Source organism: Bradyrhizobium sp. 187 (assembly GCF_023101005.1).
GTDB classification, from domain to species: domain Bacteria; phylum Pseudomonadota; class Alphaproteobacteria; order Rhizobiales; family Xanthobacteraceae; genus Bradyrhizobium; species Bradyrhizobium canariense_D.
Map to the genome: position 1 here is coordinate 5,442,662 of NZ_CP064693.1, position 55,243 is coordinate 5,497,904.

Sequence of the window (55,243 nt, forward strand, 5' to 3'; positions counted from 1 at the left end):
GACGCCAACCGGCACGCTATCCAGTAAAGACGTCTGGCTTCGTCTGCCCGTCTAGCTATCTCCCACGTCTGCGATGTGGCCGGTCCTGTCGATGACCACCGAGCGCGCGGGACCTTCTTTGACGGCCTTGTAAGTCTTGATCTTTCCGGCCGGCACCTCCTGGATCTGCGAGTAGCCTGCGGCGCGAAGCTTAGCGACAATCTCCTCCGACGGCAGGCACAGCGCAAACGAGCACGGCCAAACCTCAATGAGGGCAGCCATGACGAAAGATCGCAGCACTTGCCTCCTTGCGCGCACGCCGCCGTCGGGCTGGCTCCTTAGCTTAGCCGCCGACCGGTCCCGACAACGTCTCCAGTCCCGCCTCTATTGCCGCGATGTCCTGTTCGATCTGCGCGATCGACAACCTGCAGTCAAAGCCCACCCAGGCTTTCAGGTCTCCGGCAAGGCGCCGGCGGTGCATCTTCAGCTCTTCAAGCGACTGGCGGTCTTTAAGTCTTGCGTAGCCGTCCACAATCAACTCAATCGCACTCGACATGACGCTACTCCACAAAAACAATTCGTACAATCGAATGAGCTTAGTGCAAGCCGCGCGGTCGGCGCAACTTCTATGCTGGCTTCTACACGCTGGCCCCTCCGCCGGCTCGCGCTTCAGCCAATGGCGCGGCTGGGGAGCAACAAGAGCCAGAGGGCGCCTCAAAGGTCCAACCTGGCCTTCGTCAAAATTGGTTACGATCATTGACGGGCTGGCATTCCACTCAGCGTCCAACCGCAAACTCTTCGAAAAACGTGGGCACAGGGTTTTGGTTTTCTAGCTTTTCCCGAACGGAGGCGTCAAACTTGCGTCCATTGAGAACGTGATTTTTTCAGGGATATTGCGATGGGAAAACCTGGCGTTTCCCGTGATGCCTTCCGCGGACTATTCGCTTTCTATGCGGCGAAGACTCATCACGACCACAAGCCCGAAGCCGGACATTCCCTTTTGCGGATGTTTGGATCTGCGGACGATATACCCGATACGTTGCTACGGCAGTGGTCGGACAGAGTTGAGTTGCTCGGCTCCGAAACCGTTGGTCGCTTAATGGATCCACGCGTCCGCCAAATCACGAACGGCAACGCGCAATACGACCATGCCAGCGACTTTCTTCGCACGCGGCTGAGAGACCTCGGGCATAAAATGCAGTGATCAAACCGCCATGCCATTGTCGCCGCAGCCTTCCGACGCATAGACTTGGCAGCTCTTTTCCTGCGCTTTTGATGGACTTGGACTCCATAAGAAACCTTGCGGCCTTCAGCCAAGCTCGATGAGCCGCCCACTGTGCTAGGCATCCATACCGCGGTCATCGGGCTGGATGAAGCCGACCGACGCCCGTTAAACCACTGCACTGTGTCTGCTGCCACCTAGGCGACGATCGCAAGGCCGTGTGAAATAGTTCACAGATTGGGAAAGAAAAGCTTACTACCATGGAGAGAGCGGCGGAGATGCTCCGGCCTGCTCTTGCTCGGTCGCCTGCCCATCCCGCTTGATGATGAATTGTTTTGTCCGTTTCACTCCCGGAAAGCCGACGACGATGATTGACGACGATTTGGTCCGGGCACATCGCAACAATATTCAACGCTACCACCTCTTATTGCAAACCACTCTGACGGAGTTCGAACGGCAGTATGTCGAAAGACGTCTGAGCGAGGAGCACTCGAAGCTGGATAAGCTAACGACTCGTGCTCAAGCAAAGCGAGACGGCTAATCGCCTACAGACCACGCAGGGTAGGACACCCGATGAGGCACACGGGTTTGCTGTTAATGCTGCGGCAGAAAAGTTTGTGCGAGCAGCTGCGCAGCTCAGAATTCCGGGCCGAGACAACTAGCCGAAGCACGGCAGCACCACCTAACCACTTGCGTTCGCCCGTCGGTTGCGGTTGGATCGTCTTTTTAGGATTTAATCCAATGGCAATCCAATTGCTTGTGGCGAAGGTTCTCAGGGACGAGCTATCTCTAACAGGCGTTCGATCAATAAGCGCTGAAGATTCCGAGGCTATTACTGCTCGCATCTTCGAACGGATCACTGAGCTCGAGCTAGAAGTTGCCGCCCGGGGCTTCAACATCCCCGCGAGCGGCGATGACAGACCGACGTGACGAGCCGAGCGTCATGTCCGTTTACGATGCGCTATCGAGGGAGCTGGGTCGCACAAGGACGCACACTATTCGGCTCACGTTCTCGGACATCGAGGAAATTCTCGGGAGGCCGTTACCGCCGTCAGCTTACAAGTTCAGTGCCTGGTGGGAAAATGAGGTTCGCGCAAAGCGGGGCACACGCAGGCCATGGCGTGGCTGCAGGCAGGCTTCGCGGCCAGAGTTTCTCTGAAACAGCGGGCGGTGGAATTCCATCGAGCCTGAAGGCTTTCACGTCGCGCCACCTTTGTGTCGAGCTTTCCCGCGCGTCCGGGCAGCGTCACTCGAGGGAGAATTCAACCCGAAGGCGGCGGACTGTTCTAGCCCTCCCCGCAGCCCTTCGGCTCTTCGGCCCCTTTTCATCCAGGGCTGCGTTCAAGCAAACGAGGTGCAGAACTGCATTCTTTGAGACAAGATAGCTCCCGTTCGAACGCCCCAGTCCTCGGGTTATCGGTCAGGCCTAATAGCGGCATACTCAACACACGACGAAGATCTTTCCCGTATTGCCGATTTGAAGAGCCAATCGGTCAGGGCTACACTCCGAATCAATAAGGCAATGGATGCCAGCGGTGGTACGCGAGATGATCCAACAGTCGTCAACCACCAATGTTGTGGTTGCAATCAGCGAGACCGCTGTGGCGTCGCCGCATGAGAAGCACCGTGGCTCGAATTCTAGCCCGGGGACAGGCGTACCCCCGAGCTCCTAGCCTCTGCGGGGCGACGCCTGGGGAGGCGCCAGCCTAGCGGTCCCGGAAAGCTGTTGGCGATGCTCAACGCGCGGTTCTCGTCGGTTTCAAGAGCTATTTTCTGGGCAAGCATGACGTCGCCCTGAGCCAAGCCACCTAACGGGACGAAGCAGCGCCCCGTTCCGAGCCGCCCGTATTCGTCTATCTCGTTGACGTTGGCGGACGTGCCGCGCCGGATTCGGTACCGCTTCCCAGTGTCGCATCCCACGACGTCGAAATATCCCTTCCTGTCAAAGTCCGCCCTCTGCTGAGGCGAAAGCCAAGAACGAAGGAGGCGTAGCGCACGAGCGTGAATCGTTTTCTCGTCCTTGGATGCTTCATAGAGCTTCCCAATACAGAGGCTACGAAGGGGCCACCGACTGACCCGAGCTAAGTTCCTCTTCACCTGGCCATCACCCACCGACGAGCCGCGGAAAAAACAATGTCTCTTCGGCGGTCGGATCAAACGTGGTGATCCTGGTTACCTCCTCCGGGCTACTCCGCACCGCTGCAGTGTATCCTTTCCCGGTGAATTCCAGAAAACGTCTCTCCGCCTCCGCCAGAGCATCACCGCTGGAGTTGTCGAAGAAGTAGCGGCTGTCGCCGCTGTGATCCATGACGATCTGCGTTGCCATGCTGAGGCTCCCGATTGCACTTCGGAAGGAATGTGAAAGTGCAGACCTCGTTCCTATTTTCGTAAGCGCCGAGATATTTTTAGTTGTGCGCCTCACTAGCCCGACTGTGTATTCCGCCTGGCACGACGGACAAGCGCTCGCTTCGTCAATGTCGCACGCGTGGACTGAGAACGATTGAGGAGCTGACAATGCCCGAGCGTGAGCGGGACGAGATCCACCAGCCCGGCGCGGCCTTTGCGGGCCGGTACGATTTCGGAGAGACGCCGGCGGCAATCAAGACGGCCGAGGGATTGGCCGGATGTGGCCCAGTGCCACGATACTTGCGCAGGGCGCGCCTGCGATGGAGAGATCCATCGCCAGGTCCGGGACGGCTCAACCACAGTCCGGAGGGGCGGGCGCCGTCCGTCGGGCGCAACTTCAAGAGCCGGCGGCGCCTGGGAGGGAGCAGGTCGGAGAAACCTGCCAGCGTCAAGGTCGCGGCACGTGGACGTTGCCGCATTCTGACCCGCATCTGCATTTCACTATGTGAATCAGGGTCGACGGTTGCGGCTCGCAAAAAGCGACCTCAGGCCGAGACCTGCGGCCGAGGTTACCTTCCCTCCACTGTTCCTGCGGTCAGAGGCTGCCTTAGGCAGGGCTGCCCGCGTAAACGGTCTCACCATTGTGAGCAGGACGGAGAACCGGCCTAGCGCATTCTGCTGAATCCGCAACGGCTTGCCGACGACCTAAAGCGGCCACCGCCCTAAACCCAAGCGCCCGACCCGGACCGTCTTTCCACGAATCGTAGTATCGCAGTAAGCGTAATGCATCCCTCGCCGTCTATGTGCCCGCCGATCGCCCATCGCGACGTCTATCTCAGCCGCTCTACGACAGGGCGCCCTTCCAAATAAGCGGGCTTACGCGGGCGGGGTTTTGCTGCTTCCGCGAGCCCGATGACGTGGCGCTATTCGACTTTCGGACTAAAGCCGTTTTGTGCGGGCTTGCTCCAGCCGCCCCGGTGACGCAGGAGGCCGATTTGCCGCCGTCGGATGCCATCTTCAGAGACTATTTATTGGGTCGGTCCAATCGAGCCGAGTGCGCCTCCGGCGTGAATGGCGCTCGTAGGCTCCTATCGTTGGACACCGTCATCAGTTCAGCTTGAAAAACGTCTGCCCTAGCCGCTCCTTGAGTGTTTCCAGTAACGACATTCTCGTATCAGGCGCCGCAGCTTGCGCTCCCGTTGCGGGTGCGGGAATAATATTCAACGGTTTCGCTGCTCGACGGTGAGAGACTTTTTTCGCGGATTCGCCTTTTGCCGTATGCTTCGGCTTCAAGACCTCGCCGCCTTATTTCGGAGTGACCGGCTTCCGGGCGACGTCAAGTTCGGAGAATGCGCTCTGCAGAGGCCGAGCAGATTGCACCGACGTCATTGATGTAGAAGGACTGATGTTCGACGGAGCCACAATGGTCGGCAAGCTGGTATCGATTATGACCCGTTCAGGCGCCCTCTCGGCTGAGCTGATCTTGATGGACGGTCGCTCTACGTCGCTGTTACCGGGGCCCATCGCCTGCTGCGGCAAGCACCAGCCGATAGCGATCAGCAACAGGACGAGAGCGCTGCCGACGAATCCGAAATACTTCATCAAAGGCACAGGCCGCCTCCGTTTGGCGACGACCTTGAGACCTCGATTGTTAGCAAAAAGCTAAAGGTAGATTAAAACAGAAGACATGGTTATCACGCATGCTGCGGCGCAGCGGCTATTTCGCCGGCGTTCGTGACTTCGATGCTGCATCGTAGATCTCGATCTTCAGCTTCGGATACTTGGCCGACAATTCAAGGGCCGCGTTAGTCGCGGCGTCCTGATCAAGAAATTCGGTCTTGAAACGACCATCGACGAGCATCGCATAACCGATAGCCGGCGCGAGGTCAGCACGCCGAACTTGGCTTGGTTGCGGACGTTCCAGGTGAAGGGTTGTTTTGTTCATTCCTTGCTTATCCGGTTGGAGAACGCCCTTGCTGCTGAGGCTCTCGCAAATCGCCGAATTGGATGCTCGCGGTCTCCCAACCGGCGTAAGCACAGAACAGGAGAACAAAAATTCGAAATGCAATCGACATGCCGCCCGCCTTTTCTTGTTGGTGACGACGGTACAAATAACGTCTTACGGGCAGCTTAGGAGAAAGGGTTTGCGCAAGGTATACGCCTGAGCGAGAAGCGAGGCTGGTTTGCCGAAGCCGCAGTCACATTTCTGTCGTTGTCGGTCCTATTCAGCATTCATAAATGAATTCGCTATCGTGACCAGGTGTACTGCGGCGGTGCCCAGCTGCTCCATTTCCTTGTCAGCAGTGTAGGCTGAAGCCGCTCGTCGATAGGCGATTGCAACCGTTGCGTATGCATCCGTGATCAGTACAGCTGAATGATCGTGCGCATCTTTTGCTTTCCGATTACGTACTTGGACGACTTTTGTCGCGGCCTGAGCGGTTAATTCAGCAAGCTTCTCGTTACTTAAGCTCGGATCATCAATACCAGGCTGACATGCAGAAGCCGCGCCGGCGATTGCCTGATAGTATTGGCGCTTTTGCCACTCATTGGCCGTCAGGTAACTCTGCAGCAGGCGGCGAGCCCTGCCTTCAAGCTGCTTTCGATCGCTTTTGATCTTTCGACGATCTGAGCTAAGCCAGCGGAGCATCGTCTGCCTATTCACTTCGGCGCCTAACGCAAAGATCAAGGGGCTATAAAGTTCCACCAGCACACTTGAGCCCGTTCGCCCAGCGCCGCCCGGACATAATCTTACATCCTGCCGGTCTAGCGAACAGGACGAATTCTACGATGGATCAAGAGAGGAAAGAGGTCGAAAGTAATTTGCCTCCATATTGCTTTGTCCGCCCTGCGAAGGGTGCGTGCCGTCAGGGTATAAAGCTCGGTTTGCGGCAGCGGAACAGGGCCCCCGGTTGGATCGGCAGCGTAATCTAGGACGAAGTCGCACCTTCCTTCGCTGGGAAGCGGCGCAGAGCCCGCCGGCGATGGCCCGATTAACATTGAAGATACTTTCGTTAGCAGGATTGTGCGTGCTGATTTTGAGCTGCACGATTTTGCGTGAGGACTTAATTGCATCCTGGAACGTGGCCAAATATCCATCAAGGGCTGCAAGCCACGTTGAAGCGTCAGTCGAACGAAGATCATTTTGCGCCGCCTGAACGAACAGGATAGCGGTCGCGTTTTGACCATACACCTCGGCCCTGGCGCAAGCTGGCGGAGGTGGTTCAGGTGGAGCTTCTGGAGGAGGAACAGGCTCAGGCAGCACGACGGCCGGCTCGATGTCGAGCAGTGGCACCGCGAGCGGTACGGGTGGTTCGCCCGGACCTAACGCGAGCAACGCTCTCAACCATCAAACTACGGGAAATCGGCTGGGCAATCGCGCTAGGAATGAGAACAATGGCTCTTCTATCCCCGCCAGCGGCTACGTCAACGATCCTACGATGAACAAGGCCGTGCAGAATTTGGGGAATACGAATACTGGTATTGTAGCGCTTAGCCGCTAAGCCTCCCCACCGGCGGGCGCCGCACAATGAGCGCCCTAGGTAAAATTAGAACGGCTTCTATTTGTCAAAAGCACCGTACACGATGTTCGTCAGCGCTGTTCTGGTCGACTAATCTGTCCAGTTGCATCATAGACGTCATCGCCCACACACGCCAGGAATAGACACAACAATTGTCGCTGGGCTGCGATCACACTGCCCATGTTGCGGGATCGAACTCCCCGCATCATCCGAAGGGCGTTCACCGCATAGAAATGCAGCAGGCTGCAGATGCAAAACTTTTCGCCAAATGTGCTCCGCTGATTCCCGCTTGGACCGCGTGGCCGAACTATTGGACCCACCGGAAGCTGAGGTTATGGCCCCGGGCTCCTAGACACCCCGGGGCCGCCCTGCTTCAAGGCTGCGCTTGTTGCCGGCCTATCTTTTTCTAGCGCCGATGCAGATCATGGCGCCGAGCTTGCGAAGCGCTGGTGCGCCAGCCGCCATGTCGTGGCGAACGGCCAGATCCAGGCGAGCGCCGGCGTTCCCTCCTTCGCGTCCGTTGCGCGCAGGCCCGACTTCAGTTCAGAAAGACGCGCTTTTTTCCTGCTAGACCCGCACCCGAAGATGCCGAATTTCCCCTTGAGCCGGACTGAAGCCGGCGACATCGCGGCCTACATCGCAGCGCTGCGTTAGCAGAGCGGCCGATCGCTCAAGGTACCTGCGACATATGCAAATCCCTGCCTGAGAACCGACAGGGATCAGCAGAAAGCATGATGGGCGGCGAATGAGGTCCATTCGACGGCCATCATGGACCGGCACCAGTGGCGATATTCACGCCGGACAAGTCCAATCTGTGGACGCGGCGTGAACACACCGAGAATCAGGACTTGTCCTTACTCGGTTGCATGAGACTGCCGGTCATCTGGCGCATGTGGTCTCCGGCACTGGTGAACTGGCTGCGCAGGAAATCCGATTGGATTCGCATCGCCTCCTGAAGGTCGGTCGCATGGACGAGCTTGCGAGCATGCTCGAACGCCGACTTCATGTTCTGCTCGGTGAAAGCGAGCGCCTGCTTCGACACGTCCGCCCCCGCGCCCGGAACGGTGGTCATCGACTTGGTGGCGGCTTCGAAAAACATGCCGAATGCCTTTTCCGCCTGGTCAATCGTCTTCTCGGCCAGGTCGCGCAGTTCGGCCGGAACTTCGAGCTTCGGTTCGATCATGGTCGCACTCCTCCCGTTTTCAGAACTGAATACCACACTTGCCGGATCGCCTGCCAGCGTCCAGCCCCGGGGAAGACGTCGCCCGGCGGCCGGCTGTGACAGGAAAACGAAGGGCAAGGCGTAAAGCCGGCGCGCAGGCCGGCTCAGGACAGGGGGTGTTCGGGGAGGGTTTCTTCGGTGGCGAGGTCCTCGACGAGCTTGATGACCTCGAAACGCTGCCGGGGCGCGAGCTTCAGAAAGGCGCGGAGCAGGCGCAGGCTTTCGACGGTGCCGCTTGCAGGCGCGCCGAGCTTGAGGTGCAGCTCAGCTGCGAAATTGAGGTTCTTCATCTCGCACCTATGACAAGCATCGGACTTCGTGATCCAACATCGAGGTCCCAACTAAGAACCCAACGCCATAACCGGATGCCATAACCGGATGCCATAACCGGATGCTATGGCGACGGCGCGCCTGCGGCCGGGGGGAAGCCCGGTGTGTTCGCACGCCGAGCTACATGTGCAAGCGCGCACCTGAACAGGTTGTAACTATGTCAAGAAACAACCCGTCCGGCAAGCCCAACGGTTGGCGCAGCGATGCTTCGTCTGCATCGCACCACGGCAATTCCGGATAACAGGAATAGGGCCGGCCGTCACCCACCTGCGTCAAGAAGCGGCATCGATCAGGCATACAGGCTCGATTGCCGTCAATCGACGCTGCGTTTCGTGTTGTTTCGGATGTGAATGGACGTTGGTGGACGCGAACCAGTGCTTCTTCAGCGTATACACGTAATTGTTGAATCTGGCGTCGGCGGTTGTATCGTCGACGAAATAGGCGTCGATCTCGCGCTATGGATCGGCAGCCACAGCGCAGCCTTCTGACCAAGAGACAAACTATGATGTTTGGATTTCATCCAAACCCGTCCCCTCGAGCTCTTGGACTTGGACCCGCCTCTTCGCATCAGGATTCATCGGGCCCCATTTGTTTCCGGCCGTGAACTGTTTTCGAGGAGCAAACGACAAAGCGGTGGCGTAACAGTCACGCAGATCACGGGCGCCGTGGCCGATGCATTGATCGATTCGGGCGCCCCAGCACCAAAGGACGACGGCATGCTTTCTCGCTGCGATCTCATCAAGGGCGCCGCAGTCGCGCTTCTCACCTTCTCGACACAAAGCGCGTGGGCGCAGGAGACCAGGATGAACCTGTTCAAGATCGTCACCATCAAGGATGAAATCGTCGTCGGATTGTCGACGGAGGAGCTTCAGGCCCTCGGCGGCAATGATGCGAGCGCCGTTGCACATGCTCTGGCACAGAAGGGCGATCTCACCGTCTGGCAATACAACGTGCATCGCGGTCCGAACGGCGAATTGCAGCAAGCGCCGACCGCCAGAATCGGGCTTTTGGCCAACGCCTCGCTGCGGGTCGAGCCCTATGCCACGACCTACCAGATCCTACCGCATCCCTAAGCAGCGGACCGGCGCGCCCACGACCGTGGTCGCGGGCGCGTTGTCATCTTCGTTGCCCTGCACGCAGTCTCCCCGTTTCCGTCGCAAAGCCATAGATCAGTGCCAGCCGGTCCAGGCATTCACGGAAACGTCGGGCAAAATAGTCGATCCAGCGCTGCGTACGGACGGCGCGACCCTGGCCGATCTCGTCCATGGTCAGGCCCAGCACCAACACGTCGTGCACTAGCGCAGCGCCGTCTGTGCCGAGTTCGCGCTCGATCCGGTTCAGCCGCAGCACCGCCTGGCGTTGGCTCTCGGTGACCGGCTCGCGCGTACGCGCGCCATCGACATATTCGCGAGTCGGGTCCATTGCCTGAGGGCCTCGCTCGGCCCTCTCCCAATCGTCCTGGAAGGCGCGCCCGCCCCGATACTGCGCCTCGTCGATCTGATGGTGCGCATGCAGCCGGCCGAGCGGATCGCTGCGGATCGACCGCACGGCCATGATCTTCTCGCCGGGATCGAGCGCGAGCGGATTGTCCACCTCGACTTCCGCCACCTCCGCATTGAACGGTATCTCACGTGAGCGTCGGTCGTAGACATTCGCCAATTTAAAGGACCTGTTGCGTCGGACACGTGCCACTCGGATACTCCTTGCGAAATTGACGATTGAACGGGCGGTCGTCAGGTCAGGCGGCAGAGACCAGCCTCAGCACGACGGGGCCGGAGACGCGGGCGGATCCAGCTCCGGCGCGGCGCGTCAGGCGCGCATGCGGCGTGCAATAGCTCGAGCCCGGCTCACTTGGATGGCCGCAGAAGGTAATCTCCTCCCCGTCCTTGTCGCCGCCATAGGGATAGCGACAGTCCTCGGCAGCGAGTTCGACCAATGGGACCAGGCGCGGCTGGACGCCGACGCAGCGCAATTTGACCTGCGCGGCAGGCTTCATCGCAGATTTCGGCGGCAGGTTCAGTAACGCGGGACGGTGCGGGAGGATAAGACAGGCTCCAGACGGCAGCACCGGCACGATCGACGGGCTCGTCGTCCGCACCTGCACGATCAGCCCGAGCCGCTTGGCGCGGCCGACCACCGCGTTGCGCGTGTAAGCCGTTCCAAACCTTGCGTTAATCTGTCTTCCGATCTCCGCATAAGACATTCCCTTGAGAAAATAGTCGCGAAGCGCGTCGGAGTGCTCCGACGGCCAATGAGCCGGTTCCATGATGCTGTCCTGTGATGCGCCTCCTCCGATCGCACGACCGCGAGGCGGAGCCTACATTCCGGTATTCCGAAGTCAGAGTCAAGCAATAATTCTGATATTCATAATTGCATCAATTCCGAATTTCGGATTACAAGAGACGGACGATGGACAATCGAGGGAATCACCATGTTGGATGCTGCAATGATCGAACGGGGCCTGGAAAAGACAGGCAAGAGCAAGGGCGGCCTGGCGGCTGCCATGGGCGTACGCCCCGGCGCGGTCTCGGAGATCCTCGGCGGTGAACGGCTGGTGAAGGCTTCGGAAATCATTCCGATCATGGAATATCTCGAGCTCAATCTCGCGCCGATCATGGGCCGCGTCGGGGCCGGTGCCGTGATCGAGCCGGATTATGAGCAGGTTCCCCCCGAAGGCCTTGGCGACATCGCGCTGCCCTTTCCGATCATGGAGGAGACCATCGCATTCGAGATCGTGGGCGATTCGATGCTGCCCAAATACGAGAGCGGCGACGTAATCGTAGTCTACAAGGACCAGCGCCATCCGCTGTCGAGCTTCTACGGCGAGGAGGCCGTGGTCCGCCTCAAGACCGGCGAGCGCTATCTGAAGACCATCGAACGAGGCAAATCCCCCTCCGTCGTCAATCTCAGCAGCTTCAATGCCAAGCAGATCGTCGGCGTGAAACTGGAGTGGGTCGGCGAGATCTGCCTGTCCATGCCCAAGGGGCAGCTGGAGCGGCTGCGCGCCAAGTCGGCGCGCCCGCGCAAGAGGAGCAAGTAGGCTGCAATTTCTGTTTCTACGAAATTCATCTTGACTTTATTCCGTTTTTCGGAAATACTCTGCCGTGCCCGACCATGGGCACGGCAGGATCGTTTCATGCAGTATTTCGTCGTGATGATCGACTATGGGCGCCGCGGCCGCGAGGCAGTGGTCGACCCTGAAATCACCAGGCGCGAGGTCATTTCCCGCGTTGCCTCAGGGGAATATCGGAATATCTCGTTCATCCAGGAAATCGCGGAGAATTCGGTCGAAGACGTGACCGAGGCGATCCTCGCTGAGGCTGCCCTGCCCCGGATCCCGCCCGAAGAAGTCGACCTCCAGGCTCTCCGCCTCGATCACGCCCGCGATCTGCGTAAGCACGAGCGGACATAACGCAGGCCGAGGGCCGACCTTTTCCGGTCCGATCGAATCGGAACGGGCTCTGGATTTCTTATTTTGACGCGTTTTCTCTACGCGAACCGGAATCCAGTTCGCTCGAAACGCTCTGCCAGCCTGCGCCACAGCCCGGTCGGAGATCACACCGTGAGGACGGTCGATCCCGTGGTCTTGCGCGCGGCGAGATCGGCATGCGCCTTGGCGGCGTCCTTCAGTGGATAGGTCTGGCGCACCTCGATCTTGACCGCGCCGGACTTGACGACATCGAACAGCTCGCCCGCCATCGCGACCAGGCTCTCACGCTTGGCGGCGTAGGTGAACAGCGTCGGCCGGGTGACGTAGAGCGAGCCCTTCTGCGCCAGCAGACCGAGATTGAGCGGCTCGACGGCGCCGGAGGACGCACCGAACAGCGCGGCGACGCCGAGCGGCGCGAGGCAGTCGAGCGACTTCAAGAACGTATCCTTGCCGACGGAGTCATAGACCACCGGCACCTTCTTGCCGCCGGTGATCTCGTCCACCCGCTTCACGAAATCCTCGCGGCTATAGATGATGACATGGTCGCAGCCATGCTCCTTGGCGAGCTTGGCCTTCTCGTCGTTGCTGACGGTGCCGATCACGGTTGCGCCGAGATGCTTGGCCCACTGGGAGAGAATCAGGCCGACGCCGCCGGCGGCCGCATGCAGCAGGATGGTGTCGCCGGCCTTCACCCGATAGGTCTGCCGGATCAGATATTGCGTTGTGAGCCCCTTCAGCATCATCGCCGCTGCGGTCTTGTCGTCGACACCGTCCGGCAGCTTCAGCAGTCGGTCGGCCGCGATCAGCCGCGCCTCGGAATAGGCCCCGAGCGGCGAGGCGCCGTAGGCGACGCGATCGCCGGGCTTCAGATCGGTGACGCCAGGCCCGACCTCCTCGACGACGCCAGCAGCCTCGCTACCAAGCCCACTCGGCAGTTGCACCGGGTAAAGGCCCGAACGATTGTAGATGTCGACGAAGTTGAGACCGACGGCGGTATGGCGGATTCGTGCCTCGCCTGGTCCGGGCTTGCCGACACTGACTTCTTCCCAGACCAGCACTTCCGGACCACCAGTCTTATGAAAGCGAATGGCATGCGTCATGGGCGTTGCTCCCTTATCGTTGAGGTCGAAGTCCGAATATCGGATCGGGCTTTGAAATAGGTATTTGCTCCACCCGTCACAGTACAGAGACGTAACAAGAATGTCACAGCGAACGACAAACCTCCGCCGTTCCGCCTCTGTTCGAAAGAGTTGATGTCGGCCTTTCGCCGGCCGGCAGTAGCCTTCGCGCGGGTTTGGAGGTCGTCTGCGAAGGAGAGCCGAGATGCCAGCTTATGTACAGCATCATCAGGATATCGAGATCGCGCCTGTGATTTGCCCTGCTTGCATGGGGTTCCTTCCAATGTATGTGCGCGAGGTCGAACCGCATTGGAGTCTTGCCAAGATCGACTTCGTCTATGAATGCGCCGATTGCGGCGCCGAGGTCAGACAGACGATCCGTAAGCCGGAGTTGCTGCGGCACTGATCCCGCGGCCGGTTGGCCGCCCGACTATTTGCGTTGAGCGGAAAAAACGCCCATTCGCGCGGGTCTGGCCTCTCCCAAACGAGGCTTGTTCTTTGCCGTGAACGCAGGCAGAACAAGCCTCAATCAAGACCTTTGGGAGCGCCTTTTCGTGGCTGAACAGAAGCCCTCGACAGCGATCGAGGCAGTGGAGAGCGGCCTCGCCGCTCAAGGCTACATCGCGAGCCGGCAGATCGCGACCGCCGTCTATTTGTCGCAACAGATCGAGAAGCCGATCCTGGTCGAAGGACCCGCGGGCGTCGGCAAGACCGAGCTTGCCAAGGCGATCGCGGCCTGGCGCGGCCTGAAGATGATCCGCCTTCAGTGCTACGAAGGCCTCGACGAGGCCAAGGCGCTCTATGAATGGAAATACGCCAAGCAGCTTCTCTACACGCAGATCCTCAAGGACAAGCTCGGGGAAGTCCTCGGCGGCGCGCAGACTTTGCACGCTGCACTTCATCAGCTCCACGATTTCGGCGACGTGTTCTTCTCCAAGGAGTTCGTCGAGCCGCGGCCGCTCCTGCAAGCGCTGGAGCAGCCGGGCGGCTGCGTGCTCCTGATCGACGAGATCGACAAGTCGGATGCGGAATTCGAGTCGCTGCTGCTGGAAATTCTCTCCGATTTCCAGGTCACGATCCCCGAACTCGGCACCGTCTCCGCGATCACGCCGCCAACGGTGATCCTCACCTCCAACAGCGAGCGCGATCTCGGCGATGCCCTGAAGCGGCGCTGCCTGCATCTGCACATCGGCTTCCCCGAGCAGCGGCTCGAGGAGCGCATCGTCGAGAGCCGCGTCCCCAACATTTCGCAGACGCTGCGGCGGCAGATGGTCGGCTTCATCCACGAAATCCGCTCGCTCGACCTGAAGAAGCTGCCTTCGGTCAGCGAGACCATCGACTGGGCACGCGTGCTGGTGCTCTTGCAGGCCTCGGAACTCGACACCGAGATCGTCAAGGACACGCTCAACGTGCTCCTGAAATACGAGGCCGACATCGAGGCGGCTCAGCCTCAGATTACGACCTTCATTGCCAAGGCAGCACGATCCAACGTCTTCGGTTGACGCCGATGCGCGAGAATATTCATCGTTTCTTCCGTGCGGCACGGGGCGCCGGCGTCCATGTCTCGCCGGCCGAAAGCATCGATGCGATGCGCGCGGTCGCGCAGGTCGGCGTCTCCGACAGGACCATCCTGCGCGATGCGCTCCTTCTGACGCTCGCCAAGTCGCAGGACGAAAAGCTCGCGCTCGGAGACTGTTTCGATCTGTTCTTCAGCCAGCCGGAGCCGCGGCAGGAACAGCCTGAAGCCGACAGCAACGATGTTTCGGAGGACGCGGATCAATCTCCGTCGTCGGGCGCGGCCAGCGATGCGAGCGCCGGTTCGCCTCCCGCAGAATTGGGGCCCCTCGCGCAGATGCTGCTGTTGCAGGATCGCAACGCGATCACCGCCGCGATCGCCAGCGCCTCAGGCGCGGCCTCCCTATCCGACATCCGCTACTCCACCCAGCGCGGCATCTTCTCCAGCCGCATCCTTGACGCCATGGGGCTCCAGCGGCTGCGCGACGATCTCGACGAGCTGACCGCGAGCAATCCGGCACTGGCCGAGCGGCTTCGCGCCGCGCTCGATGCCTTGCGCGAAGCCGTCCGCGACACCGTCGCGCAGGGGCTTGCGCTCTATGCCCGCGAGGAAGCTGAAAACCTCCGCAACGAGATTCTGCGCAACGCGCCGCTTGCCCGCATCGAGCGCCGCCATGTCGCGGAGATGCGCGCTCTCATCCGCCAGATCGCACGTCGCCTGCGCGAGCGCTATTCGAAACCACGCAAGCGCCAACGGCGCGGTCATCTCGACGTCCGCCGCACGCTGCGCCGCAATGCCGCCTGGGGCGGCATCCCCTTTCTCACGGCCTGGAAGCGCAAGCATCGCGATCGGCCGAAGATCGTGGCGCTCTGCGACGTCTCGGGCTCGGTGGCGCAGGTCTCGGATTTCTTCCTGCTCCTGATCCACTCGCTGCACGAGGTGGTCGACGACGTCCATTCCTTTGCCTTCTCCTCGCATCTGATCGAAGTCAGCGACATCCTGGAATCGAAACCGCCGGAAGAGGCGATGGCCGAGATCATGTCCAAGGTCGGCTTCGGCTCCTCCGACTACGGCTCGTCGCTGGCCGATTTCGAGAAGGAGTTCATGAGCGCGCTGACGCCGCAGACCACGGTGATCATGCTGGGCGATGCCCGCAGCAACAATCTCGATCCGCGCGCCGACATCCTGCGCCGCATCTCTGAGCGCTCGAAGCGACTGGTGTGGCTCAATCCCGAAGGACGTCTCGCCTGGGGCTTTGGCGATTCCGAGATGCCGCGCTATGCGACCTTCTGCAGCGTGGTGCGCCAGTGCGCCACCGCGCAGCAGCTCGAGCGCGCGGTGTCCGATATTGTGGCGACTTATCAGTAGGCCTTACCCACAGCCGACGTCAGTTTCGCCCCAGCTCCGTCTGAGCCACATTGCACTCCCGGAAATGATAGGCGATCTCGTCAAGCGCGCGTTGCTCCCATTCTTGAGCTTGCGCAAGCCAGAAAACCCGGCGCTGCAAATCAAGCGCGGCGCGCTCCCGGCACAGGGATTCCTGACTGCGAATTTCGACCAGTCTGTTCATGCACTCCACTCCTGCCATGTGAAGCCATTCCCCGCGAATCAGCGTAACAGAATCCGACCCTTCGTCTCATGCTTTCTGTGCATATTGCGACACGGAATGGGACAGCAGCGCTTCCCGTGCAGTGCGGTAGTTCGCGCACCAACGTCAAGCCCACATCATCAATATGTGATCGAGGCTCCGGACGGTCTTCGTGATCGAGCGGTCTTAACTCTTGTGGCGCAATGGCGTGCAGCAATTTGTGAAGAGAAGTTCTAAACGCCTCACCGAACTCCCGACTCATTGTCGTCGCACGGTCTTCATGCAGCGCCTCTAACAGAGGCGCACGAACGGCACTACGGCTTGAGGCAACATGAGCAACGACATCGACTTCGATCTTTCGCCAGACCAATGGGAGGTTCTGAAGGCGCTTCGCAACCCGGTGTCGAACGGTCGGCTTTCCAAGGCCTATCTCATCGAGAGCCTCGTCAAGCTCGGTCTTGTCGTCGTCTGCGACGGCGTGCCGGTCATGACGCCGAATGGACGCAAGGTGCTGGTACGCGGATCGTGTCGGCTGCTGGATCTCGCGGCGTGACGCGGCCACCCGCGCGCAGGACGTGACTGTAGGACCGCAAAATCGGCTGTCCACGTGACCGACGGCACCTGGAACGGTTTCCCGGTGCCGATGCGGATGCCCGGTCGCACCGCAAAAACGACCGAATAGACCTCCTCCTCAGCGAAAACCGCGACAATCTGGCACGCTAGTTGCTCCTTTCGACGATCGAGACGTCGTCAAAACGGGGGAGTCACCATGTCGACCATTGCCGCGGCCCCGGCCGCCGAGCCAAAGCCGCTCTACACGTCGCTGTTCGTCCAGGTCCTGGCCGCGCTGATCCTCGGCATCATTCTCGGGGTGGCCGCGCCGGATTTTGCCATCTCGCTCAAGATTCTGAGCGACGCCTTCCTGAAGCTGATTTCGATGATCGTGGCGCCGATCGTGTTCTGCGTCGTCGTGCACGGCATTGCCGGCGCGGGCGACCTCAAGAAGGTCGGACGGGTCGGCGTCAAAGCGCTGGTCTATTTCGAGGTGATGACCACAGTCGCGCTCGTGGTAGGTCTCATCCTGGCCTACACTTTCGGCCCCGGTCATGGCATGAACATCGACCCCTCGACGCTGGACGCCAAGGCGCTCAATACCTATGCCGACAACGCCCACAAGCTTCAGGGCGGCGGCATCGGCTCCTTCCTCCTCAACGTGATCCCGAGCACCTCGTTCGACGCGTTGTCGCGCAACGACGTGCTCCAGGTGCTGTTTTTCGCCGTGCTGTTCGGCGTAGGCCTCGCACTGGTCGGCGGCGAGAAGGGCAAGCTCGTGACATCGATGATCGATGCCGCCTCGACCGTGCTGTTCCGTGTCATGGGGCTTATCGTCCGCGTTGCTCCACTTGGCGTGCTCGGCGCAGTCGCCTACACCGTCGGCAAATACGGCGTCGGCTCGCTCAAGCAGCTCGTCTCACTGGTTGCGCTGTTCTACGTCTCGGTCGGCATCTTCGTGCTGGGCGTGCTCGGCGGCGTCATGGCGCTTGCCGGCATCAACATCCTCAAATTCCTCGCCTACCTGCGCGAGGAGTTGACGATCGTGCTCGCGACCGCCTCGTCCGACGCCGTGCTGCCGCAGATCATGAAGAAGCTGGAGCGGATGGGCGTGAAGGACTCCGTCGTCGGCCTTGTGATTCCGACCGGATATTCCTTCAACCTCGACGCGTTCTCGATCTACCTGACGCTTGCGGTCGTCTTTATCGCGCAGGCGACCAACACGCCGCTGTCCTTCGGCGACCTCCTGCTGGTGCTCGGCGTCTCCCTGATCACCTCGAAGGGCGCGCATGGCGTACCGGGCTCCGCGATCGTGATTCTGGCGGCGACGCTGAACGCGGTGCCCAGCATCCCTGCGATCGGCCTCGTGCTGGTCTTGTCGGTCGACTGGTTCATCGGCATGGCTCGCGCGGTCGGCAACCTCACCGGAAATTGCGTTGCGACCGTGGTGGTGGCCGCCTGGGAAGGCGATCTCGACCGCGCCAAGGCGGCCAAGGTCCTCGACGGTGGCGAGCTTGTGGACGTGACGGCGGGGTAACGACCGCCGTTCAGTCATTCCACTGGAGGAGCGGCGTTCCATGCGCCCTCCTCCAGACAGAGAGGAAACGCGGAAACCAGGAGTGGGCCACGGCACCCTTGTAGGCCCAGGTGCGATACTTCAGGCCCCGCTCCGAGATCAGTTCCTGATAGCCGCTGTGGACTTCGGTTGCGGTGCGAATGTCCTTCAGAATTCCCTGGGCGCAGGAACGGTAGGTATCGCTGCACGAGAATTCATCATAGTCCAGCATGCGATCCGCGAATTCGACGTTGAACGTCGGCCAGGAGGAACGTCCCTGATAGGCGGGAGCCGCGATCTTGTGGATCATCTTGTTCCGCGGATTATCCGCGGACACCAGGAAGTGGAATGTGCTGGGGATGCGAAAGCGCGGCTCCGCAATGATCAGATCCGCCGTGGCTGCGAACAGCGCGCGCTCGGCCGGCTCGTTCATATCCCAGAAGCCGCGATGCACACTGACGAAATCCAGCGCGACCGAGGACACCGGCGAGCCTGGGGGGCCATCCAGGGAATGCCTGATATAGCCACCCTTGCCGAACAGGCGGAGCAGGTCCCTCTTGTACTGCGCCAGGTCGCGTCCGACCCGCCGCTTCAGCTCGTTCTCGTCGATAATCCCGAGCCGCACGCCCCACACGAAGGTCGTGTAGACGCAGGCATTGGTGACGAAACGCCTGCGCTCGGCGCGCGTGTCGGTTGCCGCAGAGCGCGGAGCACTGGCATCGCACAGAAAATACGTAGAGCCATCATCATTGAACGGCTCGAGCTCGCTTGCGAGCTGGAGGATCGCGCGCTTCAGATCACCGCAATATTCGGCCAGCAGCAGGCGACCGGCATGCACGCATTGCGACATCGCCAGATAGGACGACGCTCTCTCCTCGGCAGAGATCATCTGCCGCAGGCCGGCCAGAATGCCGAGCAGCGTATCCGAAGGGCGCGAGAAATAGTTCACGCCGAGATACCGGGCGCGCGCCGCCGGGACGATCGTCGTCGTGACGACGTTGGCGCGAACCGCTTCCAGCAGCAGGCGGACGCTCTTTTCGAGCAGACGAGCCCGGCGAACCGCATCCAGCGAATCCATGATGGTGTCGGGGTCGAGGATGTCGGGATAGAACCAGGCAAAGTCGCGCGGATAGTACGCAGAAGCGTGCGGCGCGCCCGTAACGAGAAAGGACTCAGATACCGCAAAAGCACTGTCCATCGAGTGCCGGTAAAGGTCCCCGATAGCCGTGAACGGATGATGCGACTTCCTCAGGAATCGATCACCGAGAAAGTTCACCGCCTGAAGCGCGCTGGCAACGAAGGTCGCCGCCATACCCTGGTAAAATCGGTTTTCGCCATGGGATGGAAAAGAGATGCCGCTGTTCATACGCGCCGTCGAATGTTGTCTCGTGGTCCGGCGGGACGCCGTTACGACGCTAGACCTGTCTGATTCTTATCTCTAGCCAGTGACGTGAGGAGCCGATTTACCCTTGCCGCGGCCGAAAATTCTCGATCAGCCCCAGCAACACTCGCGCGCCGGCGTCGGCATCGGCGAGCTCGACATGCTCGTCGGGGTGATGGCTGATTCCGCCGCGGCAGCGAACGAAGATCATGCCGACGTCGGCAATGTCGATCATGGCCATGCCGTCATGCCCCGCCCCGCTCGGCAGCTCGAACACGGAAAAACCTTCCGCTTTGATCGCCTGCGCGATCTGCTCCTTGAGCCAGGGCGCGCAGGGCGCGGTGCGGTTCTCGTGGGTGACGTCGAGCTGAAGTGTCAATTGGCGGCGCTTTGCGATGGCCTCGATCTGCCTCACGACATCGGCGACCGCGCGCTTGCGGTGCATGTCGGTCGGCGCCCGCATATCGATGGTGAACGACACCTCGCCCGGAATGACGTTTGTTGCGCCGGGCCTCGCCTGGATGTAGCCGACGGTGCCGACCAGCCCACCCTCGTCGGTGCGGCAAAACTGCTCGATCGCACCGATGCATTCGGCCGCGCCCGCCAACGCATCGCGCCGGAGCGCCATCGGCACCGTGCCCGCGTGCCCCGCCATGCCGGTCAGCCGCGCGGCAAGCCGTGTCGCGCCCGCGATCGCAGTGACAACTCCGACGGGCAGGTTTTGCGTTTCCAGCACCGGCCCCTGCTCGATGTGCAGCTCGAGATAGGCAAGCAGCTCGGGCCGGGCCCGCGCGGCCGCCCCGATATGATCGGGGTCGAGCCCGAACTGCACCAGCGCATCGCGCATCGCGACGTCATCGCTGTCGCGTGTGTTGAGGACGCTTTCGTCAAAAGTGCCGGCCACGGCGCGGCTGCCGAGCAGGGTCGAGGCAAAGCGCACCCCTTCCTCATCCGCAAAACCGACGATTTCGATCGCGAACGGCAGGCGCTTGCCGCGGCGGTTGAGATCGGCGACGCAGGCGATCGCCGTGATCACGCCCAACGGCCCGTCCCATTTGCCGGCATCGCGCACGGTGTCGTAGTGCGAGCCGAGCATCAGGCAGGGCGCGCCCGGCCGCTCCCCTTCGTAGCGCCCGCAGACATTGCCGATCGCGTCGAGACGCGCGCTCATGCCGGCGTCGCGCATCCAGCTCAGGATGAGGTCCGCGGCCTTGCGCAGCTCGCCGGTCAGATAGATGCGGGTGAGCTTGTCGCCTTCTTCCGAGATCGCCGCGAGCTCGTTGATCCTTCGCACGATCTCTTCGCCGAGCGAACCATTATGAACGGCGGTACCAGCAGCCATCTCGGCGGGCTTTCCATCTCTTGGGACCGCGGCGACGGCGGTCCTGGCGGCAATCGATTCAAGTTCGGTGCCAGCGAAATCACGCTGTCGACATCGTTCCGATCAGCGCGTGGTTAGCATGAATGCGGTTGCCGGCAGACCACCCGACCCTCGTCATGCACATGTCCAAGCTGGTTAAGACTGCTTAACTCCATTGCATACAATCATAAAGTACTGCCTATATTTTCATCTGCTGCTTTCCTGATCAAGCTCGGATCACCGAAATAGCAAATTACTCTCAATAACTTAAGTGGAAATCCTCCCTCGGTAGCCTCTGGCACGAAGCTTGCGACAATCTATCCCGGGCTCCGCCAGACCGGCGCAGCGCGAGATGAGGCGGTGCATCCGCCAAGGGGAGCAAGCAATGGAATTTGGCAGGATCTCACGACGTCATTTGTTGCAGGGCGGCGCGGCCGTCACCCTCGGTGCGGCGACGGGCATTCGTCCGGCCTTCGCGGCCGAGACCACCATCGGATTCATCTACGTCGGCTCGCGGGACGACTATGGCTACAACCAGGCGCATGCGCAGGGCGCGGCGGCGCTGAAGAAGATTCCCGACCTCAAAGTCGTGGAAGAAGAGAAGGTGCCGGAGACCGACGCGGTCGAGAAGACGATCGAGTCCATGATCAATCTCGACGGCGCCACCCTGCTCTTCCCGACCTCGTTCGGCTACTACAATCCTCACATGGTCAAGATGGCCAACAAATTCCCGAAGCTGCACTTCGAGCACTGCGGCGGCCTGTGGAGCGACAAGGACCCGAAAAACGCCGGCAGCTATTTCGGCTACATCGATGAAGCCCAATACATCTCGGGCATCGTTGCCGGCTACAGCTCCAAGAGCGGCAAGCTCGGCTTCGTAGCGGCCAAGCCGATCCCGCAGGTGCTGCGCAACATCAACGCATTCGCGCTCGGCGCGAGGCTTGCCAATCCCAAGGCCACCACGCAAGTGATCTTCACTGGTGACTGGTCGATGCCGGTCAAGGAAGCCGAGGCCACCAACAGCCTGATCGATCAGGGCGTCGACGTCCTCACCTGCCATGTCGATGGTCCCAAGACCATGGTCGAGAACGCCGCGCGTCGGGGCGCCATGGTGTGCGGCTATCACGTCAACCAGTCGCCGCTCGCGCCAAAAGCGTATCTCACGGGAGCCGAGTGGAACTGGGAAGCGCTGTACCCCAAGTTCGTCAAGATGATCGCCGCCGGCGAGAGCATTCCGAACTTCTATCGCGGCGGCCTCAAGGAGGAGATCGTCAAGACCTCGCCCTATGGCGAAGCGGTCTCCGCCGAGGCGCGCAAGCACGCCGACGACGTCAAGGCCAAGTTCTTGTACGGTGACGGCTACGCCATCTTCAAGGGAGGGCTGGTCGACAACAAGGGCAAGACGGTGATCGCGGCCGGCACCGATCGCGGCCAGAAGGATCCCGAACTCGAGAAGATGGACTATCTCGTGGAGGGCGTGGTCGGGGCGACTTCGTGACGACGGAAGCTGCAGATCTCGCTGAAGCGGTCGGGACCGTTGCCCCGGCCGCCGATCCGGGATTCCTCCAGCGTCACGGCGGAGCGATCGAATATATCCTGATCCCGGGCGCGGCGCTGGCCGGCGCGCTCGGGGTCTTCGGCATCTTCGTCGCAATGTTCGGCAAGAGCCCGCTCGACCTCTATTTCTACATGTACTACGGCGCGTTCGGCACCTGGTTCTCATGGCAGAACACGTTGACGCGCGCGGCGCCGCTGATCCTTACCGCACTCTGCACGGCGCTGCCCGCGCAGCTCGGCATGGTTATCATCGGCGGCGAAGGCGCACTCCTGATCGGCGCGCTGTCGGCAACCAGCGCAGCACTGGTGCTTCAGGGAATGCCGCCGCTCATCGTGCAGATCGCCATGGTCGTCGCCGGCGTGATCGGCGGCGGCCTCTGGGTCATGCTTTCGGGCGCGCTACGGCAATATCGCGGCGTCAACGAAACGATCTCGAGCCTGCTGCTCGTCTATATCGCGCTCGCGGTCCTCAACCATCTCGTCGAAGGCGCAATGCGCGACCCCGGCAGCCTGAACAAGCCGTCGACCCGCGAGATCGGCGCGGCCAACATGATCGGATCGATCCCCGGCACCGATGTGCATTGGGGTCTGGTGTTCGGCCTGATCGCCGCGATCGCCGCCTATATCCTGATCTATCACACTGTGTTTGGCTTCGCGGCGCGTGTTGCCGGCGGCAACATCCGCGCTGCGAAGATCGTCGGTCTCAATGTCAGCAAGCTGATCCTGATCGTCTGCTTCCTCGCCGGCGGCGCCGCGGGCCTTGCAGGCATGGTCGAGGTCGCCGCGGTGCAGGGGCGCACCAACGCGAACCTCGCCGCAGGCTACGGCTTCACAGGGATTCTCGTCGCCTTCCTGGCGCGGCAAAATCCGCTCGCCATTATCCCCGTCGCGATCCTGCTCGGTGGTATCAGCGCCAGCGGCGGGCTGTTGCAGCGCCGCCTCGGATTGCCGGATGCATCCGTGCTGGTGCTGCAAGGCATCATCTTCGTCTTCGTGCTGGCCAGCGATGCGCTCTATGGCCGCATCGGGTTTCTGAAGGGAAAGTCCTGAGATGGCAGACGGCTCGATCGGACTCTGGACGGTCCCGCTCGCCGTGCTCGGCGGCGCCATTCGTGTCTCGACGCCGTTCCTGTTCGTGAGCCTGGGGGAATGCATCACCGAGCGCTCCGGCCGAATCAATCTCGGCCTTGAAGGCACGCTGGTGATGGGCGCGATGAGCGCCTACGGGATTTCCTACCTCACGGGATCGCCGTGGCTCGGCGTGCTCGCCGCTGGCATCACCGGCGCGCTTCTGGGCGCGCTGCATGCCGGCATCTGCTCGTTGCCGCGCGTCAACGATATTGCGGTCGGCATCGCCTTGATGCTGTTCGGCACCGGGCTTGCTTTCTATCTCGGCAAGCCGCTGATCGAGCCCACCGCGCCGCGGCTGCCCGCGATCGATTTCGGCTGGTGGAGCGACATTCCACAGGTGCGCGCGGCACTACGGGTCAACGTGTTGTTCCTGATTGGTGTCGCGCTCGCCCCAACTCTCTACTGGGCCTTCCGGACCACGCGCTGGGGCCTCCTGATCCGCACCGCCGGCGAGAGTTCGGACGCCGCGCGTGCGATGGGCCACTCCGTGCTGCTGATCCGCTTGCGCGCGACCATGGTCGGCGGCTTCCTTGCCGGCATCGGCGGCTCCTTCCTGTCGCTGTTCTATCCCGGAAGCTGGAACGAGGGCCTGTCCTCCGGCCAGGGCATCACGGCCGTGGCGCTCGTGATCTTCGCGCGCTGGGACCCCTTGCTGTGTCTGTGGGCTTCGCTCGCCTTTGGCGGCGCCGCGGCGCTGGGCCCGGCGCTGCAATCGGTCGGCGTCACCTCCGGCTACCACCTCTTCAACGCAGCCCCCTACCTCCTGACGCTGGCGATCATGATCATCACCTGCTCGCCGAAACGCACGTTGACCGGAGCCCCGGCCGAATTGTCGATCACCCGCTAGAGAGCGAAATCATGCCCGAGCGCACCATCAAGTCCGAACCCTATGCATGGCCCTATAACGGCGATCTGCGCCCCGAGAACACCGCGCTCATCATCATCGACATGCAGACCGATTTCTGCGGCGTCGGCGGCTATGTGGACAAGATGGGCTATGATCTCTCACTGACGCGGGCGCCGATCGAGCCAATCAAGAAACTGCTGACGGCAATGCGCGCTCAAGGCTTTCACATCATCCATACCCGCGAAGGCCACCGTCCCGACCTCTCTGATCTTCCTGCCAACAAGCGCTGGCGTTCCCGGCAGATCGGCGCCGGCATCGGCGATCCCGGCCCATGCGGCCGGATCCTGGTGCGCGGCGAGCCCGGGTGGGACATCATCCCCGAGCTCGCGCCGCTGCCCGGCGAACCCATCATCGACAAGCCCGGCAAGGGTTCGTTCTGCGCCACCGATCTGGAGCTGATCCTGCGCGTGCGCGGCATCGAGAACATCGTGCTCACTGGGATCACCACCGACGTCTGCGTTCACACCACCATGCGAGAGGCCAACGACCGCGGCTTCGAATGCGTGCTGTTGCATGACTGCTGCGGTGCGACCGACAAGAGCAACCACGAGCACGCGCTGAAGATGATCAAAATGCAGGGTGGCGTGTTTGGCGCGGTCTCGACCGCCGACGCCTTCATCGGAGCGATTTCGTGATCGTCGGCGAAACGTCGCCGCCATCGGGCGCCCTCGGCGTCGATGCCATCGCCATGAGCATGCGTTTCGGTGATTTCCTGGCGCTGGACAATGTCGCGCTGAAAGTGCGGCCGGGTTCGTTCCATGCGCTGCTCGGCGAGAACGGCGCCGGCAAGTCGACGCTCGTCAAATGCATTATGGGCTATTACCACGCCACCGAGGGTGACATTCTCGTCGGCGGGCGCGAGCAGGCGATCGGCAATCCGAAGGACGCCCACGCCCTCGGCCTCGGCATGGTCTACCAGCATTTCACGCTGGTGCCGGCGATGACGGTCGCCGAAAATCTGGTGCTGGCGCGCGATGACGTGCCGGCTGTCGTGAACTGGCCGAAAGAGATGAAGGAGCTCGAGGCCTTTCTCGCGCGCATGCCATTCAAGGTACCGCTCAGCGCAAAGGTCTCCGACATCTCCGCGGGCGAGCGCCAGAAATGCGAGATCCTCAAGCAGCTCTACCTGAAGCGTCGCTTCCTGATCCTGGACGAGCCGACCTCGGTGCTGACCCCGGCGGAATCCGACGAGGTGCTTGGCATGCTCCGCGACATGGTCGTCAAGGGCGAGCTGACCATCCTGATGATCACGCACAAGTTCCGCGAGGTCATGGCCTTCGCCGACGACGTTACGATCCTGCGCCGCGGCAAGCTCGCCGGCGCCGGCAAGGTGTCCGAACTGACGCCGGACGCCATGGCGCGCACCATGATCGGCGCCGAGGAGCTGACGCTACAGCCGCCGCGCACCGGTGAGGCCGGCAAGGCCAGGCTGGAGCTGGCGAAGATGCGCGCGCGCGACGACGCCGGCGCCATCGCCGTGCACGACGTCTCCCTTACGGTCCGTGCCGGCGAGATCGTCGGCATCGCCGGCGTCTCCGGCAACGGCCAGCGCCAGCTCGTCGAGGTGCTGGCCGGGCAGCGCGGGGCTGAGAGTGGCGAGATCCGCGTCGCCGGCGATCCCTATCACGCCAGCCGCGAGGAGATGCGGCGGCACAATATGTCACTCCTGCCGGAGGAGCCGCTGAAGAACGCCTGTGTCGGCGGCATGAGCGTCGCCGACAACATCGCCTTCCGCGAATTCGACCGCGCGCCTTTCGCTAGCCTCGGCTGGTGGCTCAACCGCGGTGCCTTCCGCGTCGACGCGCGGAAGAAGATCGCCCAGTACAAGATCAAGACCCGCACGCCCGACACGCCGATCTCGGCGCTGTCGGGCGGCAATGTCCAGCGCGCCGTGCTGGCCCGTGAGCTCGGCGGCGACGTCGAGGTGCTGATCGCGGCCAATCCCTGCTTCGGGCTCGATTTCGCGGCGGTGGCGCAAATCCATGCCGAGATCATGGCCGCGCGCAACCGCGGCGCCGCGGTGCTGTTGGTCAGCGAGGACCTCGACGAACTCCTTGAACTCTCCGATCGGCTGGTGGTGATGTTCCACGGCGAATTCGTGTATGAAGCACGGACCAGCGAAGCCGATCTCACCGTGGTCGGCCGGCACATGGCGGGGCATTGACCAGGGAAGAGCGATGAGCGGCGGGTCCGAGCGTGACGAGCACTTCCTTCGCCTTTCCTTCGCGGTCGCCCGCCGTTCCCTCACGCACGGCAACCATCCCTTCGGCTGCATCGTGGTCGATGCCGAGGGCAAGGTCCTGATCGAGGCCGAGAACGGCTACATGCCGGATCACGACGGCACCGCGCATGCCGAGCGCCTCGCCGCCACGCAGGCCTGCCGCACGCTTGGCCGCGAGGTGTTGGCGAGAGCCACGCTCTATTCCTCCGCCGAGCCCTGCGCGATGTGCGCCGGCGCGATCTACTGGGCCGGCATCGGCCGTGTCGTCTATGGCCTCAGCGAGCACCGCCTGCGCGGCATCACCGGCGATCATCCGGAGAACCCGACGCTCGACTTGCCCTGTCGCGAAGTCTTTGCCAGCGGCCAGCGGCCGACAGAGGTTGCGGGGCCGCTGCTCGAAGACGAGGCCGAAGCGCTGCACGACGGCGTGTGGACGAAGTAGCAAACACCAATTCAATTTCGTAGAGCGGATTGCGCCTACGGCTCATCCCCTACCTTCCTGCCCACAAACGAAGATGACGCCGCGGAGGTTTGACGCGGCGCCATCGTCGTTCACCTGAAGCGTGTCAGGTGGCTAGAATTTCACAGTGACACCGGAGTAGAGCGAGGACTCGGTGCAGGAGCCGGTGCTCACCCTCGCGCCACCGGCCAAAGTGGTGCAGGCCACGGCGTTGTTGTGATCGAGGCCGAACTTGTTCTGCCAATAGCGATAGGCGACCCAGACGTCGACGAAGTGCGAGTACTTATCACCCCAAATCGCCTTCGAGGCATCGAGGGTCAGGCGGATCGGCTCGGAGTTGAACTCGACCTTGGTGGGATAGACGCCGTTGGCGACGCTGGCGGGAAGCGGCTCAGTGTCGGTGCCCTTCTTGCCATACCACGCCGCGCGGCCGCTGATCGAGAAATACTGCATGTTCTGCGGCAGGAAGCCGAGGTCCATATAGTAATTGGTTTCGATCGCCCAGGTCGGCTTGAACGACGTGTTGCCGTCGGCAATACACGGAGCGGACCAACCGGCGCCGCACTGCGAGAAGGAGTTGTGGTTGGCGAACTCCCAATACACCAGCGGCGCGACGTTGAAGTAGCCCTTATAGGGAAGATCGAAGGCAAACTGCAGACCCGCGACAACGTCGCGCTTGGCGGCGCCGAAATACCGGTTCTCCGTGTTGGCATCCATGCCAACCTCGAACGAGATGTTATGCAGCGGGCCCTGAGTGAAGGCCTTGGTGTTGAAGATCTCGTTCCAGCCGAAGGTCGAGCGGAAAAGACCGTAGATTTCTGTCGCGCCGGCACAGCTCGTGGGTGTCGCTGCGAAGCCTGCAGCCGGCGACACGACCACGCCTGTGGCGGTACACGGGCCGGCCGGATCATTGTGGTCCGACTTGAACATCGAGATGGTGAAGAAGTTGGTGCCGTAAGTCCAGGCATCGAAGTGGGTGAAGGAGTAGACCTGCTTCGTCGTCTTGGCGTTGATCACGCCGTTGGTGTTGGTGAACGCTCCGGGCTGCGAGGCGTTGAAGATATAGGAGAAGGTGACGCGGTCGTCGATCACCAGGAAGAACGGAAGGTCGGCCGCCTTCTTGGCAGCCTTGACCGGCAGATCCGCCGCCTGAGCCAGGCCACTGGTAGCAAGCGTAGCAAGTGACAGCGCGCCTGCTGCAATTGCCTTGAAACGAAACGACATCCTGAATACCCCCAAGTTTGGACACGTAAAAATGAACGTCCCTTGGGTGCGACACTTGCGCCGATCTCCCGGAGTGAGAAGCCTCAACTTGTTTCAAGGCATGCCGCTTGTTTGCACAGGGCGCGGCGTTCACCGGCCGATTTGGAAGGCCAACCTCACCGCCACGCCGTCGGCCGAGAGCGACCCATTGCCGGATATCCCCATTTGATTTCGTTCGCCTTTTCATGTCGACCGGACAAGGCAAACAAGATGGGTGGAAGCTACTGTCGCGGTGTTCGCAAATGCATACGCGTGCTGGCGCGTCTCTGCTTAACTTCACGCCAAGCCTGCATAGCGGGTTCCGATTTGGCTTGAGCCGTCACAAATTTGCAACAGGCGTCACACGCAAGCCGGGACTGCAAAGGCTGCTCGGAAGGTGTCTGAGGACGATCGCCGCCGGCGAGAGCCGAGACTCGCCGACACCTCCTGCCTGCCGAAGCGTTGAGCAAGGGATGACGCTTTTTCACACCTTACGCGGCGGTTCAAACTAGCCCAGTATTGAGGCACTTCACCCCATGCAAGCGCATCAGCGAATGTTGGATCCCACGGCTAAGAGCCTGCATTCCGGCGAGTCCCCGCTCCTCAGGACGGTCGGGCTCACCAAGCGCTATGGCGATTTCCTCGCCAACGATGCCATCGACATCGATATCTGGCCAACGGAAATCCACGCGCTGCTGGGCGAGAACGGCGCCGGCAAGTCGACGCTGGTCAAGGCGATCTACGGGCTGATCCAGCCCAGCGCTGGCCAGATTTTCTGGCAGGGCCAGCCGATCGTGCTGTCCGGTCCCTCGGAAGCGCGCAGCCGCGGCATCGGCATGGTGTTCCAGCATTTCTCGTTGTTCGACAATCTCACCGTCGCCGAGAACGTCGCGCTCGGCCTCGACGGAAGAGAATCCTTCAAGGACATGTCGGCGCGGCTTGAGCAGGTGTCGAAGACTTATGGTCTGCCGCTCGACCCCAAACGCGAGGTCTGGCAATTGTCGGTCGGCGAGCGCCAGCGCATCGAGATCGTCCGCGCGCTGATGCAGGATCCGCAATTCCTGATCCTTGACGAGCCCACCGCGGTGCTGACGCCACAGGAAGCCGACCAGCTCTTCGTCGTGCTGGAGCGGCTCAAGGCCGAAGGTCGCGCCATCCTCTACATCAGCCACAAGCTCGAGGAGGTGAAGCGCCTGTGCGACACGGCAACGATCCTGCGCGGCGGCAAGAAGGTGGAGACCTGCAATCCCAGGCTTGAGACCGCCGCTTCGCTCGCGCGCATGATGGTCGGCGGTGAGATCAAGGAGGTGAAGGCGGCCGCCGGCCGGCAGACCACGGTGCCGCGTCTCGTCGTCAACGACCTCTCGCTCGCCCCCGGCGAAGCGCATGGCGTGCGGCTCGAGCACATCTCGTTCGAGCTGAAAGGCGGCGAGATCCTCGGCATCGCCGGGGTCGCCGGCAACGGCCAGGACGAACTTTTCGCCGCGCTGTCCGGCGAACGCCTGTCGAAGCATCCGGGCACGATCGTGATCGAAGGCCTTGCTGCCGGCCATCTCTCGATCACGCAGCGCCGCAAGCTCGGCGCGGCATTCGTTCCCGAGGAGCGGCTCGGCCACGGCACCGCGCCGCGCATGAAGCTTTCCGAGAATGCGCTTCTCACCGGGCACGCCGCCAGCGGCATGGTCCATCACGGCTTCATCGATACTGCCGCCACCCTGAAGACGGTTGACCGCGCAACCGAGACCTTCGACGTCCGCAAGGCCAAGCGCGATCCGGAAGCAGCATCCCTCTCCGGCGGCAATCTGCAGAAATTCATCGTGGGACGCGAGATCCTGCGCAATCCCGCGGTGCTGGTGGTGAGCCAGCCGACCTGGGGCGTCGACGCTGGCGCTGCCGCCGTCATCCGACAGGCGCTGCTTGATCTCGCAACCGCAGGCGCCGCCGTGCTCGTCACCAGCCAGGACCTCGACGAGCTCGCGGAAATCGCCGACCGCATCGCCGTGATGTTCCATGGCCATCTGTCCGCACCGCTCGCCACCAGCGAGGCGACGCGCGAAAAACTAGGCCTGTTGATGGGCGGCAGCACGCTGGAGCCGAAGGAGGCCGCGCATGCAGTTGGTGCTTGAGAAGCGCGCCGAACGCTCCAACACGATCGCGCTGATCTCGCCGCTGATCGCGATCGGCCTCACGATCGTGACCATGGTCATCCTGTTCGCGATCCTTGGCAAGAATCCGCTGCTCGCGCTGCACGCCTATTTCGTCGCGCCTTTGACCGACAGCTATTCGCTCCAGGAAATCGCGGTGAAGGCGACACCGCTGGTGATGATCGCGATCGGGCTGTCGCTCTGCTATCTCGCCAATGCCTGGAACATCGGCGCCGAAGGGCAATTCCTGATCGGAGCGGTCGCCGGAAGCTGGATTGCGGTGAAGACGCAGGGCACCGACGCTGGCGTCTGGGTGCTGCCGGTCATGCTCGTGCTCGCCGCCGCCGCAGGCGCGCTCTACGCACTGATCCCGGCAATCTGCAAGGTGAAGTTCGGCGCCAGCGAAATCCTGACCAGCCTAATGCTGGTGTATGTCGCCGATCTCTTCCTCGACTATCTCGTGCGCGGCCCCTGGCGCGATCCGCACGGTTTCAACTTCCCGACCACCGCCGAGTTCGACCCGGTCGCAACGGTGCCGCTGCTGATCGACGGCGGGCGGCTGCATCTCGGCTCGATCATCGCCCTTCTCGTCGTCGCGGCGGTGGCGATCCTGCTCGGGCGCACCATCAAGGGATTCGAGATTCGCGTGGTCGGTGCGGCGCCGCGCGCCGCGCGGTTCGGCGGCTTCAATTCCAACCAGTTGATCATCCTGACCTTCGCCGTCTCGGGCGCGCTGGCAGGCCTCGCCGGCATCATCGAGGTTGCAGGTCCAGTCGGACATCTCCAGCCCGGCATCTCACCGGGTTACGGTTTCACGGCGATCATCGTCGCCTTTCTCGGCCGGTTGAACCCGCTTGGAATATTAATTGCAGGCCTTTTTCTCGCGTTGACCTTTATCGGCGGCGAGCAGGCGCAGATCGCGATGAAGATCCCGTTGGACGTGACAAAGGTTTTTCAGGGCATCCTGCTGTTCTACGTGCTCGCCTGCGATTCCCTCATTCTCTACCGCTTCAAGCTGGTCTTCCCGAACCGACAGGTGGCTCGTGGAACTCATTGAAGCCATCATTCTCGCAGTGCTCGCCGCTTCGACGCCGCTCCTGATCGCGGCGACCGGCGAGCTCGTGACCGAGCGCTCCGGTGTGCTCAATCTCGGCGTCGAGGGCATGATGATCGTCGGCGCCGCATGTGGCTTTGCAGGTGCGTGGTTGACCGGCTCGATCTTTATCGGCGCACTGTTCGGCATCGTCGCCGGCACGTTGATATCACTGGTCTTCGCACTGATGGCGCTCGGGCTTGCGGTCAACCAGGTTGCGACAGGGCTGGCGCTGACCATCCTTGGTGTCGGACTCTCCGGCCTGATCGGCGCTGGCTTCGTCGGCGAGCGCATCACGCCGGCGCTGCATCTCAACATTCCCGGTCTCACGGATATTCCGCTGGTTGGCCGCGTGTTGTTCGGCGAGGACGCCTTCGTCTATTTCTCGCTGGCGCTGGTCATCGGCGTGTGGTGGTTCCTGTACCGTACGCGGCCGGGATTGGTCCTGCGCGCCTGCGGCGACAACCACGTGTCTGCGCATGCGCTCGGCTATCCCGTGCTGCGCATCCGCACCTTAGCGGTGATGTTCGGCGGCGCCTGCGCAGGACTTGCCGGCGCTTATCTGCCGCTCGCCTATACGCCCTTCTTCATTCCGGGCATGACCGCAGGCCGCGGCTGGATCGCGCTGGCGCTGGTGGTGTTCTCGTCCTGGCGGCCGGGCCGCCTCGTGGTCGGCGCGTATCTGTTCGGCGCGGTGACGATCCTGCAGCTGCACGCGCAGGGCTGGGGCGTCGGCATTCCCTCGCAGTTGATGTCGGCGCTGCCTTATCTTTCGACTGTCATCGTCTTGGTCCTGCTCTCCCGCGCGCGCACGGGTGGATCGACCGCACCGGCTGCGCTTGGCACCGTGTTCGTGCCTGACCGCTAGCGTTTCATCTCCGCACCGTGCGCGATGGGGCGCGCACGTTGCGGATCATGGCTTTCCCCTGATGTTTGGAGATTGATGATGAGGAAATCACTTCTTGCGCTGGCCGCCGGGCTCTTGCTTGCCGGGAGCGTCGGTGCAGCCTCCGCCGCCGACAAGCTGAAAGTCGGGTTTATCTACCTCGGCCCGGTCGGTGACCTCGGCTGGACCTATCAGCATGAGCTGGCACGCCAGGCGCTGGTGAAGGAGCTCGGCGACAAGATCGAGACCACTTTCCTCGAAAACGTGCCTGAAGGCCCCGACGCCGAGCGCTCCATCGAGCAGCTCGTCCGCGCCGGCAACAAGCTGATCTTCACCACCTCGTTCGGCTACATGGATCCGACGCTGAAGGTTGCGAAGAAATACCCGAACGTGCATTTCGAGCACGCGACCGGATACAAGCGCAACCCGAACATGTCGACCTATTCGGCCAAATGGTACCAGGGCCGCTACATCCAGGGCCTGATCGCGGCCAAGATGTCAAAGTCCGGCGTGCTCGGCTATATCGGCTCGTTCCCGATTCCCGAGGTCGTCTCCGGCATCAACGCGACGATCCTCGCCGCGCAGACCATCAACCCGAACATCAAGGTCAAGATCATCTGGGCCAACACCTGGTTCGACCCGGGCAAGGAAGCCGACGCCGCCAAGGCGCTGATCGACCAGGGCGCCGACATCATCATGCAGCACACGGATTCGCCGGCGGCAATGCAGATCGCCAGCGAACGCGGCAAGCTCGCCTTCGGCCAGGATTCCGAGATGATCAAGTTCGGGCCGAAGACCCAGCTGACCTCGATCCTCGACACCTGGGGTCCCTACTACATCGCCCGGGTCAAGGCCGAGCTCGACGGAACCTGGAAGTCCGAGGACAGCTGGGGCGGCCTCGACAGCCACATGTTCGCGATGGCGCCCTACACCAACATGCCTGACGACGTGAAGAAGATCGCCGAGGATGCCCAGGCCGCGATCACCGCGGGCAAACTGCATCCGTTCAAGTGCCCGGTCCTTGGGCAAGACGGCAAGCCCGTCGAGTGCAAGGGGGGCGCCAATCTCGACGACGGCCAGATCCTCGGCATGAATTTCTACGTCAAAGGCATCGACGACAAGCTGCCGGGCAAGTAGCACGCTTCTTGCATCGCCCAAATCACCTGCTCCTCCCGGAGGAGGTTCGGAGGGGGTGGCCAGAAGCACCCGGCACTTGTGGTCGCCCCCTCTTTCTATCTTCCTATCTTCGCCTGGATATTATCCCGCCTGCATGGCCCGCGCCGCCGAACTGTGGCGGTGGATGAGGTCTGCCACATCAAAACCGGGGATCGCGCCATCGATCACGGCCCAATTTCCCGCCACCATCACCCTGTCGGCCCGATGCGCGCCGCACAGCACCAGTGCGGCCAGGGGATCGCCATGGCCGGAGAAGCGTAGCTCGTCGAGCCTGAACAGCGCGAGATCTGCTGCCTTCCCGACGGCGATCTCGCCGAGTTCCGGCCGGCCGACGCAGGCCGCCGAGCCCTTGGTGGCCCAGCGCAGCGCATCCTTATGACTGACCTTCGTCACCCCGTAGCGCGCCCGCTGCAGCAGAAACGCGGCCCGTACCTCCTGCATCAGGTTCGATCCGTCGTTCGAGGCCGAGCCATCGACGCCGATGCCGATGCCGACACCAGCCTCCTCCATCTCGCAGACGGGGCAGCAGCCGGAGGCCAGGAGCTGATTGCTACAGGCGCAATGACTGATCGTCGTCTTCGCCCTGCCGAGCCGCTTCATCTCTTCTGCATTGAAGAAGATGCCATGGGCGAGCCACGTCCGCGCATTGAGCCAGCCGCATTGTTCGAGATAGTCAAGCGGACGGCAGCCATACATCTCCTGGCAGAATCTGTTCTCGTCCTCGGTCTCGGCAAGATGGGTATGCAGGCGCACGTCGAGCTTGTCGGCCAGATCGGCGGTGGCGCGCATCAAGGACGTCGACACCGAGAAGGGCGAGCAAGGTGCGAGCGCGATCTGCACCATCGCATCCGCGCCGCGCTGGTGGTGCTTGGCGACGACGCGCGCGCTGTCCGCGAGGATGGTGTCCTCATCCTGCACGACGCTATCGGGCGGCAGACCGCCGTCGCGCTGCGACAGGTTCATCGAGCCGCGCGTGAGCAGCACGCGCACGCCGAGCCGCCTGGCCACCGCCACCTCGATATCGACGGCGTCTTCGAGCCCTGCCGGAAATACGTAGTGATGATCCGTCGTAGTGGTGCAGCCCGACAGCAGCAGTTCGGCCATCGCCACCGTGACAGCGAGCTCGAGCGCATCAGGCGTCAGCTTCGCCCACACCGGATAGAGCGCCTGGAGCCAGGGAAACAGCTCGCGGTCCATCGCCGCCGGCAGCGCCCGCGTCAGCGTCTGGTAGAAATGGTGATGGGTGTTGATCAGGCCCGGCAGTACGACGTGGTCGCCAGCGTCGAACACCGCGACGTCTGCGGTTGCGGGCGTAGCGCGGGCCGGCACCAGCTCGACGATCCGGCCGTCCTGCACCACGACCCCGCGCTCGGCGCCATCGGCGAGGATAGCCAGGGGATCCCTGATCCAGATCGGCTTTGCGTCGCTCATGAATCTGCTCCTCCTCACATCCGTTCCCGATAGGCCTGCACGGCAGGTGCCGACCTGATTGCGCTTTTGCTGCGACTTGTTGTTGCGACTTGGCGCTCGTCTTGCAAGACTTTCTCCCGGCTCGATTCACTCGTTGGAAGCGTTGGCGTCGCCATGGACTTGAATACCATCACAGCGGTCGCCCATCCGCAAACGCGGGCGCAGCTGCCCGTTTGGACGCCAGGTGATGCTTGGCTCGCGGGCGGCACCTGGCTGTTCTCGGAGCCGCAGGTTCACCTGACTCGGCTCATCGATCTCACCGATCTCGAATGGCCGGCGCTGACGGTCACCGAGAGCCATTTCAGCATCGCGGCCACCTGCACCGTCGCGCAGCTCGATGGATTCGCCTGCCCACCCGACTGGTTCGCAGCACCGCTGATCAACCAGTGCTGCCGCGCCTTCCTTGCTTCGTTCAAGATATGGAAGACGGCGACGGTCGGCGGCAATCTCTGCATGTCGCTGCCGGCGGGACCGATGATCTCGCTCACCGCGGCGCTGGACGGCGTCTGCACCATCTGGAAGGCCGGCGGCGGCGAACAGATGATGCCCGTCGTCGACTTCGTCACCGGCAACCAGCGCAACCTTCTGGCGCCGGGCGACCTACTCCGGCAGATCGATATTCCGATCGCCGCGCTGAAGCGTCGTACGGCCTTCCGCCAGATCTCGCTGGCGCCGGTCGGCCGCTCGGCGGCGCTGGTGATCGGCAGTCTGGATGCCGATGGCACGCTGACGCTCACGGTCACCGCGTCGACGGTGCGGCCGATCCGGTTGTCCTTTCGCGAGGCTCGCGACGCGAAAGCGCTTCGTGAGGCCATCGCGCAGCAGATCACGGACGATCTGTACCACACCGACATCCATGGCAAGCCGCTCTGGCGCAAGCACATGACATTGCGGCTTGCCGAAGAGATCCGCGACGAACTCCTCGGAGCACCGTCGTCATGAGCTTCGAGGTCAATGGCACGACGTTTCCGCAGGAGCCACGCGCCGGCCAGTGCCTGCGCACGTTCCTGCGCGAGCTCGGCCATTTCGGCGTGAAGAAGGGCTGCGACGCCGGCGATTGCGGCGCCTGCACGGTGCTGCTCGACGGCGAGCCGGTGCATAGCTGCCTGATCCCGGCCTTCCGCGCCGAAGGTCGTGCCGTCACCACGATCGAAGGTCTGGGCGGAGACGGCGGCGCGCACCCGATGCAGCAGGCTTTCCTCGATGCGCAGGGCTTTCAATGCGGCTTCTGCACCGCCGGCATGATCCTGACCTGCGCCTCGCTGAACCAGGCGCAGCGCACCGATCTCGGCGTCGCGCTGAAGAGCAATATCTGCCGCTGCACCGGGTATCGTTCGATCGAGGATGCGTTGCTCGGCAAGACCAACATCGAGGAGAGCGTCGAGGCCGGCGCCGCATTCGGCCGCAGCCTGCCGGCGCCGGCTGGCCGCGATATCGTGCGCGGCAAGGCCCGCTACACGTTCGACACGCAGATCGACGGCCTGCTGCATATCAAGCTGCTCCGTTCGCCGCATGCCCACGCGAGGATCGTCGCAATCGACAAGTCGGAAGCGCTGAGCGTTCCCGGCGTGCAGGCGGTGCTGACGCATGAGGATGCGCCAACCACTCTGATGTCGACAGCGCGGCATGAGAAGGACTGGATGGATCCCGAGGACACTCGTGTCCTCGATGAAATCGTCCGCTTCATCGGCCAGAAGGTCGCCGCCGTCGTCGCAGACAGCGAAGCCGCCGCCGAGGATGCTTGCCGCCGGCTGAAGGTCGACTACGAAGTCCTCCCCGCGCTGATCGACCCTGAAATAGTAATGGCGCCCGGCGCACCCATCATTCATCCCGACCGCACCACCGCGAACCGCGTCGCCGACGCCCAGCGCAACCTCGCCGCGGAGACGCATGGCGAATTCGGTGACGTCGGGGCTGCGCTTGCGACATCCGCCGTCACCTTCGAGGGCACCTTCCATAGTCACCGTGTGCAGCATGCCGCTTTGGAAACCCACGGCGGCCTCGCCTGGCTCGACGCTTCCGGCGTGCTCAATGTCCGCACCTCGACGCAGGTGCCGTTCCTGACCAGGCGCGCGCTGTCTGATATCTTCGAGCTTCCCATGGACAAGGTCCGCGTGTTCTGCGAGCGCGTCGGCGGCGGCTTTGGCGGCAAGCAGGAGATGTTCGTCGAGGACATTCTGGCGCTCGCCGCGCTCAAGACCGGGCGGCCGGTGAAGCTGGAGCTCACGCGCGAGGAGCAGTTCATCGCAACCTCGACGCGGCATCCGATGCGGGTCCACGTCAAGGCCGGTGCCGACGCGGACGGCAAGCTCACCGCGCTCCAGCTCGACGTGCTCTCCAACACCGGCGCCTACGGCAATCATGCCGGCCCGGTGATGTTCCACTCGCTGGCGGAATCCATCAGCGTCTACAATTGCCGGAACAAGCGGGTCGACGGCCACGCGGTCTACACCAATACAGTGCCGGCAGGCGCGTTTCGCGGTTATGGCTTGCCGCAAACACTGATCGCGGTCGAGGCCGCGATCGACGAACTGGCCAAGCAGCTTGGCATCAGCCCTTACGAGATGCGGCGGCGCAACGTCGTCAAGCCCGGCGACCCCATGCTGTCGCCACCGCCATCGGAATTTCACGACGTGCTCTACGGCTCCTACGGGCTCGACCAGTGCCTCGACCTCGTCGAGCGCGCGATGCAGGCTGATGGCCCGCAGCCGGACCTGTCGCCGGAGTGGCTGATCGGCGACGGCGTCGCGCTGACCATGATCGACACGGTGCCCCCGGCGGGCCATCTCGCGGATGCGACGGTCGCGCTCAACGAGGACGGCGGCTTCGACCTCACCGTCGGCACCGCCGAATTCGGCAACGGCACCAGCACCGTGCACCGGCAGATCGCGGCGACGACGCTTGCGACCACCGTCGACCGGATCCGCCTGCGCCAGTCCGACACCGCCCATGGCGGCCACGACACCGGCGCCTATGGCAGCGCCGGCATGTTCGTCGCCGGCAAGGCGACGCATGCCGCAGCCATGCAGCTCGCAACCGAGCTGAAGGCGGCCGCCGCCGGCGCATGGCTCTGCGACGTCGGCAGCTGCACGCTCGAGAGCGAGGCCGTCGTCAGTGGCGTACGGCGCATGTCCTTTGTCGAGTTGGCAAAGCTCGCGCGCGAGCGCGGACAGCCGTTCGCAGGCGCCGGCAATTCCGGCGGCACGCCGCGTTCGGTCGGCTTCAACGTGCAGGGCTTTCGCGTCGCCGTGAACAAGGGCACCGGCGAGCTCCGGATTCTCAGGAGCGTGCATGCGGCGGACGCCGGCGTCGTCGCCAATCCCATGCAATGCCGCGGCCAGGTCGAAGGCGGTGTCGCCCAGGCGCTTGGTGCCGCGCTCTACGAGGAGATGGTGATCGACGCGGACGGCCGCGTCGCCAACCCCAAATTCCGCGACTATCACCTGCCCTCTTTCGCCGATGTCCCCCGCACCGAGGTCCTCTTCGCCGAGACCTCCGACACGATCGGCCCGCTGGGGGCGAAGTCGATGAGCGAGAGTCCGTACAATCCGGTCGCCGCCGCGCTCGGCAACGCGATCGCGGACGCCACCGGCATCCGCTTCACGGCGCCGCCCTTCAAGCCGGACCGGCTGTTTCCGGCGCTGCACGACAAGTTCGGCAATTAACTGCCGCGATAGGTCGAATAGCTCCAGGGCGTGACGAGCAGCGGCACGTGATAGTGGCTTTCCGGCTCGCTGATCGCAAAGCGTAGCGGGATCTCGTCGAGGAACGGCGGGTCGGTGAGCTGCACGTTGCGCTGGGCGTAATATTTGGCGACGCTAAACCGGAGCTCGTAGCGGCCGATCGGCAGCGGCCGGCCCCCGATCAGCGGCTGGTCGGTGCGGCCGTCCGCATTGGTCACCGCGCGCGCTATCACGCGGCTCTCGCCGAGATTCGCGAGCTCGACCAGCTCGACCGGAATGCCCGGCGCGGGTTTGCCGGCGTGGTTGTCCAGCACATGGGTCGAGAGCCGGCCGTGGACCTTGAGCTTGTCATCGGCTTCGACGAGTTGATCAAGCCGCAACGCCGAGATACGGCCGATCTCCTCGATCGCACGTCGCGTCTCGGTCTTGGCGATATTGCGCAATCGCGTCTCGAAATCGCGCAGCACGGAATCCCTGGTGTGACGGCGCACGCAGACGATATAGGGGATGTCGAACTTGTCGCGATAGGCATTGTTGACGCGCTCGAACGCCGCGTATTCGGCCTCCGACAGCCGGTCGAGGCCGGCGCTGTTCTGCTCGTCGGTCGATTCCGCGGTGAGCCCCGCCGCGCGCTGGGTCTTGTTGGCGAGGTCCGGATGCGCCCGGATCAACGCCAATTGCACCTCGGGTTCGGCACTCTGGATCGCCGCCATCAGCGCGGCGTGCAACTGGTTGATGCCGGCGAACGGTCGCTTCGCGGCCAGTTGACCGGCGATCCACGGCGAATATTCAACGACGTTGGCGAGCGCGGCAACGAAATCGGCTTCATCGGCGGCATTGAGATCAGACAGCGATATCTGCGACATCGTCCTCACCCGATCTCGAATGCGTCGGCCGCAAGGTGCGCGAGCTTGTCGTGCCAATGCTGGGCGATCTGCAATCGCGTCGGCACCCAGACGCGCTCGTGCTTGCCGATGTAGTCGAGGAAGCGGATCAGCCCCGCCGCGCGGCCGGGGCGACCGGCGAGACGACAGTGCAGGCCGACCGACATCATCTTCGGCGCGCTCTCGCCTTCGGCATAGAGCACGTCGAAGGCATCCTTCAGATAGGTGAAGAACTGCTCGCCTTCGGCAAAGCCTTGCGGATTGATGAAGCGCATGTCGTTGGCGTCGAGCGTATAGGGAATGACGAGCTGCTTACCGCTGGCGCCCTTGACCCAATAGGGCAGATCGTCGGCGTAGGAATCGCAGAGATAGAGGAAGCCGCCCTCCTCCATCAACAGACGGTTGGTGTTGATCGAGGAGCGTCCGGTGTACCAGCCGAGCGGCCGCGAGCCGGTCGCCGCAGTGTGGACGCGGATCGCTTCCGCGATCTCCGCGCGCTCCTGCGCCTCGGTCATGTCCTTGTGCTCGATCCACTTCAGGCTGTGGCTGGCGATGTCCCAGCCCGCTTCCTTCATGGCAGCTACGATTTCCGGATTGCGCTTCAGCGCTGTGGCGACGCCGAACACGGTAGTCGGCCACTTCCGCTCGCTGAACATCCGCCAGAGCCGCCAGAAGCCGGCGCGCGAGCCATACTCGAACATCGATTCGATGTTGGCGTGGCGCTGGCCGGGCCAAGGCTGTGCGCCGAGCACGTCGGACAGAAACGCTTCCGAGGCCGGGTCGCCATGCAGGATGTTGTTTTCGCCGCCCTCCTCGAAATTGACGACGAACTGCACCGCGACCCTCGCGTTGCCGGGCCATTGCGGGTGCGGCGGGTTGCGGCCGTAACCGCGGAGATCGCGCGGGTAGCGGGCATCAGTCACTCAGACTTCCTCGAAGCGGATCGGCAGCGCGCCCTTCCACAACACGCTCTTGCCGAGCGTCGCCAGATTCTCCAGGCCAGAGGTCAGCGTGATGAAATGGTTGCCGGCGAGTTGGCCCATCTTGCTCGCGAAGTGCACGCCGCCATAGGCCATCAGGATCTCGGTCTCGCTGATGCCGCCGGGATAGAGGATGATCTGGCCGGGCGCGGGATAACTGGTATGGTTCTCGTAACCGACACCGAAGTCCAAGTCGCCGAGCGGCATCCACACCCCCTCGCCGCTCCAGCGCACGTGGATGATGTGGCTTTCGAACGGCAGCGCCTTGCGGAACGCGGCGACAGTCTTGGGCGCCGCTTGCTCCTCGAAACGGGCATCGAAGGTGAAGTCGCCGGCGCGGATAACGAGTTTGGTCATCTCATCTCTCTGGATCGGGGCGGTGGCCCCACGGGGAATTTTCAGGCAAAGAGCACTCCGTCGGGCTTCGCGCAAGGGGCGCGGCCCGTTACCTGCGGTCGTAGGACCAGCCGAAAACGCCACTCCGCCGCGTCTCGGGCTCCGGCTCGGCGGCGGGCTGCGGCGCCTCCCTCAGTTCCGCCTGCGGCGACGGAGGCGGCACAGGCAAATTCTCGCATTTCATGGAGTAGACCAGCTTGCCGTCCGCGGTCCGCCCGATCGGCGCGCAGGGGTCCGGATGCGCCGCCGATGTTTTTGGGGTCAGCTTGACCTGCGCCACGGCCGGCGAGGCGATCAGCAGAAGGACCAGCAGATATTTCGACATCATTGTCGCCTGAAAACCAGATTTGGCCCATTGAACCGGATTGGAGCAGGCAAGTCCACCGGTGCCACCGGTCGCCATTGCCGAATATTTAGCCGAGGCTAGAAAATTGGCTCGCCCCAATGTGATGTCGCGAGCGGTGATATCGGCCGGGCGCGTCGCCATGTCAGCCGCGACGGCGACACACAAAACACACATCTCACAGCCGGGCGTCGTCACGGGAGAAAGAAACAATGCAAAAGACTTTCATCATTCTCGGCGCGACGCTGATTGCCGCCGCCACCATCCAGACTGCCGCGGCGAACGACCGCCGTCATGTCCGCAAGGCGCAGCCCCATCCCATCACCCAGTCGGTGCGCGACTCCAACGCCGCGCTCTGGCCGTCGCAGCCGACCGGGCCCGACTGGTCCCGCTATTCCAACGGCGCGATGTCTGCACCAGCGGGACGGTGATGCCGGAAGCCTAGCGCGATCAGCGAAACTGCCTCCACGTCGTCATTGCGAGGAGCTCTTGCGACGAAGCATCCAGACATTTTCCACGGATGCATTTCTGAATTGCTTCGCTGCGCTCGCAATGACGGAGTATGAGGCGGCAGCGCCAGTCCAATCGCAGACACGCCTTCGCGTTCTCGCGGCTGATTTCGCCCGAGCTTTGCTTCGTCGCTCGACCCTCTTGTCCAAGAGGGCGCAGGGAAGGCCGGGTGCCGGCTGGCACCCGCGGTCCGCTGCGCGAAAATGTAGCGCAAGGAAACCGCACAGCAGCATACAGGTGTAGCCAATCAATCGGCCTTCCCTGCGCGATGGTTGGACGGCTTATGCCGTGCTCTCCCGGGAGCCGAGTTCGTTCTGGCCTCCCTCGTCCTCGCAGAAGTCGCCGACAGCGCGCCGGTTGACGCGACTGCCGCATCCGCAAGAGCTTGACCGTAGCAACGACGGCCAGGACCACACGGTTTTGCCGTACGCACGGCCCGCCATTTCGCCACCGGTTTCGACGGATTTGTGCACGTTGCCGCCGACCTGATGACGAGACGAACCTAGCAGCGCCGCTCGTCGGAACGAAGCCTTGGGCTCACGGAGAGCAATCCGCCCTGCCCTTGGCCTCTCGCACCCGAACGCTGCCGCGTCCACCGCAAGCCCGGCTCGCGAACATGACGACCACAAGATCGCCCCTCAAGGATGAGCCGGGATGGACGACACATACGCTAAAACCGAATTTCGGTAAAGTGGAATATTTTTTCTGGAGGGGATTGACGCGCCCGCGACACAGGTCGCGCAATGAGACGCCTCGCGCAGAAGCAACAAGGGGCGGTGCAAAACACCGCCCCTTGGCGCGAAACGAGACTGCGGCGAGGACAGGCGCCTAATAAGGCTGATAATAGCCACGCGGACCATAGTAGGGACCGCCGCCGTAATATCCCTGGCCGCCGTAGTAAGGACCCGGGCCGTAATTATAGCGGTCCTCGTAGTACTCCTGGCGCCTGCTCTCTGCGATCGCGCCGCCGATCAGACCTGCCGCCGCGCCCATGAAGGCGAGGCCTGCAGCGTTCGGGCCTCGACGATAATAGCGATGGCGGCGAGCCGCGCTGAAATCGGTGGCAGCCGGAGCGGCCGGGCCCGCGGCAGCGGCCTTGGCGGGCGCGGGCGAGTTGGCAGCCGAAGGGGTGATCGGGGCCGTCATCAGAACAAGACTTGCGAAAGCTGCCAGCCCAACGTTGCGGCCGGCTGCAGAAATCATCGGTCCCTTATTCATCTTGACCTTCCTGTTCTCGCTCAAAGCGACATAATCAAACACCACTTAACGGGCAAACCACTGAAATGGTTTCGTGATCGCGGCAATCTGCCACGCGTTGAACGATTGTAAATCGAACGTCCAGATCCAGCTTGAACCATCCAACATGAGCGGATAATGAACAGGCGCACCGTTTTTCGGTCGCCGTAAGCGTTTTACGTGAACCAACGCATCAACCGACGCCGTCGGGATCGATGCCGTTCTTGGGTTCACCGTGACTGACGCGTCTTATTCCAAGAGAAACCAGATGATTGCGGTTCGCAAACTGCCGGCGCGCTATGCGTCGATCGTGATGCCATTTGTGCTGTCCATCCTCATGACGGCCGTGGTGTCGGTCATTTCCACCCTTCGAAGCCTCGGCGCAACGCCGGCGTTCCTCGCGACCTGGCCGGGCGCCTGGGCGCTGTCATGGCTCGTCGCCTTTCCGACGCTGCTGATGGTGCTGCCGCTGGTCCGCCGGATCGTGGCGAGCGTCGTCGCTGCTCCCTCGCAGCCAGGCCGATAGCAGGCGCGGACGGCGGCGCATGACGCACGCCGTCCCGCTTCCGCGTGACCTTACGACAGCGCGCCGAGTACGCCGCGCGTCGCCTTGTCGATCTCCTCGACATAGCGGCGGCGGGCGAAGGTCTCGGTAAGGAAGCCGACCACCTTGCGGCTGTCGGTGGAATCGACCACCGCCAGCATCTCGGCCTCCGCCTCGTCGAACACCGCCATCGCCGACTTCACGTTCATTTCCGGGATCAGCACGATCTCGGTCAGCCGCGCGAGCTCGATCACCTGGATTTCGTCGGCGATGGTGTCGAGGTCGCCCGAGAACAGGTCGGGCAGCAGGACAAGCCCGACATATTCGTCCGCATTGTTGACGATGACGATCCCGGGCCGCGAGCCCAGCGCGAATTCGCGGCGGACCGCGGCGATCGTCGTGGTCGACGGCACCTTGCCAACATCTGAGCGCATCAGCCGCTCGACGGTGAGGTTGCGCAGCCAGCCGACGTCGTTGGCGCTGCGGATGGTCTCGCCGCGCAGATGCAGGCGCCAGGTCGAGAAGGAGTGCCCGAACATGAAGCGGACGCAGATCGAGGTGACGATGCAGCCGGCGAGCACTACGGCGGTAACGTCGACGTTGCGGGTCATCTCGAGCACGAGGAACGACATGGTCAAGGGACCGCCGACGATGGCGACGCCCAGCGTCGCCATGCCCGTCAGCATCGCGACCAGCGGATCGATCACGAAGTTCGGGCTGATCAAGAGCAGCACCGCGGAGAAGAACTTTCCGATCAGGCTGCCCACGAACAGCGAGGCAAAGAACAGGCCGCCGCGGAAGCCGGAGGCGAGCGAGATCAGGCAGGCCGTCACCTTCAAGGCGATGATCAGCGCGATCAGGCCGATCGTCATGTCGTGAAAGAGATCGAGCACCATTGCGCCGTGGCCGGCCGCCAACACCTGCGGCGTGACAATCGCAAAGCCGCCGACGATGAGGCCGCCGATCACCGGACGCAGCCAGACCGGCAGCCATTTGAACAGGCGCTCGAACATCGAGGACGAGCGCATCACGGCGATGCCGACACCGCTGGTGACGAGCGCGAGACCGATCAGCGCCAGATATTGCTCGACGCCGACGGCGCTGACCTTGGGTATTTCGAGCGAGTATGGCGCGCCGCCGAGCCATTGCGCGGTCAGGGCGCCCGCGAGCGAGGCGGCGAGGATCGGCGCCGCGCTGCCGACCGAGTAGACGCCGACGATCAGCTCGCAGGCGTAGAAGGCGCCCGTGATCGGTGCACCGAAGGCCGCCGCGATCGCCGCAGCGGCACCGCAGCCGACGATCAGGCGCAGATCGTTGCGGCGCAGATTGAAGAACTTGCCGAGCAACGAGGCGATACCCGAGCCGATCTGGGTATAGCCGGCCTCGAGGCCGACGGAGGCGCCGCAGCCGTTCGAGATCAGCGTCTGGCTGGACACCACCACGCTGTCGCGCATCGACAGATTGCCGCCGCGCAGCGCGTTCGCCTCGATCGGATCGACCGCGCTGGAGAGCTTCAGCCGTCGCCGCCACCACTCCATGATACCAAGCACCAACCCGCCCAGCGCGGGCGCGATCAGCGCGGCCCAGGGACTGACGCTGGTATTGGCGGACAGGCGGACGTCGATGGGAATGCCGTAGATCACCATGTGGGCAATCTGCGCAATCTCGGCCATCAGCGTCACGATGGCGCCGGCGAGCGTGCCGATCACCAGCGCCAGCGGGATCAGATAGAATTCGTTGCTGCGCAGCAGCGCCCGCAGCCGAACCATGATGCGGTTCGTCCCCTTGCGGTCGGCGAGATGTCTGATCCGCAGGAACACGTTCTGTCCGCCCTACTCTTCCGACCTGCCGTAACCGGACATGCGCTGGCGGACCCGCTCGATCTCGGCGCTCGACAGCAGCGGCGGCTCTCCGATCTGGAGACAGCCGTGATATTGCCGCGCCAGCGTCTCGACCTCGACGGCGAGCCACATCGCCTTGTCCAGCGACTTGCCGATCGCGATCATGCCGTGATGGTCGAGCAGGCAGGCAAGCCGGCCCTCCAGCGCCCGCACGGCATGTTCGGACAGCTCCGCCGTTCCGAAGGTGGCATAGGGCGCGCAACGGATGCTGTCGCCGCCGGCGGCTGCGATCATGTAGTGCACGGGCGGGATCTCCAGGCCCATGATCGCCAGGACGGTGCAATAGGTCGGATGGGCGTGGACGACGGCGTCGACGTCTGGCCGGGCCTTCAGGATGTCGAGGTGGAAGCGCCACTCGCTGGACGGCTTCTGATCGGGCGCGTGCGATCCGTCCATCGTCATGAACACGATCTGGTCCGGCGTCATGGCGTCGTAGGGCACGCTGGTCGGGGTGACCAGAAGCCCGTCCACATGCCGGACGCTGATATTGCCCGAGGTGCCCTGGTTGATGCCGAGCGCATTCATGCGGCGGCAGGCGCCGATGATGGCCTGTCTCTTGTCGAGCTCGTCCGCTGTCATCGACATCTCGATTTCCTGACGGTGGGCGCCTGTCAGACGGGGAGTACGTCAAAGCAATGTGGCAGCGCAAGAGAAAGCGGACCGGGTCGCGCACGATCCCGTCAGCTGCCTCATGGCATCATGGAATAAACATGAAAATCAAACTATTAACAGATTGTCGCAGCTCTAGGGCAGGCCCGCCCGGACGGCCGCGATTCCGTTGATCACGAACTGCACCGAATAGGCCGCGAGCAACATGCCGAGCACGCGCGACAGCACCGCATTTCCGGTACGCCCGAGGGTGCGGGCAATCAGGCTCGCCGAGACAAAGCAGAGCATGCAGAGCAGGCACACGGCGAGCACGACCGCGATGATGATCGCGAGCCTCGGCCCGTAGCCTGCATCGCCGGTCAGGAGCAGCGTGGTCGCGATCGCGCCGGGACCGGCCATCATCGGGATGGCCAGCGGGAAGACCGCGACGTCGGAGGCATGCTCGGAGGTTGCCTTGTCGGCCTCGCGGGCCTCGCGATGCGGACGGTCGCCGAATATCATCTGGTAGGACACGCCGAACAGCAGCAGCCCGCCGGCGATCTGGAACGCGGGGATGCCGATCCCGAGCTGGCGCAGCAACCAGTTTCCGATCGTGGCGATCACCACCAGGATCGACGCCGCAATCAGCGGCGCGCGCAGCGCGATCGTGCGTTTGGTCTTGTCGGGCATTCCTCCGGTCGCGGCGAGGAAGGCGGGCACGAGACCAACGGGATCGACCACCAGCAGCAGCGTCACGAAGGCGGACAGGGAGAAATCGATCATGGCGCCTCTTCCGATCCGACGGCCCAAGCACGTCGCAATAACAAAAGTTAGTTCAGCGTGTGCTCAAAAACATCAAGCAGCTCAATCGCGAAGCAACCATTCTGCAGGATTGCCGTTGCCCTCGGCATCGACACACCAATAGAAGCAGCCCAGACAATTGCACGAGCCCCATTCCAGAATTGATCCGCACGATCCCATTTCCTGCAGCCGCTGGGCGCTTCGATTAGGGACAAACGTCAGAGAACTCCAGGCCGCCATTCACCAATTCGGCGGCGCCGCGGACGCAGTGGCGTACGGTCTTCAGCAGTGGCGGCTCACCGCATCCCGTGGCCAGTGGCAAGCCCGCAGCGGCGCGCCACAGGTCGGCATCCTCTCGGATTCCATGGTTGCGCGCGGCGAACAGCTGGCCTCGGTCGCCTTGATCTGCGTCAACGCCGTCGGCCTCGTCGCGGGCGCCGTGCCGCGGGTCCTGCCCGCGGCACCGGAAGCAGATGTCGATGCGTATCTCGACCGCCTCGACGGCCTCTTCATCGGCGGGGGGCAGACCAACGTCCATCCCTCCCGTTACGGACAAACGGCCGACGAAGCGCGCGATGGTCCATTTGATGAATTCCGCGACGAGGTCGCACTACGCCTGATTCCGCGCGCGCTGGCGCGCGGCATTCCCGCTCTGTTCGTCTGCCGTGGAATCCAGGAGCTCAACGTCGCGTTTGGGGGCACGCTCGCGAAAGAGCCGGACGATCTGCCCGAGGATCGACGCCACGGCACGCCCGAGGCGGACAATGAGGATGCCCGCTATCGGCTGCGGCAAAAAGTAACGCTGCGCAAAGGCGGCGTGTTGCAGCAGATCTGCGGCACAGACGCCATCTCGGTGAATTCTCTGCACAGCTGCCTGATCGCCGATCTCGCACCGGGGCTTGTGGCGGAGGCCGTGGCCGAGGACGGCTCGGTCGAGGCCGTCAGCGTCGAAGGCGCGAGCGCTTTTGCGCTCGGCACGATCTTTCATCCGGATTATTGGGCGAGCTCCGACCACGCGTCGGCCCGCATTCTCTCTGCCTTCGGAGACGCGGTTCGTCAGCATGCGAAGGCGCAAGGGGCAGCGTAGGTCATGCACCGTTACCGCTTCGGCATTGAGGAGGAATATTTTCTGGTCAACCGCCAATCGGCGGCACCGAAGTCTGAGCTGCCCAAGCCCTATATGGCAGCCGCCCAGAAACGCCTTGGGGAGCGGCTGACCACCGAGATCCTACAATCGCAGATCGAAGTGGCGACGCCGCCATTGGCGACTTCAGCCGATGCCGTCACTGAGCTTGCACACTACCGCGCGGTCCTGGCCGAGGTCGGCAAGGAGCACGGGGTCGGCATCGTCGCGGCGGGGACGCATCCGTTGGCTCAACCCCAGCAGCAGCGCATGACGCGCAAGCGCCGCTACAGCAAGGTCATCAGCGACCTCGGGATGGTTGGCCTGGGCAATCCGATCAGCGGGCTGCACGTTCACGTCGAGGTGCCCGAGCCAGACCACCGGGTCGAGATCATGCACCGCCTCGTGCCATTCCTGCCGCTGCTGCTGGCGCTGTCGACCTCGTCGCCGTTCTGGTGCGGCTACCCCACGGGACTGCTCGGCTACCGCAATGCCGCAAACGACGCCCTGCCCCGGACCGGCTTTCCCGAAATGTTTCGCAACCTCGCGGAATACGAGACCTATGTGAAGACCCTGGTCGATGCAGGCATCGTCCCTAATGCCACCTATGTGTGGTGGGCGCTCCGGCCTTCGCTCCAACATCCCACCCTGGAGCTGCGCATCACCGATTGCTGCACGGCAATTGCCGACTCGGTGGCGATCGCGGCGCTGTTTCGCGCGCTGGTCAGGCACGCCGTGCACCATCCGGATCTTAACGCCACCCATTCGGCCGTGCACCGCGCGCTGATCGAGGAGAACCGCTGGCGTGCCCAGCGCTACGGAACCGACGGGACGTATATCGACCTGGTGTCGTTCGAGCCGGTCTCGTTCAGGACCTGGCTTGAGACGGTGATCGCCATGCTGGCGCCCGACATCGCGCATCTTCGCATCGAGGACGATATCCAGCATCTCAAGACCATCCCCAAGCGCGGCACCTCGGCCCATCTTCAGCTGGAATATTTCCGGGGCTTGAGGAAATTCGGCCGATCGCCGCGGGAGGCGATCGGCGATGTGACGAAATGGCTGCGGACCTCGACCGAGGCCGGGGACTTCACCGCACGTGCGGGCGAGCCGAGAGGGAGTTCGGTGCGGCAGCCTGTCGCCAATCCGGTGTGAGGCGCCGCATGCGACGAGGGCTGGTTGAGGAACGACCTTCCGCCATCCGACTTAGCTGACCATGACCGCAAGGGACATGGTGGAGATCATCTATGAGCGACAGCGGTGTTAGCATGTTGCTGGGCCACGCCTCGACCCAGATGCTTTGGCTCTGGTTCATCGGCGCGTTCGTGCTTGGCGGCGCCCTCGTCTACGGAGTGATGAAGGCCGGTCACCTCCGTCGCAGCGAGCGGGCCCGTCTCGACCGCGCGACGGAAGAGCGGCAGCGCCAGGAAGACCCGTACAAGCGTCCGACCTGAGCGACGCGCCGAGTGCAGCTTGCCGTTTGGAACTTTCGTTCACCGAAAGGCTTGGATCGCCTGAGGATTGAGGAAGGCGATGCCTTCCCGTGTCGCCTCAAGAGGAGGATTTATGGCCAAAAAAGCGAAGAAGCGCACAACCAAGAAATCGTCGACGGGCCGCGCCCGTCAGGCGCCGAAGATGTTGAGCGACCTATTCCTGGAGACGCTCAAGGACATCTATTTCGCCGAGAACAAGATCATCAAGACCCTGCCCAAGATGGCCAAGGCCGCCAACTCGAAGGAGCTCGCGGCGGCTTTCAACAAGCATCTGCGCGAGACCCAGGGCCAGGTCAAACGTCTGGAGCAGATCTTCAAGATGCTGGGCAAGCCGGCCCGCGGCAAGCCTTGCGAAGCGATCAACGGCATCACCGACGAAGGCGCCGAGATCATGAAGGAGTTCAAGAACGCTCCTGCGCTCGACGCAGGCCTGCTCGCAGCCGCGCAGGCGGTTGAGCATTACGAAATCTCCCGCTACGGCACGCTGCGCACCTGGGCCGAGGAGCTCGGCATGCAGGACGCGGCAAAGCTGCTGCAGGCGACGCTGGACGAGGAAGAGGCGACAGATCACGCCCTGACCGAGCTCGCCACCTCCGTGATCAACCTCGAGGCGGAAGAGGAATACCGCCAGGCGGCCTGAGGCACACATAGGGTGACGACGGAACGCCGCGGCCCGGAAGGCCGCGGCGCTTGTTTTCGGATCGCACGATCCGCATGGCACCTGCGCGCAGCCGGGCTGGAATTCTCGGGAACCGGCCCCATATTCAGCGTTCCTCACCCGCCGAGCCCGCATCATGCAACCCAAAAATCCCCTCGACTGGATGCTGTCCGAAGCCTTGGACTCGCTGACCCGCGCCGAACGGCTGCGCCAGCAGTTCGGCCGGCAGGAAGCCTGCTGGGAGCCGCCGATCGACGTGCTCGAAACCGAGCATGAGCTCCTGATCCTGGTCGCGCTTCCCGGCGTCAATCCCGACAATGTCGAGACTGTCATCCATGACGGCGTGCTCGTCATCTCCGGCCAGCGCACCCTTCCGCCAGAGCTTCGCAACGCCCGCATCCACCGGCTCGAACTGCCGCAGGGGCGTTTTGAGCGCCGCATTGCATTGCCCGTTGGCCGTTACGCCATCAGCCGCTTCGTGATGGACGGCTGCGTCGCGCTGCGCCTCGCCAAATCCTGAGGTCGATCATGACCACCGAACCAATGAATACCGCACCGACCAATCCCCAGAGCAACTCCGACGTGAAGATTCCCGAAGACGCGCTGATCATCATTCCCGTGCGCGAAATGGTGCTGTTCCCCGGCGCCATCGCGCCGATCGCGATCGCGCGGCCGAAGTCGGTCGCCGCCGCGCAACAGGCGCTGCGCGAGCAGCGACCGGTCGGCATCGTCCTGCAACGCAGCCCCGAGACCGAGGAGCCCGGACCGGACGACCTCTATCGGGTCGCGACCATCGCCAACATCGTGCGCTACATCACCGCGCCCGACGGCACCCATCACATCGTCTGCCAGGGCGTGCAGCGCGCGCGCATCCTCGACTTCCTGCCGGGGACGCCGTTCCCGGCCGCGCGGATCCAGCAGATTCCGGAGCCGACCACCAGCACGCCCGAGATCGAGGCCCGCGGGCTGAACCTGCAGCGCCAGGCCATCGAGGCGATCGAGCTGCTGCCGCAGGCGCCGCCCGAACTGGTCGCGATGTTCCAGGGCACCACGGCGCCCGGCGCGCTGGCGGACCTGGCGACCTCGTTCATGGACATCAAGCCGCAGGACAAGCAGGAGGTGCTGGAGACCATCGACCTCGCTCTGCGTGTCGAGAAGGTGTCGAAGCATCTGGCCGAACGGCTGGAGGTGCTGCGCATCAGCAACGAGATCGGCCAGCAGACCCGCGCCAGCTTCGACGAGCGGCAGCGCGAAGCGATCCTGCGCGAGCAGATGGCGACCATTCAGCGCCAGCTCGGCGAAGGCGACGGCAAGGCGGCCGAGGTGGCCGAGCTGACCGCTGCCATCGCCAAGGCCAACATGCCGCCCGAGGCCGATGCACATGCGAAGAAGGAGCTGCGCCGCTACGAGCGCATGCCGGAGGCCGCCGGCGAGGCCGGCATGGTCCGCACTTACCTGGACTGGCTGATCGAGCTGCCGTGGGCACTGCCCGCGGAGAAGCCGATCGACATCAAGGAAGCGCGCCGCATCCTCGACGCCGATCACTTTGGCCTGGAGAAGATCAAGAGCCGGATCATCGAATATCTGGCGGTGCGCAAGCTGGCGCCGCAGGGCAAGGCGCCGATCCTGTGCTTCGTCGGACCGCCCGGCGTCGGCAAGACCTCGCTCGGCCAGTCCATCGCACGCGCGATGGACCGTCCCTTCGTGCGCGTCAGCCTCGGCGGCGTGCATGACGAGGCCGAGATCCGCGGCCACCGGCGCACCTATATCGGCGCGCTGCCTGGCAACATCATCCAGGGCATCAAGAAGGCCGGCGCCCGGAACTGCGTCATGATGCTGGACGAGATCGACAAGATGGGCCGCGGCGTGCAGGGCGATCCTTCCGCCGCGATGCTGGAGGTGCTCGACCCCGAGCAGAACGGGACGTTCCGGGACAATTACCTGGGCGTGCCCTTCGACCTGTCGCGCGTGGTGTTCATCGCGACCGCCAATATGCTGGACCAGATCCCGGGTCCGTTGCTGGACCGCATGGAGCTGATCAGCCTCGCCGGCTACACCGAGGATGAGAAGCTGGAGATCGCCAAGCGCTATCTGGTGCGCCGGCAGCTCGAGGCCAACGGCTTGACCGCCGAGCAGGCCGAGATCGAGCCGGAGGCGCTGAAGCTGGTGGTCAAGGGCTACACCCGCGAAGCCGGCGTGCGTAACCTCGAGCGGGAGATCGGAAAGCTGTTCCGCCATGCTGCCGTGCAGGTCGCCGAGGGCACGGCTGCCAAGATCGTCGTGACGCCAAAGGACATCGGCACTGTGCTCGGCCAGCCGCGCTTCGAAGGCGAGATCGCGCAGCGCACCAGCATTCCAGGCGTGGCCACTGGCCTGGCCTGGACGCCGGTCGGCGGCGACATCCTGTTCATCGAGGCCTCGCGGGTATCAGGCCGCGGCGGCATGATCCTGACCGGCCAGCTCGGCGAGGTCATGCGCGAGAGCGTGCAGGCTGCGATGACGCTGGTGAAGAGCAAGGCCACGCAGCTCGGCATCGATCCGCAGCTGTTCGAAAAGAGCGACATCCACGTTCACGTGCCGGCAGGCGCGACCCCGAAGGACGGACCGAGCGCGGGCGTTGCGATGTTCACGGCGCTGACGTCCCTGCTCACCAATCGCACGGTGCGCAGCGACACCGCCATGACCGGCGAGATCTCGCTGCGCGGCCTGGTGCTGCCGGTCGGTGGCATCAAGGAGAAGGTGGTGGCAGCCGCGGCCGCGGGCCTGAAGCGGGTGATGCTGCCAGCGCGCAACAAGCGAGATTACGACGATATCCCGCAGAGCGCGCGGGACAACCTCGAATTCATCTGGCTGGAGCGCGTCGACGAAGCCATCGCCGCGGCGCTCGAGCCGGCCGAGGCCAAAATCGAGGCCAAGGTCGAAGCGGCGGAGTGAATGCGATGAAGAAACTGCTGGAAAAAGCGAAGCAATCGCGAAAGACGCAGCGGTTGCGCCAGTTGCTCGATCGCGCCATAGACGGGGTTCGCGATGCGCTGGCGGCATCCGGACCGCGGCTTCAGCCGATCCCGGTCCGCGCGAAGCGCCGCAAGGGTTGAGCCCTCCGTCTCAAGTCCTCGCGACAGCCCCGAACAAAAGGCCCCCTCGCTCGAGGGGGCCTTTGCGTTGTTAGCCCACGGCGTCCTTGGCGGCCTTGACCGGGCGGGCGCGGACGATCTTCCGGGCCGGCTTGGCCTTGAACATCATCTCTTCGCCCGTGAACGGGTTGGTGCCCTTGCGCGCCTTGGTGGCGGGCTTCTTGATGACCACGAACTTGGCGAAGCCCGGCACCAGGAACAGGCCGTTCTTCTTGAGCTCCTTGTGACCGACGTCGGTCAGCGTCTCCATGACGCTCTTGACGTCACGCTTGGAAAGCTCGGTGGTGGTCGCGATCTTTTCGATCAGCTGCGATTTCGACATTTGGGTGGCCATCGTGTCTCCTCTGATTCGTTGACGGCTGCATATTAGACCAACCGGTGAAGGCCTATAGCCTTCTGCACAGTTTTGTCGGGGTTTTACGGGCTTTTTTGGCCCTCTGTGGCAAAAAACCCTGCTTTTTAGCCACTTCCGGAGCGGGAGAAGCCTCAGGCAGCGGATTTTACCTTGTTTCAAAGGCCCGCACGCAGCCTTGCTAAAGCTGATTCGATGCTTTCGACAAGCGATGACCGGCCTCTTTGTCGGAGTCCGGTCGCGATTCACCCTGGAAAATAAGCCTAGATCGTCGTGATGTGGCGATCGCGGGTACTTTCTCTCCCTTATTTCTAGGGAGCGCGACGAGCTTCGCTCGCGCTAGATACGTTCGATGATGACGGCCGGGGCCATGCCACCGGCCGCGCACATGGTGACGAGACCGCGCTTCAAGTCGCGCCGTTCAAGCTCGTCGAGCAGGGTGCCGATCAGGATCGAGCCGGTGGCGCCGATGGGATGGCCGAGCGCGATCGAGCCGCCGTTGACGTTGACCTTGGCGCGGTCGAGCTTGAGGTCGCGGATGTATTTTTCCGCAACCACGGCAAAGGCCTCGTTGATCTCGAACAGGTCGATGTCGTCGATGGTCAGCCCCGCCTTCGCCAACACCTTGCGCGTCGCCGGCACCGGCGCGTTCAGCATCAGCGTCGGCGAGTCCCCCATATTCGCCATCGCGACGACGCGGGCGCGCGGCTTCAGGCCGTGCGCCCTGGCGTAAGCGGGCGAAGCCAGAAGGATCGCGGCGGCGCCGTCGACGACGCCGGACGAGTTGCCGGCGTGGTGCATGAAGTCGATCTCGAGGTCGGGGTATTTCTGCAGGATCAGGCCGCGATAGGTCGTGCCCCTGTCGTCGAGCGCATGGTCGGCGACTGCGGGGAATGCGGGCTTCAAAGCGCTCAGCCCTTCCATCGTGGTCTGCGGCCGCGGATATTCTTCATGGTCGAGCGCGAGGCTGCCGTCCTCGCGATGCACCGGCACGAGGCTCTTCTTGAAGTGGCCGTTCGCGATCGCATGCGCGGCACGCTTCTGACTTTCGAGGCCGAGCGCGTCGACGTCCCTTCGCGTGATGCCTTCCAGCGTCGCGATCGCGTCGGCGCAGACGCCCTGATGCGACTGCGGATGCCGCGCTCGCAGGCGCAGATTGCCGTTGTCCATCATCATCGGACCGCCGCCGCGGCGTCCTTCCATCGACATCATC

57 protein-coding genes and 1 pseudogene (1 of these 58 only partly in view) are annotated in these 55,243 nt (G+C 63.1%); 32 read left to right on the forward strand and 26 right to left on the reverse strand.

Features of this window, described 5'->3' with window-relative positions; all coding sequences use genetic code 11:
* Positions 1-51 precede the first annotated feature (51 nt).
* Together IVB19_RS26325 and IVB19_RS26330 are read right to left on the reverse strand one after the other, a co-directional pair.
* Positions 52-261 (reverse strand): hypothetical protein, encoded by a 210-nt coding sequence (locus IVB19_RS26325; RefSeq protein WP_247489110.1) that lies wholly within the window; start codon positions 259-261, stop codon positions 52-54.
* 61 nt (positions 262-322) lie between these two features.
* Positions 323-535 (reverse strand): hypothetical protein, encoded by a 213-nt coding sequence (locus IVB19_RS26330; protein WP_247489108.1) that lies wholly within the window; start codon positions 533-535, stop codon positions 323-325.
* Between the two features lie 342 nt (positions 536-877).
* Between IVB19_RS26330 and IVB19_RS26335 the strand changes: the two genes are divergently transcribed.
* Entirely contained in the window at positions 878-1,183 is a 306-nt protein-coding gene (locus IVB19_RS26335) for a hypothetical protein (protein WP_247567560.1), read from the forward strand.
* A gap of 961 nt (positions 1,184-2,144) precedes the next feature.
* Entirely contained in the window at positions 2,145-2,360 is a 216-nt protein-coding gene (locus IVB19_RS40760; RefSeq protein WP_524536690.1) for a DUF7662 domain-containing protein, read from the forward strand.
* A 479-nt stretch (positions 2,361-2,839) separates the two neighbouring features.
* Here the strand turns inward: IVB19_RS40760 and IVB19_RS26340 are convergent, their stop codons facing one another.
* The 4 genes from IVB19_RS26340 to IVB19_RS26355 all read right to left on the reverse strand — a co-directional run bounded on the left by IVB19_RS26340 (position 2,840) and on the right by IVB19_RS26355 (position 6,257).
* Positions 2,840-3,298, reverse strand: coding sequence for a hypothetical protein (locus tag IVB19_RS26340; protein WP_524536691.1), 459 nt, complete (start codon positions 3,296-3,298; stop codon positions 2,840-2,842).
* A 7-nt stretch (positions 3,299-3,305) separates the two neighbouring features.
* Entirely contained in the window at positions 3,306-3,527 is a 222-nt protein-coding gene (locus IVB19_RS26345) for a hypothetical protein (protein ID WP_018460208.1), read from the reverse strand.
* A 1,737-nt stretch (positions 3,528-5,264) separates the two neighbouring features.
* Positions 5,265-5,492: a hypothetical protein gene (locus IVB19_RS26350; RefSeq protein WP_026233969.1), complete on the reverse strand. Its 228-nt coding sequence runs from the start codon at positions 5,490-5,492 to the stop codon at positions 5,265-5,267.
* A 276-nt stretch (positions 5,493-5,768) separates the two neighbouring features.
* Positions 5,769-6,257, reverse strand: coding sequence for a hypothetical protein (locus IVB19_RS26355; protein WP_247367704.1), 489 nt, complete (start codon positions 6,255-6,257; stop codon positions 5,769-5,771).
* Positions 6,258-7,470: 1,213 nt separating this feature from the next.
* Between IVB19_RS26355 and IVB19_RS26360 the strand changes: the two are divergent.
* Positions 7,471-7,719, forward strand: a pseudogene (locus IVB19_RS26360) (cytochrome c); the annotation flags it as partial.
* A gap of 187 nt (positions 7,720-7,906) precedes the next feature.
* Here IVB19_RS26360 and IVB19_RS26365 read toward each other — a convergent pair.
* Together IVB19_RS26365 and IVB19_RS26370 are read right to left on the reverse strand one after the other, a co-directional pair.
* Positions 7,907-8,248: a phasin gene (locus IVB19_RS26365; protein WP_247820088.1), complete on the reverse strand. Its 342-nt coding sequence runs from the start codon at positions 8,246-8,248 to the stop codon at positions 7,907-7,909.
* A 143-nt stretch (positions 8,249-8,391) separates the two neighbouring features.
* Positions 8,392-8,577 carry a hypothetical protein gene (locus IVB19_RS26370; protein ID WP_007612798.1) on the reverse strand — a complete coding sequence of 62 codons (186 nt, stop codon included), beginning with the start codon at positions 8,575-8,577 and terminating at the stop codon, positions 8,392-8,394.
* Positions 8,578-9,333: 756 nt separating this feature from the next.
* Between IVB19_RS26370 and IVB19_RS26375 the strand changes: the two genes are divergently transcribed.
* On the forward strand, positions 9,334-9,690 hold the full coding sequence (locus tag IVB19_RS26375) for a hypothetical protein (RefSeq protein ID WP_026233220.1): 357 nt from the start codon (positions 9,334-9,336) through the stop codon (positions 9,688-9,690).
* Positions 9,691-9,733: 43 nt separating this feature from the next.
* Here IVB19_RS26375 and IVB19_RS26380 read toward each other — a convergent pair whose 3' ends face one another.
* On the reverse strand, positions 9,734-10,309 hold the full coding sequence (locus tag IVB19_RS26380; protein ID WP_247820089.1) for a hypothetical protein: 576 nt from the start codon (positions 10,307-10,309) through the stop codon (positions 9,734-9,736).
* A gap of 46 nt (positions 10,310-10,355) precedes the next feature.
* Complete coding sequence (locus tag IVB19_RS26385) at positions 10,356-10,883, reverse strand: GcrA family cell cycle regulator (RefSeq protein ID WP_247411605.1); 528 nt, start codon at positions 10,881-10,883, stop codon at positions 10,356-10,358.
* A 165-nt stretch (positions 10,884-11,048) separates the two neighbouring features.
* On the opposite strand from IVB19_RS26385, the gene IVB19_RS26390 reads away from it, so the two are divergent.
* Complete coding sequence (locus tag IVB19_RS26390) at positions 11,049-11,657, forward strand: S24 family peptidase (RefSeq protein WP_007612810.1); 609 nt, start codon at positions 11,049-11,051, stop codon at positions 11,655-11,657.
* Positions 11,658-11,753: 96 nt separating this feature from the next.
* Positions 11,754-12,029: a hypothetical protein gene (locus IVB19_RS26395; RefSeq protein ID WP_247411603.1), complete on the forward strand. Its 276-nt coding sequence runs from the start codon at positions 11,754-11,756 to the stop codon at positions 12,027-12,029.
* A 143-nt stretch (positions 12,030-12,172) separates the two neighbouring features.
* On the opposite strand, the gene IVB19_RS26400 is transcribed toward IVB19_RS26395, so the two are convergent.
* Positions 12,173-13,147 (reverse strand): quinone oxidoreductase family protein, encoded by a 975-nt coding sequence (locus tag IVB19_RS26400; RefSeq protein WP_018456675.1) that lies wholly within the window; start codon positions 13,145-13,147, stop codon positions 12,173-12,175.
* 223 nt (positions 13,148-13,370) lie between these two features.
* On the opposite strand from IVB19_RS26400, the gene IVB19_RS26405 reads away from it, so the two are divergent.
* The 3 genes from IVB19_RS26405 to IVB19_RS26415 all read left to right on the forward strand — a co-directional run bounded on the left by IVB19_RS26405 (position 13,371) and on the right by IVB19_RS26415 (position 16,049).
* Positions 13,371-13,571, forward strand: coding sequence for a hypothetical protein (locus IVB19_RS26405; protein WP_007612817.1), 201 nt, complete (start codon positions 13,371-13,373; stop codon positions 13,569-13,571).
* 148 nt (positions 13,572-13,719) lie between these two features.
* Positions 13,720-14,667 (forward strand): AAA family ATPase, encoded by a 948-nt coding sequence (locus tag IVB19_RS26410; protein WP_085395396.1) that lies wholly within the window; start codon positions 13,720-13,722, stop codon positions 14,665-14,667.
* A 5-nt stretch (positions 14,668-14,672) separates the two neighbouring features.
* Positions 14,673-16,049 (forward strand): vWA domain-containing protein, encoded by a 1,377-nt coding sequence (locus IVB19_RS26415; protein WP_247411601.1) that lies wholly within the window; start codon positions 14,673-14,675, stop codon positions 16,047-16,049.
* Between the two features lie 19 nt (positions 16,050-16,068).
* Here IVB19_RS26415 and IVB19_RS26420 read toward each other — a convergent pair whose 3' ends face one another.
* Complete coding sequence (locus IVB19_RS26420) at positions 16,069-16,251, reverse strand: hypothetical protein (RefSeq protein WP_247820090.1); 183 nt, start codon at positions 16,249-16,251, stop codon at positions 16,069-16,071.
* Between the two features lie 349 nt (positions 16,252-16,600).
* Here IVB19_RS26420 and IVB19_RS26425 point away from each other — a divergent pair, with 349 nt between their 5' ends.
* Both IVB19_RS26425 and IVB19_RS26430 read left to right on the forward strand, forming a co-directional pair.
* Complete coding sequence (locus tag IVB19_RS26425) at positions 16,601-16,822, forward strand: hypothetical protein (protein WP_247290522.1); 222 nt, start codon at positions 16,601-16,603, stop codon at positions 16,820-16,822.
* Positions 16,823-17,038: 216 nt separating this feature from the next.
* Positions 17,039-18,358, forward strand: coding sequence for a dicarboxylate/amino acid:cation symporter (locus IVB19_RS26430; protein WP_018456682.1), 1,320 nt, complete (start codon positions 17,039-17,041; stop codon positions 18,356-18,358).
* Between the two features lie 10 nt (positions 18,359-18,368).
* Here IVB19_RS26430 and IVB19_RS26435 read toward each other — a convergent pair whose 3' ends face one another.
* Together IVB19_RS26435 and IVB19_RS26440 are read right to left on the reverse strand one after the other, a co-directional pair.
* Positions 18,369-19,742, reverse strand: a complete 1,374-nt coding sequence (locus tag IVB19_RS26435) for a hypothetical protein (protein ID WP_247820091.1) — start codon at positions 19,740-19,742, stop codon at positions 18,369-18,371.
* 97 nt (positions 19,743-19,839) lie between these two features.
* Positions 19,840-21,099, reverse strand: coding sequence for an allantoate amidohydrolase (locus tag IVB19_RS26440; RefSeq protein ID WP_247411596.1), 1,260 nt, complete (start codon positions 21,097-21,099; stop codon positions 19,840-19,842).
* 403 nt (positions 21,100-21,502) lie between these two features.
* Here IVB19_RS26440 and IVB19_RS26445 point away from each other — a divergent pair, with 403 nt between their 5' ends.
* From IVB19_RS26445 to IVB19_RS26470, 6 genes are read left to right on the forward strand one after another with little or no spacing between them, the layout of a single operon-like run.
* A complete protein-coding gene (locus IVB19_RS26445; RefSeq protein ID WP_247820092.1) occupies positions 21,503-22,615 on the forward strand; it encodes a BMP family ABC transporter substrate-binding protein in 1,113 nt (370 codons plus the stop codon).
* Positions 22,612-23,724: an ABC transporter permease gene (locus IVB19_RS26450; protein ID WP_247338206.1), complete on the forward strand. Its 1,113-nt coding sequence runs from the start codon at positions 22,612-22,614 to the stop codon at positions 23,722-23,724. The genes IVB19_RS26445 and IVB19_RS26450 overlap by 4 nt, the downstream gene beginning before the upstream one ends.
* Before the next feature lies 1 nt (position 23,725).
* The gene (locus IVB19_RS26455; protein ID WP_018456688.1) at positions 23,726-24,652 is read left to right on the forward strand and encodes an ABC transporter permease; all 927 of its coding nucleotides are present in this window, start codon (positions 23,726-23,728) and stop codon (positions 24,650-24,652) included.
* 11 nt (positions 24,653-24,663) lie between these two features.
* Positions 24,664-25,347, forward strand: coding sequence for a biuret amidohydrolase (gene biuH / locus IVB19_RS26460; RefSeq protein WP_018456689.1), 684 nt, complete (start codon positions 24,664-24,666; stop codon positions 25,345-25,347).
* Complete coding sequence (locus IVB19_RS26465; protein WP_247820093.1) at positions 25,344-26,876, forward strand: ABC transporter ATP-binding protein; 1,533 nt, start codon at positions 25,344-25,346, stop codon at positions 26,874-26,876. The genes biuH and IVB19_RS26465 overlap by 4 nt, the downstream gene beginning before the upstream one ends.
* 13 nt (positions 26,877-26,889) lie before the next feature.
* Positions 26,890-27,375: a nucleoside deaminase gene (locus IVB19_RS26470; RefSeq protein ID WP_085361054.1), complete on the forward strand. Its 486-nt coding sequence runs from the start codon at positions 26,890-26,892 to the stop codon at positions 27,373-27,375.
* A gap of 132 nt (positions 27,376-27,507) precedes the next feature.
* On the opposite strand, the gene IVB19_RS26475 is transcribed toward IVB19_RS26470, so the two are convergent.
* Entirely contained in the window at positions 27,508-28,617 is a 1,110-nt protein-coding gene (locus tag IVB19_RS26475) for a hypothetical protein (RefSeq protein WP_247297937.1), read from the reverse strand.
* A 572-nt stretch (positions 28,618-29,189) separates the two neighbouring features.
* Between IVB19_RS26475 and IVB19_RS26480 the strand changes: the two genes are divergently transcribed.
* The 4 genes from IVB19_RS26480 (at position 29,190) to IVB19_RS26495 (ending at position 33,895) form a co-directional block, all read left to right on the forward strand.
* Positions 29,190-30,761: an ABC transporter ATP-binding protein gene (locus tag IVB19_RS26480; protein ID WP_247820094.1), complete on the forward strand. Its 1,572-nt coding sequence runs from the start codon at positions 29,190-29,192 to the stop codon at positions 30,759-30,761.
* Entirely contained in the window at positions 30,745-31,836 is a 1,092-nt protein-coding gene (locus tag IVB19_RS26485; RefSeq protein WP_247297940.1) for an ABC transporter permease, read from the forward strand. The genes IVB19_RS26480 and IVB19_RS26485 overlap by 17 nt, the downstream gene beginning before the upstream one ends.
* Positions 31,823-32,740 carry an ABC transporter permease gene (locus tag IVB19_RS26490; RefSeq protein WP_247820095.1) on the forward strand — a complete coding sequence of 306 codons (918 nt, stop codon included), beginning with the start codon at positions 31,823-31,825 and terminating at the stop codon, positions 32,738-32,740. Before IVB19_RS26485 ends, IVB19_RS26490 begins: the two co-directional genes overlap by 14 nt.
* A 78-nt stretch (positions 32,741-32,818) precedes the next feature.
* Positions 32,819-33,895, forward strand: coding sequence for a BMP family ABC transporter substrate-binding protein (locus IVB19_RS26495; RefSeq protein WP_247297942.1), 1,077 nt, complete (start codon positions 32,819-32,821; stop codon positions 33,893-33,895).
* 120 nt (positions 33,896-34,015) lie between these two features.
* Here IVB19_RS26495 and IVB19_RS26500 read toward each other — a convergent pair whose 3' ends face one another.
* Positions 34,016-35,365, reverse strand: a complete 1,350-nt coding sequence (locus IVB19_RS26500) for an 8-oxoguanine deaminase (RefSeq protein WP_247820096.1) — start codon at positions 35,363-35,365, stop codon at positions 34,016-34,018.
* Between the two features lie 153 nt (positions 35,366-35,518).
* On the opposite strand from IVB19_RS26500, the gene IVB19_RS26505 reads away from it, so the two are divergent.
* Positions 35,519-36,346, forward strand: coding sequence for an FAD binding domain-containing protein (locus IVB19_RS26505; RefSeq protein WP_247297945.1), 828 nt, complete (start codon positions 35,519-35,521; stop codon positions 36,344-36,346).
* Positions 36,343-39,069, forward strand: coding sequence for a molybdopterin-dependent oxidoreductase (locus IVB19_RS26510; RefSeq protein ID WP_247297948.1), 2,727 nt, complete (start codon positions 36,343-36,345; stop codon positions 39,067-39,069). The genes IVB19_RS26505 and IVB19_RS26510 overlap by 4 nt, the downstream gene beginning before the upstream one ends.
* Here IVB19_RS26510 and uraD read toward each other — a convergent pair.
* The 4 genes from uraD to IVB19_RS26530 form a co-directional block, all read right to left on the reverse strand.
* The gene (gene uraD, locus IVB19_RS26515; protein ID WP_247297950.1) at positions 39,066-39,953 is read right to left on the reverse strand and encodes a 2-oxo-4-hydroxy-4-carboxy-5-ureidoimidazoline decarboxylase; all 888 of its coding nucleotides are present in this window, start codon (positions 39,951-39,953) and stop codon (positions 39,066-39,068) included. The genes IVB19_RS26510 and uraD overlap by 4 nt on opposite strands.
* A 5-nt stretch (positions 39,954-39,958) precedes the next feature.
* Positions 39,959-40,894, reverse strand: coding sequence for an allantoinase PuuE (puuE, locus tag IVB19_RS26520; protein WP_247543003.1), 936 nt, complete (start codon positions 40,892-40,894; stop codon positions 39,959-39,961).
* Positions 40,895-41,308 carry a DUF3830 family protein gene (locus IVB19_RS26525; RefSeq protein WP_007601448.1) on the reverse strand — a complete coding sequence of 138 codons (414 nt, stop codon included), beginning with the start codon at positions 41,306-41,308 and terminating at the stop codon, positions 40,895-40,897.
* An 88-nt stretch (positions 41,309-41,396) separates the two neighbouring features.
* A complete protein-coding gene (locus IVB19_RS26530) occupies positions 41,397-41,675 on the reverse strand; it encodes a hypothetical protein (protein ID WP_018456703.1) in 279 nt (92 codons plus the stop codon).
* A 227-nt stretch (positions 41,676-41,902) separates the two neighbouring features.
* Between IVB19_RS26530 and IVB19_RS26535 the strand changes: the two genes are divergently transcribed.
* The gene (locus IVB19_RS26535) at positions 41,903-42,121 is read left to right on the forward strand and encodes a hypothetical protein (RefSeq protein ID WP_007612884.1); all 219 of its coding nucleotides are present in this window, start codon (positions 41,903-41,905) and stop codon (positions 42,119-42,121) included.
* A 907-nt stretch (positions 42,122-43,028) separates the two neighbouring features.
* On the opposite strand, the gene IVB19_RS26540 is transcribed toward IVB19_RS26535, so the two are convergent.
* Complete coding sequence (locus IVB19_RS26540; protein WP_247295092.1) at positions 43,029-43,418, reverse strand: hypothetical protein; 390 nt, start codon at positions 43,416-43,418, stop codon at positions 43,029-43,031.
* 286 nt (positions 43,419-43,704) lie between these two features.
* Between IVB19_RS26540 and IVB19_RS26545 the strand changes: the two genes are divergently transcribed.
* Positions 43,705-43,962, forward strand: a complete 258-nt coding sequence (locus IVB19_RS26545; RefSeq protein ID WP_247404786.1) for a DUF2798 domain-containing protein — start codon at positions 43,705-43,707, stop codon at positions 43,960-43,962.
* 50 nt (positions 43,963-44,012) lie between these two features.
* Here the strand turns inward: IVB19_RS26545 and IVB19_RS26550 are convergent, their stop codons facing one another.
* The 3 genes from IVB19_RS26550 to IVB19_RS26560 all read right to left on the reverse strand — a co-directional run bounded on the left by IVB19_RS26550 (position 44,013) and on the right by IVB19_RS26560 (position 47,252).
* Positions 44,013-45,800, reverse strand: coding sequence for a chloride channel protein (locus tag IVB19_RS26550; protein ID WP_085361046.1), 1,788 nt, complete (start codon positions 45,798-45,800; stop codon positions 44,013-44,015).
* Positions 45,801-45,812: 12 nt separating this feature from the next.
* Positions 45,813-46,466, reverse strand: coding sequence for a class II aldolase/adducin family protein (locus tag IVB19_RS26555; protein WP_247453680.1), 654 nt, complete (start codon positions 46,464-46,466; stop codon positions 45,813-45,815).
* Between the two features lie 159 nt (positions 46,467-46,625).
* Positions 46,626-47,252 carry a MarC family protein gene (locus IVB19_RS26560; protein WP_018460263.1) on the reverse strand — a complete coding sequence of 209 codons (627 nt, stop codon included), beginning with the start codon at positions 47,250-47,252 and terminating at the stop codon, positions 46,626-46,628.
* A gap of 286 nt (positions 47,253-47,538) precedes the next feature.
* On the opposite strand from IVB19_RS26560, the gene IVB19_RS26565 reads away from it, so the two are divergent.
* The 7 genes from IVB19_RS26565 (at position 47,539) to IVB19_RS26595 (ending at position 53,639) form a co-directional block, all read left to right on the forward strand.
* Positions 47,539-48,357, forward strand: coding sequence for a gamma-glutamyl-gamma-aminobutyrate hydrolase family protein (locus tag IVB19_RS26565; RefSeq protein ID WP_018460264.1), 819 nt, complete (start codon positions 47,539-47,541; stop codon positions 48,355-48,357).
* Between the two features lie 3 nt (positions 48,358-48,360).
* Positions 48,361-49,548, forward strand: a complete 1,188-nt coding sequence (locus tag IVB19_RS26570; protein WP_018460265.1) for a carboxylate-amine ligase — start codon at positions 48,361-48,363, stop codon at positions 49,546-49,548.
* Positions 49,549-49,640: 92 nt separating this feature from the next.
* Positions 49,641-49,847 carry a hypothetical protein gene (locus IVB19_RS26575; protein WP_026233987.1) on the forward strand — a complete coding sequence of 69 codons (207 nt, stop codon included), beginning with the start codon at positions 49,641-49,643 and terminating at the stop codon, positions 49,845-49,847.
* Positions 49,848-49,959: 112 nt separating this feature from the next.
* Complete coding sequence (locus IVB19_RS26580) at positions 49,960-50,526, forward strand: YciE/YciF ferroxidase family protein (protein WP_018460267.1); 567 nt, start codon at positions 49,960-49,962, stop codon at positions 50,524-50,526.
* Between the two features lie 154 nt (positions 50,527-50,680).
* Positions 50,681-51,064 (forward strand): Hsp20/alpha crystallin family protein, encoded by a 384-nt coding sequence (locus tag IVB19_RS26585; RefSeq protein ID WP_007601432.1) that lies wholly within the window; start codon positions 50,681-50,683, stop codon positions 51,062-51,064.
* Positions 51,065-51,072: 8 nt separating this feature from the next.
* Positions 51,073-53,478: an endopeptidase La gene (gene lon, locus IVB19_RS26590; protein WP_247335373.1), complete on the forward strand. Its 2,406-nt coding sequence runs from the start codon at positions 51,073-51,075 to the stop codon at positions 53,476-53,478.
* A 5-nt stretch (positions 53,479-53,483) separates the two neighbouring features.
* Positions 53,484-53,639, forward strand: coding sequence for a hypothetical protein (locus IVB19_RS26595; protein WP_247295101.1), 156 nt, complete (start codon positions 53,484-53,486; stop codon positions 53,637-53,639).
* A gap of 70 nt (positions 53,640-53,709) precedes the next feature.
* Here IVB19_RS26595 and IVB19_RS26600 read toward each other — a convergent pair whose 3' ends face one another.
* Complete coding sequence (locus IVB19_RS26600; RefSeq protein ID WP_007601427.1) at positions 53,710-54,012, reverse strand: HU family DNA-binding protein; 303 nt, start codon at positions 54,010-54,012, stop codon at positions 53,710-53,712.
* Positions 54,013-54,369: 357 nt separating this feature from the next.
* A protein-coding gene (locus IVB19_RS26605; protein WP_247335377.1) for an acetyl-CoA C-acetyltransferase crosses the window boundary here: on the reverse strand, positions 54,370-55,243 show its 3' portion. The gene runs 359 nt beyond the window's last position; 874 of the gene's 1,233 nt are visible here — the last part of the coding sequence; the start codon falls outside the window, past its right edge; the stop codon is at positions 54,370-54,372.

What these genes read in the sequence shown, in the direction of transcription:
- IVB19_RS26325 (WP_247489110.1), bottom strand. Translation starts at nt 261, where the DNA reads ATGGCTGCCCTCATTGAGGTTTGGCCGTGCTCGTTTGCGCTGTGCCTG.
- IVB19_RS26330 (WP_247489108.1), bottom strand. Translation starts at nt 535, where the DNA reads ATGTCGAGTGCGATTGAGTTGATTGTGGACGGCTACGCAAGACTTAAA.
- IVB19_RS26335 (WP_247567560.1), top strand. Translation starts at nt 878, where the DNA reads ATGGGAAAACCTGGCGTTTCCCGTGATGCCTTCCGCGGACTATTCGCT.
- IVB19_RS40760 (WP_524536690.1), top strand. Translation starts at nt 2,145, where the DNA reads ATGTCCGTTTACGATGCGCTATCGAGGGAGCTGGGTCGCACAAGGACG.
- IVB19_RS26345 (WP_018460208.1), bottom strand. Translation starts at nt 3,527, where the DNA reads ATGGCAACGCAGATCGTCATGGATCACAGCGGCGACAGCCGCTACTTC.
- IVB19_RS26350 (WP_026233969.1), bottom strand. Translation starts at nt 5,492, where the DNA reads ATGAACAAAACAACCCTTCACCTGGAACGTCCGCAACCAAGCCAAGTT.
- IVB19_RS26365 (WP_247820088.1), bottom strand. Translation starts at nt 8,248, where the DNA reads ATGATCGAACCGAAGCTCGAAGTTCCGGCCGAACTGCGCGACCTGGCC.
- IVB19_RS26370 (WP_007612798.1), bottom strand. Translation starts at nt 8,577, where the DNA reads ATGAAGAACCTCAATTTCGCAGCTGAGCTGCACCTCAAGCTCGGCGCG.
- IVB19_RS26375 (WP_026233220.1), top strand. Translation starts at nt 9,334, where the DNA reads ATGCTTTCTCGCTGCGATCTCATCAAGGGCGCCGCAGTCGCGCTTCTC.
- IVB19_RS26385 (WP_247411605.1), bottom strand. Translation starts at nt 10,883, where the DNA reads ATGGAACCGGCTCATTGGCCGTCGGAGCACTCCGACGCGCTTCGCGAC.
- IVB19_RS26390 (WP_007612810.1), top strand. Translation starts at nt 11,049, where the DNA reads ATGTTGGATGCTGCAATGATCGAACGGGGCCTGGAAAAGACAGGCAAG.
- IVB19_RS26395 (WP_247411603.1), top strand. Translation starts at nt 11,754, where the DNA reads ATGCAGTATTTCGTCGTGATGATCGACTATGGGCGCCGCGGCCGCGAG.
- IVB19_RS26400 (WP_018456675.1), bottom strand. Translation starts at nt 13,147, where the DNA reads ATGACGCATGCCATTCGCTTTCATAAGACTGGTGGTCCGGAAGTGCTG.
- IVB19_RS26405 (WP_007612817.1), top strand. Translation starts at nt 13,371, where the DNA reads ATGCCAGCTTATGTACAGCATCATCAGGATATCGAGATCGCGCCTGTG.
- IVB19_RS26415 (WP_247411601.1), top strand. Translation starts at nt 14,673, where the DNA reads ATGCGCGAGAATATTCATCGTTTCTTCCGTGCGGCACGGGGCGCCGGC.
- IVB19_RS26420 (WP_247820090.1), bottom strand. Translation starts at nt 16,251, where the DNA reads ATGAACAGACTGGTCGAAATTCGCAGTCAGGAATCCCTGTGCCGGGAG.
- IVB19_RS26425 (WP_247290522.1), top strand. Translation starts at nt 16,601, where the DNA reads ATGAGCAACGACATCGACTTCGATCTTTCGCCAGACCAATGGGAGGTT.
- IVB19_RS26430 (WP_018456682.1), top strand. Translation starts at nt 17,039, where the DNA reads ATGTCGACCATTGCCGCGGCCCCGGCCGCCGAGCCAAAGCCGCTCTAC.
- IVB19_RS26435 (WP_247820091.1), bottom strand. Translation starts at nt 19,742, where the DNA reads ATGAACAGCGGCATCTCTTTTCCATCCCATGGCGAAAACCGATTTTAC.
- IVB19_RS26440 (WP_247411596.1), bottom strand. Translation starts at nt 21,099, where the DNA reads ATGGCTGCTGGTACCGCCGTTCATAATGGTTCGCTCGGCGAAGAGATC.
- IVB19_RS26445 (WP_247820092.1), top strand. Translation starts at nt 21,503, where the DNA reads ATGGAATTTGGCAGGATCTCACGACGTCATTTGTTGCAGGGCGGCGCG.
- IVB19_RS26455 (WP_018456688.1), top strand. Translation starts at nt 23,726, where the DNA reads ATGGCAGACGGCTCGATCGGACTCTGGACGGTCCCGCTCGCCGTGCTC.
- biuH (WP_018456689.1), top strand. Translation starts at nt 24,664, where the DNA reads ATGCCCGAGCGCACCATCAAGTCCGAACCCTATGCATGGCCCTATAAC.
- IVB19_RS26470 (WP_085361054.1), top strand. Translation starts at nt 26,890, where the DNA reads ATGAGCGGCGGGTCCGAGCGTGACGAGCACTTCCTTCGCCTTTCCTTC.
- IVB19_RS26475 (WP_247297937.1), bottom strand. Translation starts at nt 28,617, where the DNA reads ATGTCGTTTCGTTTCAAGGCAATTGCAGCAGGCGCGCTGTCACTTGCT.
- IVB19_RS26480 (WP_247820094.1), top strand. Translation starts at nt 29,190, where the DNA reads ATGTTGGATCCCACGGCTAAGAGCCTGCATTCCGGCGAGTCCCCGCTC.
- IVB19_RS26485 (WP_247297940.1), top strand. Translation starts at nt 30,745, where the DNA reads ATGCAGTTGGTGCTTGAGAAGCGCGCCGAACGCTCCAACACGATCGCG.
- IVB19_RS26495 (WP_247297942.1), top strand. Translation starts at nt 32,819, where the DNA reads ATGAGGAAATCACTTCTTGCGCTGGCCGCCGGGCTCTTGCTTGCCGGG.
- IVB19_RS26500 (WP_247820096.1), bottom strand. Translation starts at nt 35,365, where the DNA reads ATGAGCGACGCAAAGCCGATCTGGATCAGGGATCCCCTGGCTATCCTC.
- IVB19_RS26505 (WP_247297945.1), top strand. Translation starts at nt 35,519, where the DNA reads ATGGACTTGAATACCATCACAGCGGTCGCCCATCCGCAAACGCGGGCG.
- IVB19_RS26510 (WP_247297948.1), top strand. Translation starts at nt 36,343, where the DNA reads ATGAGCTTCGAGGTCAATGGCACGACGTTTCCGCAGGAGCCACGCGCC.
- uraD (WP_247297950.1), bottom strand. Translation starts at nt 39,953, where the DNA reads ATGTCGCAGATATCGCTGTCTGATCTCAATGCCGCCGATGAAGCCGAT.
- IVB19_RS26525 (WP_007601448.1), bottom strand. Translation starts at nt 41,308, where the DNA reads ATGACCAAACTCGTTATCCGCGCCGGCGACTTCACCTTCGATGCCCGT.
- IVB19_RS26530 (WP_018456703.1), bottom strand. Translation starts at nt 41,675, where the DNA reads ATGATGTCGAAATATCTGCTGGTCCTTCTGCTGATCGCCTCGCCGGCC.
- IVB19_RS26535 (WP_007612884.1), top strand. Translation starts at nt 41,903, where the DNA reads ATGCAAAAGACTTTCATCATTCTCGGCGCGACGCTGATTGCCGCCGCC.
- IVB19_RS26540 (WP_247295092.1), bottom strand. Translation starts at nt 43,418, where the DNA reads ATGAATAAGGGACCGATGATTTCTGCAGCCGGCCGCAACGTTGGGCTG.
- IVB19_RS26545 (WP_247404786.1), top strand. Translation starts at nt 43,705, where the DNA reads ATGATTGCGGTTCGCAAACTGCCGGCGCGCTATGCGTCGATCGTGATG.
- IVB19_RS26555 (WP_247453680.1), bottom strand. Translation starts at nt 46,466, where the DNA reads ATGTCGATGACAGCGGACGAGCTCGACAAGAGACAGGCCATCATCGGC.
- IVB19_RS26560 (WP_018460263.1), bottom strand. Translation starts at nt 47,252, where the DNA reads ATGATCGATTTCTCCCTGTCCGCCTTCGTGACGCTGCTGCTGGTGGTC.
- IVB19_RS26570 (WP_018460265.1), top strand. Translation starts at nt 48,361, where the DNA reads ATGCACCGTTACCGCTTCGGCATTGAGGAGGAATATTTTCTGGTCAAC.
- IVB19_RS26575 (WP_026233987.1), top strand. Translation starts at nt 49,641, where the DNA reads ATGAGCGACAGCGGTGTTAGCATGTTGCTGGGCCACGCCTCGACCCAG.
- IVB19_RS26580 (WP_018460267.1), top strand. Translation starts at nt 49,960, where the DNA reads ATGGCCAAAAAAGCGAAGAAGCGCACAACCAAGAAATCGTCGACGGGC.
- IVB19_RS26585 (WP_007601432.1), top strand. Translation starts at nt 50,681, where the DNA reads ATGCAACCCAAAAATCCCCTCGACTGGATGCTGTCCGAAGCCTTGGAC.
- lon (WP_247335373.1), top strand. Translation starts at nt 51,073, where the DNA reads ATGACCACCGAACCAATGAATACCGCACCGACCAATCCCCAGAGCAAC.
- IVB19_RS26595 (WP_247295101.1), top strand. Translation starts at nt 53,484, where the DNA reads ATGAAGAAACTGCTGGAAAAAGCGAAGCAATCGCGAAAGACGCAGCGG.
- IVB19_RS26600 (WP_007601427.1), bottom strand. Translation starts at nt 54,012, where the DNA reads ATGGCCACCCAAATGTCGAAATCGCAGCTGATCGAAAAGATCGCGACC.